The 56664-nt window shown below is 49.1% G+C and carries 60 protein-coding genes, 1 tRNA gene and 3 pseudogenes (2 of these 64 only partly in view); 34 read left to right on the forward strand and 30 right to left on the reverse strand.

Annotated features, from left to right (window positions below; all coding sequences use genetic code 11):
- The 3 genes from NWAT_RS14815 to NWAT_RS14825 form a co-directional block, all read right to left on the reverse strand.
- Window positions 1-38: the 5' portion of a YggT family protein gene (locus NWAT_RS14815; RefSeq protein WP_013221839.1), read on the reverse strand. 526 nt of this gene lie to the left of the window's left edge; only the first 38 of its 564 coding nucleotides appear in the window; its start codon is at window positions 36-38; the stop codon falls past the left edge of the window.
- Window positions 31-864, reverse strand: a complete 834-nt coding sequence (proC, locus tag NWAT_RS14820; RefSeq protein ID WP_013221840.1) for a pyrroline-5-carboxylate reductase — start codon at window positions 862-864, stop codon at window positions 31-33. The genes NWAT_RS14815 and proC overlap by 8 nt, the downstream gene beginning before the upstream one ends.
- Before the next feature lie 96 nt (window positions 865-960).
- Window positions 961-1656 (reverse strand): YggS family pyridoxal phosphate-dependent enzyme, encoded by a 696-nt coding sequence (locus NWAT_RS14825; protein WP_013221841.1) that lies wholly within the window; start codon window positions 1654-1656, stop codon window positions 961-963.
- Window positions 1657-1762: 106 nt separating this feature from the next.
- Between NWAT_RS14825 and NWAT_RS14830 the strand changes: the two genes are divergently transcribed.
- Entirely contained in the window at window positions 1763-2806 is a 1044-nt protein-coding gene (locus tag NWAT_RS14830) for a type IV pilus twitching motility protein PilT (RefSeq protein ID WP_013221842.1), read from the forward strand.
- 257 nt (window positions 2807-3063) lie between these two features.
- On the opposite strand, the gene NWAT_RS14835 is transcribed toward NWAT_RS14830, so the two are convergent.
- From NWAT_RS14835 to NWAT_RS14845, 3 genes are read right to left on the reverse strand one after another with little or no spacing between them, the layout of a single operon-like run.
- Window positions 3064-3249: a hypothetical protein gene (locus NWAT_RS14835; RefSeq protein WP_041350506.1), complete on the reverse strand. Its 186-nt coding sequence runs from the start codon at window positions 3247-3249 to the stop codon at window positions 3064-3066.
- 1 nt (window position 3250) lies between these two features.
- Complete coding sequence (locus tag NWAT_RS14840) at window positions 3251-3505, reverse strand: hypothetical protein (protein ID WP_041350505.1); 255 nt, start codon at window positions 3503-3505, stop codon at window positions 3251-3253.
- A 9-nt stretch (window positions 3506-3514) separates the two neighbouring features.
- Window positions 3515-3877 (reverse strand): hypothetical protein, encoded by a 363-nt coding sequence (locus NWAT_RS14845; RefSeq protein WP_041350503.1) that lies wholly within the window; start codon window positions 3875-3877, stop codon window positions 3515-3517.
- Window positions 3878-4357: 480 nt separating this feature from the next.
- On the opposite strand from NWAT_RS14845, the gene NWAT_RS14850 reads away from it, so the two are divergent.
- From NWAT_RS14850 to NWAT_RS14865, 4 genes and pseudogenes are all read left to right on the forward strand, one after another.
- Window positions 4358-4651, forward strand: a complete 294-nt coding sequence (locus NWAT_RS14850; protein WP_041350806.1) for an IS630 transposase-related protein — start codon at window positions 4358-4360, stop codon at window positions 4649-4651.
- A 180-nt stretch (window positions 4652-4831) separates the two neighbouring features.
- Window positions 4832-5173 (forward strand): annotated as a pseudogene (locus tag NWAT_RS14855) (transposase); the annotation flags it as partial.
- Between the two features lie 556 nt (window positions 5174-5729).
- A complete protein-coding gene (locus NWAT_RS14860; protein ID WP_013221843.1) occupies window positions 5730-6389 on the forward strand; it encodes a hypothetical protein in 660 nt (219 codons plus the stop codon).
- A 326-nt stretch (window positions 6390-6715) separates the two neighbouring features.
- Window positions 6716-7099 carry a hypothetical protein gene (locus NWAT_RS14865; protein ID WP_013221844.1) on the forward strand — a complete coding sequence of 128 codons (384 nt, stop codon included), beginning with the start codon at window positions 6716-6718 and terminating at the stop codon, window positions 7097-7099.
- Window positions 7100-7368: 269 nt separating this feature from the next.
- Here NWAT_RS14865 and hemE read toward each other — a convergent pair whose 3' ends face one another.
- The 6 genes from hemE to NWAT_RS14900 all read right to left on the reverse strand — a co-directional run bounded on the left by hemE (window position 7369) and on the right by NWAT_RS14900 (window position 14132).
- Complete coding sequence (gene hemE / locus NWAT_RS14875; RefSeq protein ID WP_013221845.1) at window positions 7369-8439, reverse strand: uroporphyrinogen decarboxylase; 1071 nt, start codon at window positions 8437-8439, stop codon at window positions 7369-7371.
- Window positions 8440-8481: 42 nt separating this feature from the next.
- On the reverse strand, window positions 8482-8982 hold the full coding sequence (gene purE, locus NWAT_RS14880) for a 5-(carboxyamino)imidazole ribonucleotide mutase (protein WP_013221846.1): 501 nt from the start codon (window positions 8980-8982) through the stop codon (window positions 8482-8484).
- Window positions 8983-9031: 49 nt separating this feature from the next.
- Window positions 9032-11383 carry a DNA topoisomerase I gene (locus NWAT_RS14885; RefSeq protein ID WP_013221847.1) on the reverse strand — a complete coding sequence of 784 codons (2352 nt, stop codon included), beginning with the start codon at window positions 11381-11383 and terminating at the stop codon, window positions 9032-9034.
- A gap of 104 nt (window positions 11384-11487) precedes the next feature.
- Complete coding sequence (locus NWAT_RS14890; RefSeq protein ID WP_002813185.1) at window positions 11488-11967, reverse strand: DUF494 family protein; 480 nt, start codon at window positions 11965-11967, stop codon at window positions 11488-11490.
- On the reverse strand, window positions 11964-13070 hold the full coding sequence (gene dprA, locus NWAT_RS14895; protein ID WP_013221848.1) for a DNA-processing protein DprA: 1107 nt from the start codon (window positions 13068-13070) through the stop codon (window positions 11964-11966). Before dprA ends, NWAT_RS14890 begins: the two co-directional genes overlap by 4 nt.
- A gap of 24 nt (window positions 13071-13094) precedes the next feature.
- Window positions 13095-14132, reverse strand: coding sequence for a LysM peptidoglycan-binding domain-containing protein (locus NWAT_RS14900; protein ID WP_013221849.1), 1038 nt, complete (start codon window positions 14130-14132; stop codon window positions 13095-13097).
- Between the two features lie 262 nt (window positions 14133-14394).
- Between NWAT_RS14900 and def the strand changes: the two genes are divergently transcribed.
- From def to trkA, 7 genes are all read left to right on the forward strand, one after another.
- Window positions 14395-14898, forward strand: coding sequence for a peptide deformylase (gene def / locus NWAT_RS14905; protein WP_013221850.1), 504 nt, complete (start codon window positions 14395-14397; stop codon window positions 14896-14898).
- A gap of 348 nt (window positions 14899-15246) precedes the next feature.
- On the forward strand, window positions 15247-16218 hold the full coding sequence (fmt, locus tag NWAT_RS14910; protein WP_013221851.1) for a methionyl-tRNA formyltransferase: 972 nt from the start codon (window positions 15247-15249) through the stop codon (window positions 16216-16218).
- Between the two features lie 18 nt (window positions 16219-16236).
- A complete protein-coding gene (gene rsmB / locus NWAT_RS14915; protein WP_013221852.1) occupies window positions 16237-17544 on the forward strand; it encodes a 16S rRNA (cytosine(967)-C(5))-methyltransferase RsmB in 1308 nt (435 codons plus the stop codon).
- Window positions 17522-18115, forward strand: a complete 594-nt coding sequence (locus NWAT_RS14920; protein ID WP_013221853.1) for a DUF4390 domain-containing protein — start codon at window positions 17522-17524, stop codon at window positions 18113-18115. Before rsmB ends, NWAT_RS14920 begins: the two co-directional genes overlap by 23 nt.
- Window positions 18079-20280, forward strand: coding sequence for a sensor histidine kinase (locus NWAT_RS14925; protein WP_013221854.1), 2202 nt, complete (start codon window positions 18079-18081; stop codon window positions 20278-20280). The genes NWAT_RS14920 and NWAT_RS14925 overlap by 37 nt, the downstream gene beginning before the upstream one ends.
- A complete protein-coding gene (locus NWAT_RS14930; protein WP_013221855.1) occupies window positions 20277-21644 on the forward strand; it encodes a sigma-54-dependent transcriptional regulator in 1368 nt (455 codons plus the stop codon). Before NWAT_RS14925 ends, NWAT_RS14930 begins: the two co-directional genes overlap by 4 nt.
- Window positions 21645-21685: 41 nt before the next feature.
- On the forward strand, window positions 21686-23059 hold the full coding sequence (trkA, locus tag NWAT_RS14935) for a Trk system potassium transporter TrkA (RefSeq protein WP_013221856.1): 1374 nt from the start codon (window positions 21686-21688) through the stop codon (window positions 23057-23059).
- A gap of 110 nt (window positions 23060-23169) precedes the next feature.
- Here trkA and uvrA read toward each other — a convergent pair whose 3' ends face one another.
- Entirely contained in the window at window positions 23170-26043 is a 2874-nt protein-coding gene (gene uvrA / locus NWAT_RS14940) for an excinuclease ABC subunit UvrA (RefSeq protein WP_013221857.1), read from the reverse strand.
- Between the two features lie 102 nt (window positions 26044-26145).
- Window positions 26146-27252, reverse strand: a pseudogene (locus tag NWAT_RS14945) (RNA-guided endonuclease InsQ/TnpB family protein); the annotation flags it as partial.
- A 153-nt stretch (window positions 27253-27405) separates the two neighbouring features.
- On the opposite strand from NWAT_RS14945, the gene NWAT_RS14950 reads away from it, so the two are divergent.
- Both NWAT_RS14950 and ssb read left to right on the forward strand, forming a co-directional pair.
- Entirely contained in the window at window positions 27406-28824 is a 1419-nt protein-coding gene (locus NWAT_RS14950; RefSeq protein WP_013221858.1) for an MFS transporter, read from the forward strand.
- A 24-nt stretch (window positions 28825-28848) separates the two neighbouring features.
- Window positions 28849-29331, forward strand: coding sequence for a single-stranded DNA-binding protein (ssb, locus tag NWAT_RS14955; protein WP_013221859.1), 483 nt, complete (start codon window positions 28849-28851; stop codon window positions 29329-29331).
- A 508-nt stretch (window positions 29332-29839) separates the two neighbouring features.
- On the opposite strand, the gene NWAT_RS14960 is transcribed toward ssb, so the two are convergent.
- The 3 genes from NWAT_RS14960 to ispB form a co-directional block, all read right to left on the reverse strand.
- Window positions 29840-30418 (reverse strand): HdeD family acid-resistance protein, encoded by a 579-nt coding sequence (locus NWAT_RS14960; protein WP_013221860.1) that lies wholly within the window; start codon window positions 30416-30418, stop codon window positions 29840-29842.
- Window positions 30419-30865: 447 nt separating this feature from the next.
- A tRNA-Pro gene (locus NWAT_RS14965) sits at window positions 30866-30942 on the reverse strand.
- A 5-nt stretch (window positions 30943-30947) separates the two neighbouring features.
- The gene (ispB, locus tag NWAT_RS14970) at window positions 30948-31916 is read right to left on the reverse strand and encodes an octaprenyl diphosphate synthase (protein WP_013221861.1); all 969 of its coding nucleotides are present in this window, start codon (window positions 31914-31916) and stop codon (window positions 30948-30950) included.
- Window positions 31917-32172: 256 nt separating this feature from the next.
- Between ispB and rplU the strand changes: the two genes are divergently transcribed.
- The 4 genes from rplU to proB all read left to right on the forward strand — a co-directional run bounded on the left by rplU (window position 32173) and on the right by proB (window position 35042).
- Window positions 32173-32487: a 50S ribosomal protein L21 gene (rplU, locus tag NWAT_RS14975; RefSeq protein WP_013221862.1), complete on the forward strand. Its 315-nt coding sequence runs from the start codon at window positions 32173-32175 to the stop codon at window positions 32485-32487.
- A gap of 19 nt (window positions 32488-32506) precedes the next feature.
- Window positions 32507-32764 carry a 50S ribosomal protein L27 gene (rpmA, locus tag NWAT_RS14980; protein ID WP_013221863.1) on the forward strand — a complete coding sequence of 86 codons (258 nt, stop codon included), beginning with the start codon at window positions 32507-32509 and terminating at the stop codon, window positions 32762-32764.
- 106 nt (window positions 32765-32870) lie between these two features.
- Window positions 32871-33908 carry an Obg family GTPase CgtA gene (gene cgtA / locus NWAT_RS14985; RefSeq protein WP_013221864.1) on the forward strand — a complete coding sequence of 346 codons (1038 nt, stop codon included), beginning with the start codon at window positions 32871-32873 and terminating at the stop codon, window positions 33906-33908.
- A 6-nt stretch (window positions 33909-33914) separates the two neighbouring features.
- Window positions 33915-35042 carry a glutamate 5-kinase gene (gene proB / locus NWAT_RS14990; RefSeq protein ID WP_013221865.1) on the forward strand — a complete coding sequence of 376 codons (1128 nt, stop codon included), beginning with the start codon at window positions 33915-33917 and terminating at the stop codon, window positions 35040-35042.
- Between the two features lie 11 nt (window positions 35043-35053).
- Here proB and rpsT read toward each other — a convergent pair whose 3' ends face one another.
- A complete protein-coding gene (gene rpsT, locus NWAT_RS14995; RefSeq protein WP_013221866.1) occupies window positions 35054-35317 on the reverse strand; it encodes a 30S ribosomal protein S20 in 264 nt (87 codons plus the stop codon).
- Window positions 35318-35445: 128 nt separating this feature from the next.
- Here rpsT and murJ point away from each other — a divergent pair, with 128 nt between their 5' ends.
- The gene (murJ, locus tag NWAT_RS15000) at window positions 35446-36984 is read left to right on the forward strand and encodes a murein biosynthesis integral membrane protein MurJ (protein WP_013221867.1); all 1539 of its coding nucleotides are present in this window, start codon (window positions 35446-35448) and stop codon (window positions 36982-36984) included.
- Between the two features lie 102 nt (window positions 36985-37086).
- Here murJ and cyoE read toward each other — a convergent pair whose 3' ends face one another.
- From cyoE to NWAT_RS15020, 4 genes are read right to left on the reverse strand one after another with little or no spacing between them, the layout of a single operon-like run.
- Window positions 37087-37986, reverse strand: coding sequence for a heme o synthase (gene cyoE, locus NWAT_RS15005; protein ID WP_013221868.1), 900 nt, complete (start codon window positions 37984-37986; stop codon window positions 37087-37089).
- Window positions 37983-39011 carry a COX15/CtaA family protein gene (locus NWAT_RS15010; protein ID WP_013221869.1) on the reverse strand — a complete coding sequence of 343 codons (1029 nt, stop codon included), beginning with the start codon at window positions 39009-39011 and terminating at the stop codon, window positions 37983-37985. Before NWAT_RS15010 ends, cyoE begins: the two co-directional genes overlap by 4 nt.
- Window positions 39012-39020: 9 nt before the next feature.
- Window positions 39021-39635, reverse strand: coding sequence for an SCO family protein (locus tag NWAT_RS15015; protein ID WP_013221870.1), 615 nt, complete (start codon window positions 39633-39635; stop codon window positions 39021-39023).
- Window positions 39636-39686: 51 nt separating this feature from the next.
- Entirely contained in the window at window positions 39687-40418 is a 732-nt protein-coding gene (locus NWAT_RS15020; RefSeq protein WP_013221871.1) for an SURF1 family protein, read from the reverse strand.
- Between the two features lie 213 nt (window positions 40419-40631).
- Between NWAT_RS15020 and NWAT_RS15025 the strand changes: the two genes are divergently transcribed.
- Entirely contained in the window at window positions 40632-40883 is a 252-nt protein-coding gene (locus NWAT_RS15025; RefSeq protein ID WP_013221872.1) for a twin transmembrane helix small protein, read from the forward strand.
- An 89-nt stretch (window positions 40884-40972) separates the two neighbouring features.
- On the opposite strand, the gene NWAT_RS15030 is transcribed toward NWAT_RS15025, so the two are convergent.
- The 7 genes from NWAT_RS15030 to NWAT_RS15060 all read right to left on the reverse strand — a co-directional run bounded on the left by NWAT_RS15030 (window position 40973) and on the right by NWAT_RS15060 (window position 46703).
- A complete protein-coding gene (locus NWAT_RS15030) occupies window positions 40973-41839 on the reverse strand; it encodes a cytochrome c oxidase subunit 3 (RefSeq protein ID WP_013221873.1) in 867 nt (288 codons plus the stop codon).
- Window positions 41840-41913: 74 nt separating this feature from the next.
- Window positions 41914-42483, reverse strand: coding sequence for a cytochrome c oxidase assembly protein (locus NWAT_RS15035; protein ID WP_013221874.1), 570 nt, complete (start codon window positions 42481-42483; stop codon window positions 41914-41916).
- A 173-nt stretch (window positions 42484-42656) separates the two neighbouring features.
- Window positions 42657-44255, reverse strand: a complete 1599-nt coding sequence (ctaD, locus tag NWAT_RS15040; RefSeq protein ID WP_013221876.1) for a cytochrome c oxidase subunit I — start codon at window positions 44253-44255, stop codon at window positions 42657-42659.
- Window positions 44256-44408: 153 nt separating this feature from the next.
- Window positions 44409-45254, reverse strand: coding sequence for a cytochrome c oxidase subunit II (gene coxB / locus NWAT_RS15045; protein WP_013221877.1), 846 nt, complete (start codon window positions 45252-45254; stop codon window positions 44409-44411).
- Window positions 45255-45382: 128 nt separating this feature from the next.
- Window positions 45383-45859 carry a DUF2244 domain-containing protein gene (locus NWAT_RS15050; RefSeq protein WP_013221878.1) on the reverse strand — a complete coding sequence of 159 codons (477 nt, stop codon included), beginning with the start codon at window positions 45857-45859 and terminating at the stop codon, window positions 45383-45385.
- Between the two features lie 134 nt (window positions 45860-45993).
- Window positions 45994-46335: a c-type cytochrome gene (locus NWAT_RS15055; protein WP_013221879.1), complete on the reverse strand. Its 342-nt coding sequence runs from the start codon at window positions 46333-46335 to the stop codon at window positions 45994-45996.
- 47 nt (window positions 46336-46382) lie between these two features.
- A complete protein-coding gene (locus NWAT_RS15060; protein ID WP_013221880.1) occupies window positions 46383-46703 on the reverse strand; it encodes a c-type cytochrome in 321 nt (106 codons plus the stop codon).
- Between the two features lie 331 nt (window positions 46704-47034).
- Between NWAT_RS15060 and NWAT_RS15065 the strand changes: the two genes are divergently transcribed.
- From NWAT_RS15065 to tatC, 11 genes and pseudogenes are all read left to right on the forward strand, one after another.
- Entirely contained in the window at window positions 47035-47247 is a 213-nt protein-coding gene (locus NWAT_RS15065) for a DUF2970 domain-containing protein (RefSeq protein ID WP_013221881.1), read from the forward strand.
- Window positions 47248-47384: 137 nt separating this feature from the next.
- Entirely contained in the window at window positions 47385-47978 is a 594-nt protein-coding gene (gene hisB, locus NWAT_RS15070; protein ID WP_013221882.1) for an imidazoleglycerol-phosphate dehydratase HisB, read from the forward strand.
- A gap of 17 nt (window positions 47979-47995) precedes the next feature.
- Entirely contained in the window at window positions 47996-48625 is a 630-nt protein-coding gene (hisH, locus tag NWAT_RS15075) for an imidazole glycerol phosphate synthase subunit HisH (RefSeq protein ID WP_013221883.1), read from the forward strand.
- Between the two features lie 55 nt (window positions 48626-48680).
- Complete coding sequence (hisA, locus tag NWAT_RS15080) at window positions 48681-49421, forward strand: 1-(5-phosphoribosyl)-5-[(5-phosphoribosylamino)methylideneamino]imidazole-4-carboxamide isomerase (protein WP_013221884.1); 741 nt, start codon at window positions 48681-48683, stop codon at window positions 49419-49421.
- 9 nt (window positions 49422-49430) lie between these two features.
- On the forward strand, window positions 49431-50204 hold the full coding sequence (gene hisF, locus NWAT_RS15085; RefSeq protein WP_013221885.1) for an imidazole glycerol phosphate synthase subunit HisF: 774 nt from the start codon (window positions 49431-49433) through the stop codon (window positions 50202-50204).
- Between the two features lie 2 nt (window positions 50205-50206).
- Window positions 50207-50605, forward strand: a complete 399-nt coding sequence (hisI, locus tag NWAT_RS15090; protein WP_013221886.1) for a phosphoribosyl-AMP cyclohydrolase — start codon at window positions 50207-50209, stop codon at window positions 50603-50605.
- Window positions 50598-50912: a phosphoribosyl-ATP diphosphatase gene (locus NWAT_RS15095; protein ID WP_013221887.1), complete on the forward strand. Its 315-nt coding sequence runs from the start codon at window positions 50598-50600 to the stop codon at window positions 50910-50912. The genes hisI and NWAT_RS15095 overlap by 8 nt, the downstream gene beginning before the upstream one ends.
- A gap of 5 nt (window positions 50913-50917) precedes the next feature.
- The gene (locus NWAT_RS15100) at window positions 50918-51265 is read left to right on the forward strand and encodes a histidine triad nucleotide-binding protein (protein WP_013221888.1); all 348 of its coding nucleotides are present in this window, start codon (window positions 50918-50920) and stop codon (window positions 51263-51265) included.
- A 38-nt stretch (window positions 51266-51303) separates the two neighbouring features.
- A complete protein-coding gene (tatA, locus tag NWAT_RS15105; RefSeq protein WP_013221889.1) occupies window positions 51304-51579 on the forward strand; it encodes a twin-arginine translocase TatA/TatE family subunit in 276 nt (91 codons plus the stop codon).
- Between the two features lie 18 nt (window positions 51580-51597).
- Window positions 51598-51888, forward strand: a complete 291-nt coding sequence (gene tatB / locus NWAT_RS15110) for a Sec-independent protein translocase protein TatB (protein ID WP_013221890.1) — start codon at window positions 51598-51600, stop codon at window positions 51886-51888.
- Window positions 51875-52621 (forward strand): annotated as a pseudogene (tatC, locus tag NWAT_RS15115) (twin-arginine translocase subunit TatC); the annotation flags it as partial. The gene tatB and the pseudogene tatC, both read left to right, overlap by 14 nt.
- 2 nt (window positions 52622-52623) lie before the next feature.
- On the opposite strand, the gene NWAT_RS15120 reads toward tatC, so the two are convergent.
- Complete coding sequence (locus NWAT_RS15120) at window positions 52624-52971, reverse strand: pentapeptide repeat-containing protein (RefSeq protein WP_013221892.1); 348 nt, start codon at window positions 52969-52971, stop codon at window positions 52624-52626.
- Window positions 52972-53228: 257 nt separating this feature from the next.
- On the opposite strand from NWAT_RS15120, the gene NWAT_RS15125 reads away from it, so the two are divergent.
- The 3 genes from NWAT_RS15125 to ybaL all read left to right on the forward strand — a co-directional run.
- Window positions 53229-53441 (forward strand): hypothetical protein, encoded by a 213-nt coding sequence (locus NWAT_RS15125; protein ID WP_013221893.1) that lies wholly within the window; start codon window positions 53229-53231, stop codon window positions 53439-53441.
- A gap of 369 nt (window positions 53442-53810) precedes the next feature.
- Window positions 53811-55220, forward strand: coding sequence for an amino acid permease (locus tag NWAT_RS15130; protein WP_013221894.1), 1410 nt, complete (start codon window positions 53811-53813; stop codon window positions 55218-55220).
- A 201-nt stretch (window positions 55221-55421) separates the two neighbouring features.
- Window positions 55422-56664 carry the 5' portion of a YbaL family putative K(+) efflux transporter gene (ybaL, locus tag NWAT_RS15135; protein ID WP_013221895.1) on the forward strand. Its footprint extends 458 nt past the window's final position, so the window shows 1243 of its 1701 coding nt (coding positions 1-1243); the start codon lies at window positions 55422-55424; the stop codon falls past the right edge of the window.

A 56664-nucleotide genomic window follows, 5' to 3' on the forward strand; every position in this document is an offset into this window, starting at 1 on the left:
AGAAAAATCAAGGGGATAGTTAAATAATCGTTAGGCATGCTTGCTTCCAAGTTCTTGGGCTAGCTCTCGGGCGCGATCGCGGGCAGCTTGCAAGGCGCGAGCGAAGGCTTTCCGGATGTTGGCCTCCTCCAAAGCGGCAATAGCCCGCTCAGTGGTGCCTCCCGGTGAGGTAACTCGCTGCCGCAAGCTGGCGCAGCCTTCTTCGCTTTTCAGGGCCATTTTAGCGGCTCCAAAAGCGGTTTCAAGCGTTAATAAGCGCGCAGTATTGGACTCTAAACCCAAATCGATAGCAGCTTTTTCCATTGCTTCCATCACTAGAAAGAAATAGGCAGGTCCACCGCCCGATAGGGCCGTCACCACCTCCATGAGATTTTCGTCGTTTAACCACAAGGTTAGCCCCACCGCTCGCAGCACGGACTCTGCCGTTTGCCGTTGATTCGGGCTGGTATGGGGATTGGCAAATAAGGCCGTGGCTCCCGCCTGAACCAATGCCGGAGTGTTAGGCATCGCTCGTACGATAGGCGCTGGACCCCCAAGCCAAGCTTCTACATCCGGAGTTCCGATTCCCGCAGCAATAGTGAGCCAAAGGGGCTGGGAAAGGGTAGCCACATTTTTAAGCTGGGTGACTACGCTTCTTAACTGTTGCGGCTTAACCGCCAACACGATTATAGCTGCATCTTGCGCCACCTGGATATTATCGGGCGCGGTATTAACGCCGAAACGCTCATGAAGGGCGTCTAGCTTACGCCGATCTGGATCGGCGACCCAGATGGCTTGGGCATCACGGCCATCGGCAACTAAGCCGCCTATGAGACTCGCCGCCATATTGCCACCACCAATAAAGGCAAGAGTTTGTTCGCTCATGGCCTCACTTTTTGGCTCCATTTCGAATAGTGAGTTTATCCTATAATATGAATGTAAGGCGAATATTACAACAGAGTTTTGCTAAAATGCGCTAGCTTAACGGTCTTTTCTTGGTCGGGAACCGAATATTGCCGTACCGACCCGCACCAGCGTGGCACCTTCCGCAATTGCAGCTTCTAGATCATCCGTCATGCCCATGGATAAACTGTCTAGTGCGAATCCCTTCTGTCGAAGCTCCTCCCATAACTGGTGCAAGGCCCGAAAAGGTCGACGTTGGGCCTCGAAGTCAGAATTGAGGGCAGGTAAAGTCATCAAGCCCCGCAAGGAAAGCTGGGGCATTTCAGTAACCGCTGCGGCTAATTCAGCAAGTTCCTGAGTAGTAGTGCCAGATTTAGAACTTTCACCACTAATATTCACCTGCAAGCAGACATTTAGGGGCGCTAATTCCGGCGGCCGCTGCTGACTCAGGCGCTGAGCAATTTTTAGACGGGCAACGCTATGAACCCAATCAAAGTGGGTGGCAATATCCCGGGTTTTATTGGATTGAATTGGGCCAATGAAATGCCATTCTAAACCTTCCGTTTCCAATTCTTTAATTTTTGGTAAAGCCTCTTGGAGATAGTTTTCTCCAAAAGCCCGCTGTCCACCGACTACTGCAGCGCGGATTGCGGAAACCGGACAGGTTTTACTAGCTGCTACCAGGGATACACTTCCTTCAGAACGACCAAAGCGCCGTTCAGCCTGGGCGATACGAGTGTAAATTTCTGCTAATTGCAGTGCAATTTGGGCCATATTTTGTACTTGCCGCCTCCTCGCTAAGGTTTAACCATTTTAAGTTTGACTGAGCCCAGCCGATATTTCTAATGAAATTGGCAACTCATCAATATTAAGGAAATCTATGGATATCGCTGAACTGCTTGCCTTTAGTGTCAAGAATTCTGCCTCCGATTTACATATCTCGGCGGGACTCCCACCAATGATCCGGGTAGATGGCGACGTGCGCCGAATTAACTTACCGCCTATGGAACACAAGGATGTCCATGCCATGATCTACGATATCATGAATGACAAGCAGCGTAAGGATTATGAAGAATTTCTTGAGACCGACTTTTCCTTCGAAATCCCTGGATTAGCCCGTTTCCGCGTGAATGCGTTCAATCAGAATCGTGGGGCGGCGGCGGTATTCCGCACCATTCCCTCCCAGGTGCTCACCCTTGAAGAACTTGATACTCCCGCCGTATTTAAGGATATTGCCGATAATCCCCGGGGGGTGGTGCTAGTAACTGGACCTACCGGTTCTGGCAAATCGACCACCTTAGCGGCCATGGTAAATTATAAAAACGAGAATGATTTTGCTCACATTTTAACCATCGAAGATCCCATCGAATTTGTCCACGAGAGTAAAAAAAGCCTAATTAATCAACGGGAGGTCCATCGAGATACCCACGGCTTTAGCGAAGCGCTGCGTTCGGCATTGCGGGAAGACCCTGATATTATTCTGGTAGGTGAATTGCGAGATCTTGAAACTATTCGCCTCGCATTGACGGCGGCAGAGACGGGTCATTTAGTCTTTGGCACCTTGCATACCAGTTCCGCAGCCAAGACTATTGATCGTATTATTGATGTATTCCCCGCTGCGGAGAAAGATATGGTGCGCTCTATGCTCTCCGAATCCCTGCGGGCCGTAATTTCTCAGACTCTCCTTAAAAAATTTGGCGGTGGCCGGGTTGCTGCCCACGAGATCATGATTGGCAATCCGGCTATTCGTAATCTCATCCGTGAAGATAAGATCCCTCAAATGTATTCTGCCATCCAAACGGGCCAAGGGGCAGGTATGCAGACTCTGGATCAGTGCCTGTCAGGCTTACTCCGTCGCAATATCGTCACTAAGCAGGAGGCAGCCAAGAAAGCCGTAAACAAAGAGCTTTTCCAGTCGATGTAAATCCATGCAAGGCTCCGGTAGTTAAACTTGAGAGTCTGGTACCTTAGTACGGTACAAAAACAAAGACTTTCTCTAATTTTTTGTTATAGCGATCTTTTTATCAAAAAGGAGGTCAACCCAAAGTCATATCTGCCGTGTTTGTGAGGCGCCATTGGGCAAAGCTCGGCGCAGCGTATCCAACCCCAACCGGATCACACTCCAAGCGCGGCGCTCAAGCGAGCGACCCGCTCTGGATCGGTGATGTGGTGTCTTCGAGGTTAAAACCCCCGGCGCTTCATTACCGCAAACAGGCACTCTGTTTGCCACCGTTGCCGGTAGTCTTCGAGCGCCTGTTCCGGGGCGTGGGCCGTGATGACGATGACCTGTTCCCCACGGGGTGCGCGCGTACCGACAAGGTACAAAGTATGCCCCCATAGGCGCCGTGGCCAATTGAGCACCATCACCTCACCGCTCTGCACGGGCAAAAAGCCGGGTGAGCGGTAGATGGGCGTTACAAGGGCAGTTAGGGGTCTGGGTATTATTTGGAAGGCGCAAGCGAAACCAAATCCCGCGTTGGATGAGATAGGCTAACCACCGATGACCACGGAACTCCCGCTCGGCCGCCAGACACTCAATGCGCTCCGGCGGAAAGCGGCGTAGAAACCGCTCTAGCAGGGCGATACGCTCCTCGGTGGAGGCGTTACCTCTTCTCCCCAGCACCGGTCCACATCAGCAGCACAGATACCCCCCCTCATAGGCTACCGAGAGGACCAGTACGTTAATCAGCCTGCCTCCCAACTGCCAGAGGGTCCGATCCAGGCACAGCACCCACCGCTCGCCCACATCTAGCCAACTCCTCACCAGCACCGCCACCAGCTCAGTTTCAAAAACATGGTGACGAAAAAAACGCTTCACCCGCTGATAAACCCATTCCCGCTGCACTACCGCATCCAAACCCAACACCAGTTGGGTTAAATTCACCACCCGTACTTGAACCATCGCCACTATCAATTGGGCTAAACAGTCAATACGGGCTTGATGACAGGGCAGACAACGCTTACGTTCAAGCTTCAGTAAGTGAGCAGCCATCATGAGGAGATGAACCTTTACTTGGCGGTAAACCGTTCATCATAACCTTATCGCTCTCTTACTGTATAACTCACTGAAAGTGTTAACTATATCCGCGCTTTGTACCGTACTAAAGTCTGGTACTCACGTTTAGGCCGCCCTGAAGGAAAGAAAGCCCTATACAACGCTTTTGAACATCACGTGGTGTGCGTGGCATTGGAGATTGTATGTAATTACAAGCGCAGGACTTGCAGCGGTAACGCCCCTTTGATCTCACGATACCGTTCCTTACCGCCTCGGCACAAAGGCATGGAGCACAATGCATAGAACGGTATCTCAAATCTATCTATAAGTAGCAATGCCTATCTATGAACTCTGCTGATATAGGCTAAGACCCTTACTCCAGTGACTGTGTTTGAGCAGAAAGCTACCCTTCGTTTCATCCACCTTCAGCTTGTCTCTATAGTGATTTGAGATAAGAATCGATCATGCTATCGTGAACCCATGAGGTATTTCTTAGACTTTCGTAAAAATGTGGTGAGCTTTATCGAAGAGGGCGGAAGCCGGAGAGAAGCCGGGCGCCTATTCAAAATATCCCGTAACACACTATATCGCTGGTGGACGAGTGAAGGTTTATGCCCTAAGCGGCATGGGCCTCGTTATCGAAAGCTGGATAAGGCGGCATTAAAGGGCCATGTTCAGGATTATCCTGATGCTAAACTTTCAGAGCGCGGCGCTCACTTTGGCGTTCATACCCGTGCAATTGGGTCCAGTCTGCGCCAGAAAAAAAGCGCGTAGATATGCCGAAAACTGCCCTATGCAAAGGGCGAATTATCTTGCCCGATGGCGCTTCAAAAGTCACGGTCAGGAGAACAGTGTTTATTGTGATGAAAGCGGCTTTGAAAAACACAGCTATCGCCCGCATGGAGGGCACCAGGGGGCCAAAAAATTTAGGGAGATGTAGCGGGAAACAACCGCAAGGAGGTGAACTTCATCATCGCCCAGCGCAGAGAACAAGGGCTGGCACCGGTTATATTCAAAGGCTCTTGCAACACAGCTTGGGTTAATATGTGGCTAAAGGATTTTTTGCTTAAAGAATTAACAAAACCAAGCGTTATTGTGATGGATAATGCCCGCTTTCACAAAAAATCTGATATCAAAGCCATTTTTGAGAAAGCCGGGCATACCTCACTTCCACTCCCAACCTACTCACCCGATGTCAACCCCATTGAACCATCCTTTGCTCTACTCAAAAAACAAAGGCAGTTCTCAGGAGAAAATATCGAAAAACTCATGATGTCACAAAGTTATTTAGTATAACTATAGCATTCTCCTCGCCTCCTCTTCAGTTCTTCTCCTAGGGGCCAAACCCCGTATAATCTTCTATTAACTGCCAAACTGGGGTCAAGCTATTGATTATTGGTTGAATAAACTGCGGTAAACTTAACATATGATTAAAGAGAGGGATAACTTGCGAAAAAGCAGTAATATTTCTCCTACTCCTGCATCTTCTAAAGAGGTAATGTGGTACCCAAAAAAGATCTGACTTATTATTACGGATTATTTCCTTAAGTGAGATTTCTACATTCTTACTGAGGAATACCTAAAAACCCTAGAGCTTTACCAGATACGGGGTTTATTAAGGGAGGACACCATAGAGGGTGAAATAGCGCATCAAGGAGGCAACGCTACAACGAGGGTCAGTTATCAAGGGCAAATGGAATGTAAGTGATAAGCATATGCTGATTTGGACCGGAAGAGCATATTAACTTGCAGCCGTATCGTAATGATGAGATAGCTATGATCTGACCCAAAAATGATCAACCTGCTCTCCTGCTCCGGAGGGGGCGGGCAGACCAGAAAGGCAGGAGTAAAAATGAAGACAGTAATGAAGCAATTATTACAGAGTACCCCTTTTCTTATGGCGACTATCTTTTTCTGCATACCGTATGCGTGGGCGCAGGAGGAAAATCCGGTGCAGGAACCTATGCTTGGCATACCATGCGTGACAAAAGCTAAAGGGTATGTAGTACATTTTACCGCTTATCAACGAGCAGAAAAGGGGGGAAAAGAGGAGGAGGGGAAAAAAAAGCTAGAGTTTGAACGTTTTTGCCATAATTTACCTATCACTGGTACTACGCTGATTACCATTGATCTCGTAGATCACTATACCAGGAGTCGCCCGGTAGCACTCCGGATTGTAGAAACAGCGTCAGGCGAAGAGCAAGGTACGGTAACAGAAACACGCACGTTAGTAGAGCTCCCTGAGAAAAACTACCGTGCTGGCTTGCTGGAAACACAGGTGGATTTTAACAAACGAGGCGTATATGCCGCTGTCCTAACGATAGGGGGGGAAGAGATCAGTATCCCTATCCGGGTAGGGATAAAAGAAGAGGCTTCTTTGGCGCGGCGTTTACTGCCTATCATTTTTGGCATCTTGATACTTGCTGCGCTCGGTTATGCTTTTTACCGTTATAGAAGCACAAAAGGGAAAAAAGCAGAAATGAAGGCTAAAAAAGAAACAGAAGAAAAGTAGGAAGGGAAGGACAAAGATTAATTTATAACCAACATTTTTATCGTATACAGTGCTCCGATCTCCTGGTCACATTAACCTGACAAATAGTATATAAGTATCTCGGTAAAATTTAAGAGAGGAATATACGGTTAATTTTGCATTATTCAACCGTTTCTGCAAACCAGCAAGCCTGAATGAGGAGTGTAGCAGCAGTGATTGGATTAAAAACTTACAATGTTAATTCCTTAAATTTTTATCAGGATACTTAAATAAAGCTTTGCTCTAATTATGGAAATTCCCTGGCCGGGTGATCGGAGTCTATTATTATTAAAATATTAAGGTAAATCATGAAATTAAGGTGGTTAATTCTGGCACCGATGCTATTCTCTACGACTTCATTAGGCGATATGCTTGAAGATCGGGGTATGGTTCAATGGGACGTTGATTCAAGAAATTATTTAGAATGTTCCGAAAAAAATATATTTTTGAGAATACTCTGCGAGCCAGTTGAGTTCGTCGGCAACATGGGGGCTCGCTGGCCCATCAATATCCTTGAAGAAGGCGGATTTGGAGCGATGGATTGGGGGCGTACTGCAGGAGATAAGATTCCCGTATTAGGCCATATTCTAGGCGGGGCAGCAGGACTCGGGGTAGGTGCTTTTAAGGGTGTAGGGGAAGGCTTCATTTATTCATTCCCAGCAGTGCTTGAAAAACCAGGGATAATCGATTAGAAAAACGGATTGCGCTTAAATTCTGCACGCTTAATACTTCCTACATGGATGGGATCGTATGGGAGATACGCTTGCATATAGGATCCTATCGTTGTCTTTAGGGCAATAATCCACCAGTATACATCTTTCCAAAGTAGGAAGGTTATAAAGGTATAACTGCAGAGTAAACTAATAGCCATCAAGGTTAGTTTAGCGATCGAGCAACTCCTCTTTATTATGGAGCATTAGGCATCCTTTTATTAAACACTCCTTTGCTGGAACAAACTCATTCACTTATAGGTATGGTATGGCACACTCAGTTCATGGACCGCATCCACAAGGGCCGTTACTTTCTCAGGCTTTACCGTAGGATGAATTCCATGCCCAAGATTAAAAATATGGCCGCTACCAGCACCATAAGCTTTAATGATTTCGCTTACCTCCCGGCGTACCCGTGCGCTGGAGGCATAAAGCACGCAAGGGTCCATGTTCCCTTGCAGGGCTACTTGCTTTCCTACCCGCATTCGCGCTTTAGCGAGGTCCACGGTCCAATCAACCCCTAGAGCATCACAGCCTGCCTCGACCATTGCCTCCAGCCAAAGCCCTCCCCCTTTGGTAAATAAAATCACTGGTACTTGCCGACCCTCGTTTTCTCGCATTAAGCCCTCCACGATCCGGGCCATATAAGAAAGAGAGAAGTCCTGATAGTCTCGGTGGCTTAACGCTCCACCCCAGCTATCGAAGAGCATTACGGCCTGTGCACCCGCTGCTATCTGGGCGTTAAGATAGACTGTAACAGCCTGGGCAAGAACTTCTAGTAGGTGGTGCATTACCTGAGGTTGCTCAAACATCAGTCCCTTGATTAGGGCAAAATCCTTACTTGATCCTCCCTCCACCATATAGCACGCTAAGGTCCAGGGACTGCCAGAAAAACCGATGAGAGGCACGCGCCCATCTAGCTCTCTTCGGGTTAATCGGAGAGCTTCCATGACATAACCTAAATCCGATTCTGGATCTGGAACCCCAAGGGCAGAGACTTGGTTGTTAGTTCTTACCGGCCGTTCAAAGCGAGGCCCTTCACCTTTGGAAAAATACAGTCCCAACCCCATGGCATGCGGAATGGTGAGAATATCAGAAAAAATAATAGCAGCATCCAGGTCAAAACGGTGCAGCGGTTGCAAAGTCACTTCGCAAGCCAGCTCTGGCGTTGTACATAAGGTCAAAAAATCCCCAGCTTTAGCACGCACTTCCCGATATTCGGGGAGATAACGCCCTGCCTGGCGCATGATCCAAACCGGAGTTCGGTCCACCGGCTGCCGTAACAACGCCCGGAGAAAACGATCATTTTTTAACTCAACCATATGGGTAGTCATCGCTCCACTAAATTAAGACCCTAGGCTATTTCAGGAATGGTGCTCCAGAATATTGGCTTTAGCGAGGATAGCTTCAGCCATGGCTTGGCGATCCGAAAGAAGACGCTGAGCTAGAGCAGTATCTGTGATTCCTAAAATTTGGGCTGCCAAATAAGCGGCGTTTTTTGCTCCTGGCTTACCAATAGCCACGCAAGCCACAGGAACGCCCCCAGGCATCTGTACCGTGGACAATAAAGCATCCATTCCCTTTAATGGCCCCCCCTCCATAGGTACCCCAATTACCGGCTTTAAGGTATTGGCGGCTACGGCGCCGGCAAGATGGGCTGCTAACCCGGCCGCAGCAATAAACACACCACAACCACGGGCATCCGCTTCTTTAACATAATGAGCGGTAGCTTCTGGAGTTCGGTGGGCAGAACTAATCCGCACTTCAAAGGGCACTTCTAATGTTTTTAATACGTCCAAGGTAGCCTGCATAATAGGTAAATCCGATTCCGATCCCATCAGCACAGCAACAAAAGGGTTGTTCATCTATAATCCTCTTACAAAATAAAAACTTAACTCTATCTTGGCAGGAAATTCAGCCTTTAGCTTTCTTCCGGCTTCCAGCTTTACGGCGCGCTCGTTTCACCGGTGCTTCATGGATAAGGGTTTGCGCTTGTTCCAGACTAAGCTCCTCAGGCGCTTGCTCCTTGGGAACGCGGACGTTGCGCTCGCCATCAGTTACATAAGGGCCGTAACGCCCATTAAGCACTTGAATTCCACTATCGGGAAACACCTTAATCACCCGATTAGCATCAGCCTGTCTCTTCTCCTCGATAAGCACTAGCGCCCGTTCCAAAGGAATAGTATGGGGATCTTCTCCCCGCAGAGAAACATATTTATTATCGTATTTTACATAAGGCCCAAAGCGCCCAATATTAACGCTAACTCGTTCGCCTCCCGGTGTAAATCCCAGCTCTCGCGGTAATTTAAACAATGCCAACGCTTCTTCTAAGGTGATAGCATCCATTTTTTGGCCTGGCTGCAAACCGGCAAAGCGGGGCTTTTCTTCATCCTCCTTGGAACCAATCTGGATATAAGGTCCATAACGTCCCATGCGCACCGATACCGGACGGCTACTTTGGGGATCAACTCCTAATTCCCGAGCCTGGACGGCTTCTTCCCGACTAACGTTTTGTTCTTTTTCTTGTATCCGTGCAGAAAATGGCCCCCAAAATTCCTCCAACACTGGAATCCACACTTTCTCCCCACGAGAAATGGCATCTAGTTCATCTTCTAAGCGAGCGGTGAAATCATAGTCTACATAAGGATTAAAATGCTCCGTCAGAAAGCGGTTAACGACCCGTCCCACATCCGTTGGCTGGAAACGCTTGCTTTCCAAGACAGTGTAATCCCGTTGCTGGAGGGTTGAAATGATAGTGGCATATGTAGATGGGCGCCCAATACCAAATTCTTCCAAGGCACGCACCAGACTAGCCTCGGTATAGCGGGGTGGCGGCTCGGTGAAATGCTGCTCCGGGCGTATCTGTAACAGCGCTACTCTATCTCCTTCCTTCATGGGAGGCAACTTCCGCTGTTCCTCTTCCCCCTTGGCATCATCCCGACCTTCCTGATATACGGCCATAAAGCCGGGATCAACCACCGTCGAACCGGTAGCCCGGAAAATATTGCCGCGGGCATCCTCTCCCCTTTCTGGCGCTGCCTTTTGAGTGTCCAAATCTACCGCCACAGCATCAATGGTGGCATGATTCATCTGGCAAGCAATCGTGCGGCGCCAAATAAGCTGATAAAGCTTGAACTGTTCGGGTTTTAGGTAGGGTTTGAGTGCCTCGGGAACCCGGTATACCGACGTAGGCCGGACAGCTTCATGGGCTTCTTGAGCATTCTTGGCCCGGGTTTTAAAGGTCCTCGATTTAACCGGTAAGCTATTTTGTCCAAACCGCTCTGCAATGAAATTGCGAATTTCTCCCACGGCCTCATTCGCCAGATTGACCGAATCAGTTCGCATATAAGTAATCAAGCCCATCGCCCCATCCCCAATATCAACCCCTTCATAGAGCTGTTGGGCTACGCTCATAGTCCGCTTAGCAGAAAAACCAAGCTTACGGGAGGCTTCCTGCTGTAACGTGGAAGTAATGAAGGGTGCTGCTGGATTGCGGCGGCGCTGCTTACGCTCTACCTTGATCACCCACAACTCGCCTGCTGCCGCCTTGGTCAGCCGTTCCACAAGCGCCAAAGCCTGATCTTTATTTTCAATATCAAACTGGGTTAGTTTTCTACCATCCAAATGGGTTAGTTTGGCAACAAATGGCTGCTTGGCTGCCGCTGCATCTGCCTCCAACGTCCAATACTCTCGAACTTTAAAGGCATCTATCTCTTTCTCCCGCTCGCAGATTAAACGCAGTGCTGGGCTTTGTACCCGTCCAGCAGACAGGCCGCGGCGAATCTTTTTCCAGAGTAGCGGAGAGAGATTAAACCCTACCAGATAATCTAAAGCGCGCCGTGCCTGCTGGGCATTAACCAAATCCAAGGAAATATCACGAGGATGAGCGACAGCCTCGTTAACCGCCTGTGAGGTAATTTCGTAGAACACTACTCGCTGGATAGCTTTATCCTCCAAGACCCCCTCCTCCTTAAGAAGCTCGAGAAGGTGCCAAGAAATCGCCTCCCCTTCCCTATCTGGATCAGTGGCAAGAAGAAGAGAATCAGCACTTTTCAATGCCTTGGCAATAGCATTTACATGACGACCATTCTTTTCAATGGCCTGATACTTCATTTTAAACCCATGCTCAGGATCGACCGCGCCCTCCTTGGGCATCAAATCCCGCACGTGTCCATAGGAAGCCAGCACTTCAAAGTTTTTCCCCAAATATTTCTTAATAGTTTTAGCTTTGGCTGGGGACTCCACAACAACCACATTTTTACTCATTGACTATCCTCTGAAAACTCAAAGCCCGCAGAACGCGGGCATCAAGCAAACTCATAAGGCTAGTTCCCGCGCGCTCTCGGCGCGAGGCCAAGCAAACCCAAGCATCAATGCAGAAGATCGCTGACCTCATCAAAAACCAAATCTTCCATCCAGGCGTAGGCTGCCTCCTGCCCTGGCTGATGAGATAACACCATCAGAATAACCCACTTAAGATGCTCCAAGTCAAAATCTTCCGCCTCTAACGCCATCACCCGATCAATAATTAATTCCCGGGTCATGGAATCCAACACGCCAACTTGCTCTAAAAATAATAGAAAACCACGGCATTCCGTGTCTAATTTCTCTTTCTCGTGCAGCGTAAAGATACGAATCGATGAGTTGGTTACCGGAAACCGCCGTGGCTCGCTTTGCTGTAACAAGGCTAGCCCTTCCAACCAATCAAACGCCTTACCTATTTCGGCATGGTGAAAACCCGCTTCTGTTAGCTCTACTTCCAATGATTCCTTCGTGGGCTGAGACTCAACCTCGCTATCCATATAGTTCTGAAATAGGTACATCAACACATCGAGCACATTTTCTTTCATGATTGGCCCTCTTTACCGCATCGGAGGTAGTGTCCTCCAGGCAATGCCGTGATGCAGCCTTGTAACTCTAATACTAAAAGCATGGAGGAAACCGCTTCTGCCGTCAATCCACAGCGCTCAACCAAGCGATCTATGGGAAGAGGATCATAGCCTAAGCACTCCAATAGCAACCGATATTCTGGATCATCCGTCGATGCCTCTATTTCCTTAGGCGATTCCTGGAATTGTAGGTTCGGTATTGCGCCTGCTAAAGCTCCTAATTCCTCCCAAATATCTTGGGCAGCTTCCACTAGCTTGGCGCCCTCTCGGATAAGATGATGGCAACCCCGAGCGAGGGGATTATGGATAGAACCAGGGATAGCAAATACCTCCCGCCCCTGTTCCGCGCCTAAACGGGCCGTAATGAGAGAGCCACTTTGTAAAGCGGCTTCAACCACGAGAATGCCCCAGCTAAGACCACTGATAAGCCGGTTGCGGCGTGGGAAATTCCGGGGTAGCGGAGGAGTTCCAATGGGGAATTCCGATACTAATGCCCCGCTCTCGGCAATGGCGTGAGCCAAGGCATGATGCCGAGCCGGATAAACTCTGTCTAGCCCTGTTCCCGCCACAGCTATCGTCGCCGCTTTTGCAGCTAGCGCTCCCTCATGGGCGGCGGCATCAATACCAAGCGCCAGTCCGCTACTAATCACTAAACCTGAATTGGCCAGATAGGTAGCAAACTGCGCAGCTGTTTCAGCCCCCGCAGGAGAAGGATTACGGCTGCCCACAATGGCTAGTTGAGGTAAAGAAAGCAGAGACGGATCACCATGAATAAACAAGACGGGAGGCGGATCGGGAATCTCCCGTAGTAGCTGCGGATACTCTGGATCGGCCAAAGTGAGTAAATAATGGTCTGGCTGCTCCAGCCATTTTAGATCCTGCTCTACCGCTTTCCAATCAGGTTGCCGCAAATAATGCCGGACTTCACCGCTAAGGCCCGCCACCCGTTCCGGGGCAGCGAATATGGCAGCCGGTGAGCCATATTTCTCCAAGAGCCGGCAAAAACTAATACTGCCGACGCCAGGAGCGCGGTGCAGGGCGAGCCAGTAGGCTCGTTCATCCATGGACACGCCAAGCGGAGCTATGATTTATGGATTGCGGACAACATCATACACATGAATGGCTCGTTCCGCCCCCATCATCAACCCATAACTAATATGATCAAAAGCGCGAAAAACCATGATCATCCCTGCTCGCTCATCAGGTAACCGGACTTTATCCTCTGGTAAACGGCTGATGGGATCGCGCACAACTCTGCCTGCCTGGTATACGGCAAGCACCGTCCCTTTTTCCACGCCATCCTCAGCACCCAAATCCAACGCTACAGCCTGATACTGACCAATCTGTGAGACTCCATCTATCACAGCGATAATTTTACCTTCTACGGGAATCCGTGGGGCATGGGGCAAAAAATGCTGCTCAAATTCTAGGTCATTGGCTGGCAAGAGACGATCCCCGACTAATACTTCCCGGGTAGAGTTTTGAATACTCAGGATAGCGGGATCACCAAATCGCTGTACATTAGCGTCAGCAATAAAAAGAGCCTCATAGCCTAAAATTGTAGAGGGATGATCCGGATCGCGGTAGACTTCCCCCCCACGATAAATCCCATATTTCATTGTAGCCGACTTGCTTAGGCTGCGGACATAAACGTCATCTCCTGCCCCTAAAATCAAACGCTCCTCAGCTCCCGCTACTACATAGGGGGCATTATCCAGAGCCTCTTTACTGACCACTTGGGGATGCAACAAGAACTGCTGGATAGCATCAATGGGGATAGTGGGAATCGCCTTTTCCAGCTTGCTAGTTCGAACCGTCGGCGACATCTTATAGCCAGGAAGCCCTCGCTGAAGTTCCAATACAGGGTCACCATTTTCACGGTAGCTTAAAAAAATAATATCGCCGGGGTAGATCAAGTGAGGATTATTAATTTGCTGATTAACCTCCCAAATATCCGGCCAACGCCAGGGATCTCGTAAAAAGCGGCCTGCAATATCCCACAGAGTATCGTCACGAACCACCTCATAGCGTTGGGGAGCATCTGGATTAAGGGTCACCGGCTCTCCCCAAACCCCACTTGCCATGGCGCATAAAAACATGATACTTATTAATTTTTTAAGATTCATTGGCTTCTCTGAATAAACCTTAGCGGAGTCCAACGATAACTGCGGGCCAAGGGAAGATACTCATCCTCGGCGGCCCAGTAGCACCGTTACCGAAATATCAAGTATTATGGCGACATGGAACCTTTGTACTTTAGCATTGCCAAAAAATAGTAATGGCGCGAAAAGGCTTCTCCCGTGACCGACATTTATGAGAAAGTAACAAAAGGCGTTAATTTTTTATCCTATAGTTAAGAACACTGACATTATTTTTGGTTAAAGTCCTATGGCAAGACTGAACATACTACATTACCCGGATCCTCGATTACGGCGGAAGGCTCAGCCCGTAGCTGTCGTTGATAAATCGATAAGAAAGCTTGCCGATGATATGCTGGAAACGATGTATCAGGCTCCCGGTATTGGACTTGCGGCAATTCAAGTCAATGTTCCTAAACAAGTAGTGGTTATTGATATTTCCGAGGATAAATCCTCCCCGCTAGTTCTCATCAATCCTGAAATTATAGCACGGCAAGGAAAAGCTGAAAGCGAGGAAGGATGTTTATCAGTACCTGAAATCTTTGAACCGGTTACCAGGGCCGCAGAGATTACTGTCCACTACTTAGACCGGGAGGGCCAAAAACAAGAACTTCAAACCCAGGAGTTGCTCGCCACATGCATTCAGCATGAGCTAGATCACTTGGAAGGAAAGCTTTTTATCGATTATTTCTCCACTCTCAAACGCCAGCGTATCCGGAAAAAAGCGGAAAAACGGCAGCGTCTATCTGCTTAAAAACTGTTCAAAGTAGTAATTTCGTGCCGGAACTAGCCGAATCATGCTCGCAAAGTGTAGTATATAAGTGCTCGGAAGGAGTTGTACTAAAGTTTCCCTTAACCTCACACGTTAGTGCCCAAGAACAGTTTTAAAACCGCTTCTTATTGAGGTAAAGGGTAGCTCCATCCTCCCCCAGAATCTTCTTCCTTAATTGTTAGGGCCAACACCTTCTTAAGTTAGGCGCTAGGAAGGATAAAATACAACTTTGTCTTTGCTGCATGCTAGGCGCCACCTTTATAGCCAAAAGCCAACAAAGTAAACTCTATTCATCAACGTTACTGCATTATCCAACGCAGATAATTCATAATGGCTGCACCGCCGTACATCGTTTTTGCTGGAACACCGGTATTTGCCGCTGTCGCCCTACGCCGACTCCTTGAAACCGGATATCGAATTGGAGCGGTTTATACTCAACCTGATCGCCCCAGCGGCCGGGGACGGCGACTCGTCCCAAGCCCAGTTAAAGATATCGCTATCACTCACCAGCTTCCCCTTTATCAACCGGCTACTTTAAAAGATAAGGCATCCCAGACTCAGCTCGCGGCACTGGCGCCAGATCTTATGGTTGTCGCCGCCTATGGTCTTATTCTGCCCACAGCAGTGCTCCAAATTCCCCCTCTAGGATGCATCAACATCCACGCCTCCTTGCTGCCTCGCTGGCGGGGCGCTGCCCCTATTCAACGGGCCTTACTGGCTGGAGACAAGGAAACAGGTATTAGTATCATGCAAATGGATGCAGGCTTGGATACGGGCCCGGTGCTTCATACCGCCCGTTATCCTATACAGCCAAAAGATACGGCTGCCATCGTCCATGATCAGCTTGCCGAGTTGGGAGCCGAAGCTTTATTGCAGTGCTTGCCTTCCTTGCTCGAAAAGAAAGCAAACACCGCTGTTCTTCAAGACGAAAGCCGAGCCTGTTATGCGCCTAAAATACGTAAGGAAGAAGCCTGGCTCGATTGGTCTCAGCCGGCAATATTTCTTGAACGCCAGGTGCGGGCCTTTAATCCTTGGCCGGTGGCGCAAACTCAGATCGAGGGGCGAATTCTGCGGGTATGGTCAGCAACGGCCCTCGCTAAAACGACCCATGTCCTACCTGGTACTCTTCTAGCAGTCCACAAAACAGGGATTGATATAGCTACTGGCAACGGCACCTTGCGCCTGCTTGAAGTACAGCCGGCAGGTAAGCGGGTCATGACGGTCCAAGCTTATCTCAGTGCCCATCTTCTTACGCCAGGTACCGTGTTGGTAAAAAGCCCAGGCAAAACCAAATCGCCTTAACTTACCAAAATCCTAGCTGTGGCTAAATCAGCAAATACGCGAATAATAGCAACCAGTGTACTGGTGCGGGTGCTCGATCAGGGGCGCTCTCTCACTGGGGTTCTACCGCCAGCGATGGCGCATCTACCGGCACGGGAGCAAGCCTTTACCCAAACCTTATGCTATGGAGTTGTACGATGGCTCCCCCGGCTTGACTATCTGGTCCAGAAGCTTCTACATAAGCCGTTACGAGCACGCGACAGGGATCTTTATGCCTTGCTGCTTTTGGGGCTATACCAGCTAACGGAGCTAGGTATTCCCTCCTATGCGGCTTTGTCTGAAACCGTCAACGCCGCCGAAAACCTGGGTAAGCCATGGGCTAAAAAGATGCTCAACGGGACCCTCCGTGCGTACTTACGCAATGAAACCGCCCTACAAGCTCAGGTGGCTACCCATGAAGCAGCTCATACCGCTCACCCTCAGTGGCTCTTGGACACTATCCGCCATTCCTGGCCAGATCATTGGCCTCAAATTATTACGGCCAACAATAACCATCCTCCTCTCAGCCTGCGTATTAACCGTCTCCAAAACAATCGGGAAAACTATCTGCGGGAACTGAGGCGCAATGATATCAAAGCCTGGCCTATTCCCCATACGGAAAGTGGAGTCATACTAGAGCAGCCCCGCCAAGTCACCACCTTGCCAGGTTTTCTTAAGGGTCAAATTTCCGTCCAGGATGGTGCCGGACAGCGAGCTGTTCCCTTATTGGCCCTGGCCCCAGGGCAACGAGTATTGGATGCTTGCGCAGCCCCTGGGGGTAAAACTAGCCATATTCTGGAGCTTGAACCTCAATTAGCAACCCTCCTTGCTTTGGATTTAGATGCGACCCGGTTAGGGAGACTGGAGAATAATCTTAAGCGATTGCAACTAAAGGCTGAGGTGATCCAAGGCAATGCGCTCCAACCTGACGCGTGGTGGGATGGAATTCCCTTTGATCGAATTTTACTAGATGCTCCCTGCTCAGGCAGCGGAGTCATCCGCCGCCACCCCGACATCAAAGTACTACGACGAGAAAGTGATATTCTTCCCTTGGCGGTCCTGCAAAAACGCTTATTATCAGCCCTATGGCCACTGCTCGCACCAGGAGGCATGCTACTTTACTGTACTTGCTCCATATTGCCCATAGAGAACGAGCGGCAAATTCATGAGTTTCTTCTTTCCCACCCCGAAGGACAAGAGCGGCCATTGGAGGTTCCGTGGGGCCTGCCGCAAACAGTTGGACGGCAACTACTGACCGGCACGGAAGAACTGGACGGGTTCTATTATGCTTGCCTGGAGAAACGCTAAAGCCAGCTTTCCTTGGTGCCATCTCGGGCTGGTATTCCTGGGCCTGCTGTTTGGCGCGCATTGTAACGCAAGCGAGTCATTTAATATTCGTTCGGCTAGCACCCAGCTCGTTAAAGGTGTCTATCGTCTCCGTGCCCAAATCAATTACCCTCTGAGCGAAGATGTAAAAAATGCTATTGAAAGCGGCATTCCTCTCATCATCAATCAAGAAATTGAGGTCCTGCGACTTCGACAGTGGCTCTGGCCGAAGACTATTAAACGTATCATCCTTCGTCATCAGCTAAAATATCATGCCCTATCAGAGCAATTTGTCCTGACTTACTTAAACCAAGGCAAACAACGAACCTATCCCAACCTGAGCGCAGCTATCAAGCAACTTAGTACAATTAAGAACTGTCCATTGATCACTCGTGGAGAACTGGATCTTCACCAAAACTACCGGATTCGCCTGAGAACAAGCTTGAGCATCAAGGATTTACCGGCCCCTATGCGGCCGCTAGCCTACTTATCCCCTCAATGGTACCTAGACAGCCCATGGTTCAGTTGGTTACTCGAATTGCCGGACATCTAAACTACGGCTATATCCGCTACCTCACCTTGGGGGGGCTTCTCCTACTCTCTTTTTATCTGCTAGCTGCTGCTCTCGAAGATTCGGCTCATTTCGGCCGCCTTTACCTCATCGTACTTGGGGTTAATATCCTGGCCCTGTTACTGTTGCTCTTTTTTATTGGCTCTAATCTGATCCGCCTAATTAGAGAATACCGAGAACGCCAGCCTGGTTCGCGGCTCACTGTACGGGTAGTCGCTATGTTTATTTCCCTAACCTTCATTCCCTTGATCATTGTGTTTTCCTTCTCATTACAATTTTTACACCGAGGCATTGAAAGCTGGTTTAATGTGCAAGTGGAAAAAGCCCTTGAAGATTCCTTAGAGCTGAGCCGCACCGCCTTTGGGATTCGAATGCGAACTTTACTCAAACAAACCCAATTAATGGCGGCCACCTTAGCTGAATTACCGCTAGAAAAAGCGACTTACAGTCTCCAGGAGCTCCGCTATATTAGCGGTGCTCATGAGCTAACTTTGCTTAATACCCGCGGGCAAGTTATTACCTCAGCTACCCACGATCCTGAGACCATTGTCCCAGACCACCCTAATGATGTTATCTTATTTCAGCTCCGCCAAGGACAAGACTATGTTGCCCTAGATCCCGTTGGCAACTCAGGGCTGCATTTGCGGGCCGTGGTTAACTTGCCGGCTACGCGAACCGACACCGGAGCATTGATTTTACAGGCCCTATTTCCTATAGCAGACCGATTAAGTACCTTAGCCGATAGCGTTCAAGATGCCTACGATCAATACAAACAGCTGGCCTACCTGCGCAGGCCCCTTATCTACAGCTTCACCTTGACACTCTCTCTAATCGTGCTCCTCACGCTGCTGGCAGCCGTATGGACAGCATTTTTTCTAGCGCGGCGCCTGGCCTCCCCGGTAACGGATCTCGCCCAGGGCACCCGGGCCGTTGCTAGGGGTGACTACGACACTCAATTACCCTCCCATAGTCACGATGAATTGGGATTTCTTGTGGACTCCTTCAACCAAATGACGCGACGCTTGAGTCAGGCCCGGGATGCCGCCCACGCTAGCCAGCAACAACTAGAGAAGCAGCGGCGCTATTTAAAAGCCGTACTAGGTAGTTTATCTTCCGGGGTTATTACCCTGGATAATGCGCAACGGATTCGCACCGCCAATATTACCGCGGGAGAAATTCTCAGCGTAGATCTCCACCGCTACACTGGACAAGTTCTAGAGAGGATCGCTCGCCATCATCCAGAAGTACAGGAATTTATCGAATTGCTCCACCCCTACCTAAAAAGCTGCCATCAGGAATGGCGCAAGGAAATCATCCGGCATCAGGAAAACGGCCGTCAATTTCTTATGTGCCGAGGCGCTCCCCTGCCAGGCGATGCCGGTCAAGTAATTGTATTTGACGATGCCACCGCCTTTGTCCAAGCGCAGCGGAACGCAGCCTGGGGCGAAGTCGCCCGACGCCTGGCCCATGAGATTAAAAACCCACTTACACCTATCCAACTCTCCGCGGAACGGCTGCGACGCAAGTATCTTAAATGTTTGCCCGCTGATCAGATCCAGCCCTTAGATCGATTAACCCATACCATTATTGCCCAGGTAGAGGCTATGAAAGAGATGGTGAATGCTTTTTCCGAGTATGCTCGTAACCCAGCCCTACAACAGCAATCATTGGATTTCAATAGCCTGGTTAAAGAGGTATTGGAACTTTACCGAGGTGACGAGAATAAATTATATATCGAGGCCCAACTGGCCCCCCAGCCCCTTTGGCTGCTGGCCGATCCCAGCCGCCTACGCCAACTGCTCCATAATTTGCTCAAAAATGCACTTGAGGCCATGGCTAATTCTCCAAAAACTCCTCACATTACCGTCCAAACCCGCCACCGTGAAGTCAAAAAACGGGAGTGGGTAGAGCTTCAAATTATCGATCAAGGCCCCGGCATCCCTCCTGAATTATGTCAAAATTTATTTGAACCCTACGTTTCCACACGTCCTAAGGGAACAGGATTAGGACTGGCTATTGTCAAACGTATTGTAGAGGAGCAAGGAGGCTATGTTTCGGCCAAAAATCTTCCTGGCGGGGGTGCCTGTCTCATCATCCAATTGCCCTGCCAAACGGCCTCGCAACCTCTCTTGGAGATACACCGATGACAATACCCCATATTCTAGTGGTGGACGATGAACCTGATATTCGGGTCTTAATTCGTGAAATTCTAGAAGACGAGAACTACCGGGTGAGCATCGCTGAAAATGGCGCCATCGCCCGCCAAGTATGGCAAAACGATCCCCCTGATCTTATCTTGCTGGATATCTGGATACCAGATATTGACGGTATTAGCCTGCTACGGGAATGGATACAAGGCCGCCCTAAGGGCGCGCCCGTCATTATGATGTCAGGGCACGGTACAGTAGAAACTGCTGTCCAAGCAACCCGCCTAGGCGCTGTTGACTATATTGAAAAACCACTTTCCATGGCCAAATTATTGCTTACGGTGGAAAAAGCCCTCGCAGTCTCCCATGAGCTCGCCTCTCCCAGCAAAATAGGTGAATGCTCCACCTCCCCTCCAGAACCCGTGGGTAAGAGCCTGCTGATGACCAAACTACGGGAGCAGGCACGGCGCATGGCCGACGATGAGGCTCCCATATTGCTCATCGGAGAACCAGGAAGCGGCAAGAATTTATTTGCTCAATACCTTCATGCCGCCTGCCCTTCCAAAAGCAAAGGCCCGTTTACTGCGATCAATATTGCCAGTTTGAAATGGGAGTCCCAGGATTTGGAACTGTTTGGGGAAAGCTTGAATCACCAGGATCAACCTGGAATATTATTAGAACGAGGGAGTAGGGGCACTGTATTTCTCAATGGGATAGAAGCGCTAAGCCCGGCCAGTCAACGCCGATTATATGGCCTTATTAACGCTGCCGCCTCTAGGGGGATGGTAACTTTAGAACAACGTCTGCCACGCTTGGTGGCCGCCACTAGTATAGATTTGCGCCAACTTGTTGATACTGGACGCTTTCAGGAAGATCTTTTCTATCAACTTAGTGTTCTACCCTTACCTATTCCGCCGCTCCGAGAGCACCCTGAAGATATCCCCGAATTGCTTAATTATTTTGTTAACCTCCTGGTAGAACAAGAAGGCTACCCTTACCGTCATTTTAGCGTTGCTGCTCAAAATCGCCTCCGCAATTATAATTGGCCGGGCAATGTTCAGGAGTTACGTAATTTAGTCTGGCGCTTGCTGGTTATTGGCGGTGGAACAGAAATTGATTTAGCTGAAGTTGAAGCCAGTCTCGAACCTATTTTGATCACGGGCACTCCCCTTCCCATTGATCTGGGACTCCCACTGCGAGAAGCTCGAGAGCAATTTGAGCGGCTTTATCTGGAGCATAAATTACGGGAGACAGGAGGCAATGTGGGCAAGGCCGCAAAATTAGTCGAAATGGAACGGACCCATCTATACCGTAAGCTGCGGGCCCTGGGAATTGATGCTAAGCAATTGGGAAATCAAGAATAATTAACCCACTTGCTATAACAATAGACACACTGGCTGTTTTCATGAAAATTATTATTTTAGGCGCAGGCCAAGTAGGGGCCTCGGTAGCAGTTAATTTAGCCAGCGAAGCTAACGATATTACCCTCGTAGATACCAATGGCAAATTACTGCAAAGTCTCCAGGACCGTTTAGATATCCGAACCGTGCAAGGCTGGGCCTCCCATCCCGATGTCCTTGCTCAAGCTGGCGCCGAAGACACGGATATGATTGTGGCGGTCACTAGCAGCGATGAAACCAACATGATCGCCTGTCAAATCGCCTATAGCTTGTTTCATACTCCCACCAAGGTGGCCCGGGTCCGCGCCGCCGGTTATTTAGCCTATCCAGAGTTGTTTTCCACCAAAATCTTACCTATCGACGTGCTAATCAGCCCGGAGCAATTAGTTACTGATTATATTAAGCGCTTGATCGATAATCCAGGTACTTTTCAAGTCCTGGACTTCGCCGATGGGAGGGTCCAATTAGTGGCGGTAAGAGCTTATTATGGCGGTTTACTGGTCGGCCACCAGCTCCGGGAATTATCTGAACATATCCCCGGCGTAGAGACTCGGGTAGCGGCCATCTTCCGCCAAGACAAGTCCATTTCCCCCCAAGGTGGCACGGTTATCGAGGCAGACGATGAAGTGTTTTTCATTGCCGCGCAAAAAGACATTCCTAAAGTCATGGGGGAACTGCGCCGCTTGGACAATCCCTATAAGCGGATCATGCTCGGTGGTGGCGGCAGCATCGGCCAGCGCCTAGCCCAAGCGCTGGAAGAGCACTATCAAGTTAAAATCATCGAAACTGATCCTAAACGGGCACGAATCCTCTCTGAGGAGCTCCATAAAAGCATCGTCCTGCAGGGCGATGCCGCTAGTGAAGAACTCCTGCTAGAGGAGAATATCGAAGATACGGATATTTATTGCGCCTTAACCAACGATGATGAAATTAACATTCTTTCCGCCATGCTTGCCAAACGGCTAGGCGCTGGCAAAGTTATGTCCTTAATCAACCGGGCGGCCTATGTGGATCTAGTGGAAAGTGGGGCTGTGGATATTGCTGTCTCCCCCCAACAGGCTACCATTAGCAGCTTGCTGGCTCACATCCGCCATGGCGATGTGGTGGCTGCCCATTCTTTGCGCCGGGGGGCAGCCGAGGCGTTGGAAGCTGTAGCCCATGGAGATCCTTCTTCCTCCAAAGTTATCGGCCGGGCTATTGAGGAGATCAAGCTCCCGCCGGGCACCACTATCGGCGCTATTGCGCGAAATGAAGAAGTGCTGATGGCCCACCACGATACAATCATTGAATCCGGCGATCATGTCATCTTATTTTTAGTGGACAAGCGCCACGTCCCGGATGTGGAGCGTTTGTTCCAGGTAGGCTTTACTTTCCTCTGACACTCTCCGCCCGATTGGGCGGAGGTTCTTGGGTCGCCCCAGGAACCTTCCTGCTTCAACGCGCCTTCCCTAGACATCGGCGCTGGCCGCTGCCCCCGTTTTGGTAATTGTTAAAACGCACGATCATGGCTTTGCTGCACCGGGGACTGACCTCGCTTGGCCTTGGGTAAAATCCGAGCCAGATAACGTCCAGTATAGGAATCTTGACAGGCAGCTACCGTCTCAGGCGCCCCGGTAGCAATAATCCTTCCCCCCCTTTCCCCTCCCTCGGGACCTAAATCGACAAGCCAGTCAGCCGTCTTGATGACATCCAAATGGTGCTCAATGATCACAATGGTATTGCCCCCATCCCGCAACCGCAATAGTACTTGGAGAAGCTGGGCAATATCATGAAAATGCAACCCCGTGGTCGGCTCATCCAGAATGTACAGAGTCCGCCCCGTATCCCGCCTGGCTAGCTCTTTCGCCAGTTTGATCCGCTGGGCCTCGCCACCCGAGAGGGTAACTGCATTTTGCCCTAGCGTGATATAGGAGAGTCCCACCTCCAGCAAAGTCAGCAGCTTTCGGGCTACTGCCGGAACATTAGCAAAGAAATCCTGCGCCTCTTCCACCGTCATGGCTAATATTTCATCAATATTTTTGCCCTTATAACGAATCTCTAAGGTTTCCCGATTATAGCGCTTGCCCTGGCAAACATCGCAGGCCACATAGAGATCGGGAAGAAAGTGCATCTCTACCTTGATTAGGCCATCGCCTTGGCAAGATTCGCAGCGTCCTCCCTTGACATTAAAACTGAAACGACCCGGCCCATAGCCCCGGGAACGAGCCTCATGCGTGCCCGCGAATAGGCTGCGAATAGAGGCAAAAAATCCAGTATAAGTGGCCGGGTTGGAACGGGGCGTGCGGCCAATGGGATTTTGATCGATAGCGATCACCTTATCCAGATGTTCCAAGCCCTCAATGCTTTCATAAGGGGCAGCCTCAACCGAGGCTCGATGAAGAATTCGAGTCGCTGCCCGCAACAGGGTGTCATTGATTAAGGTGGATTTACCCGAGCCGGAAACTCCTGTGATACAGGTCATTGCTCCTAGAGGAATATCCAAATCCACCTGATCCAGATTATTGCCATGAGCCCCCCGTAAAGAAAGCAGGCGGGAAGTATTGAAAGGCACCCGCTGGCAGGGCATGGGGATTTCTTGCTGTCCTTTGAGATACTGCCCAGTCAAGGAGGCCGGATTAGCCATAATCTCGAGCGGCGTGCCTTGGGCCACGATTTCCCCCCCATGCCTGCCCGCGCCAGGACCCATATCAATCACCTGATCAGCCGCTCGGATAGCCTCCTCATCGTGCTCCACCACAATGACTGTGTTGCCCAGATCGCGGAGGCGGATCAAGGTCTCCAGCAACCGCTGATGATCCCGCTGATGCAAACCAATAGAAGGCTCATCCAGAATATACATCACTCCCACCAAACCGGCTCCAATCTGGCTGGCCAGCCGGATTCGTTGGGCCTCGCCACCGGAGAGGGTCTCTGCGCGCCGATTCAAAGTTAAATAACCCAACCCGACATTGATCAAGAAAGCTAGCCGGTCTTGTATCTCCTTAAGGATTGGGTTTGCAATGGCCCCTCGGCGACCCGGTAAACATAGCTGGGAAAACAAGCTCTGCGCCTCCCCTACAGGCAAGGCGGTGATTTCAGGCAGACTATAATCCGCCACGAATACATGGCACGCCTCCTGGCGTAGCCGGGTACCCTGGCATGCCGGGCAAACCTGCACGGCTAAATAGCGAGCCAATTCTTCTCGCACCGCCGAGGTCTCGGTCTCCCGGTAATGGCGCTCCATATTGGGAATCACCCCTTCGAAAGCATGGCGGCGGATAGTCTGCTTGTCTTGGCTATCGAGATAATGAAAGGTAATTTTTTCCTGGCCACTGCCGTAAAGTACTACCCTGCGTACTGCTTCGGGCAAATCTTGGAAAGGGAGGTCTACCTCAAAGCCATAGTGTCGGGCCAGGGAAAGAATCATCTGGTAGTAATAAGCATTGCGCCGATCCCAGTCCCGAATGGCGCCCGCAGCCAAACTCAACTCAGGATGGGCCACCACCCGGGAGGAATCAAAAAACGGCTTTACACCCAGCCCCTCGCAACTAGGACAAGCGCCCTTGGGGTTATTAAAGGAAAATAACCGGGGTTCCAATTCACTTAAAGAATAGCGGCAAACGGGGCAAGCCAAGTGGGCGGAAAACACTTGCTCCGCTAGGGCCGAATCCTCCAGGGAAGCTACCCGAGCCAAGCCATCAGATAACTGTAGGGCCGTCTCGAAAGACTCCGCCAGGCGCAATTGGAGATCAGGGCGAACCTTGAAACGATCCACCACCGCCTCGATAGTATGTTTTTTATTACCATCAAGTTGAGGCGCTTGCTCCAGCTCTACCACTTCACCATCAATCCTGGCCCGGATAAAGCCTCGCCTCAGCAGATTCTCCAGCACTTGCAGATGCTCTCCCTTGCGCCCTTCGACTATCGGCGCCAGCAACATGTATCGCCCTCCTTTCGGAAGGCCCAAAACCTGATCCACCATTTGACTCACCGTCTGGGCCGCCAGGATAATCCCATGCTCTGGGCAACGGGGCTCGCCGGCGCGGGCATAGAGCAAGCGCAAATAATCGTAGATTTCGGTGATGGTGCCGACGGTGGAGCGGGGATTATGGGAAGTGGATTTTTGCTCGATGGCAATGGCCGGGGAAAGCCCTTCCATATGATCCACATCGGGCTTTTCCATAAGGGAGAGAAACTGGCGAGCATAGGCCGAGAGAGACTCTACATAACGGCGCTGCCCTTCAGCATAAAGCGTATCAAAAGCCAGAGATGACTTTCCTGAACCCGACAGCCCGGTAATAACGATTAACCGTTCCCTGGGCAGATCCAGATCAATGTTCTTCAAATTATGGGTCCGCGCCCCACGGATGCAAATCCGATTCATAGCCTTTCGCCTATCAGCGATAAAACTTGCTGACACTCCCCGCCCGATGGGGCGGAGGTTCTTGGGTCACTCCAGGAACCTTCCTGCTTCGACACGCCTTCCCTAGACAGCGGTGTTAACCACTGCCCCCGTTCCAGTCGCTCCACAGGCCAACCCCGCCAGTCCGGCGGTTAGAATATTTTTGGCCGCGTTAATATCCCGGTCGTGCTCGGCGCCGCATGCTGGGCAATCCCAGCGGCGCACGCTCAAGGGCATCGCCTCGATCACATGACCGCAGCTGTGACAGCGCTTCGAGCTGGGAAACCAACGGTCGATCTTGACCACTTGACGACCAGCCCATTTCCCCTTGTACTCCAATTGCCGGACAAACTCGCCCCAGCCCGCATCGCTGATGTGCTTGGCCAGCCGCGGATGCTTGACCATGCCCTTGATGCTCAGACTCTCGACCGCCAGCACTTGGTTCTCGTTGATCAGGCGGCGGGTGAGTTGGTGAAGGTGGTTTTGCCGACAGTCGGCGATCTTGGCATGCAGCCGTGCCACTTTGCGGCGGGCCTTGGCGCGATTGGCCGAGCCCTTCTGTTTCTTCGCCAGCTGGCGTTGCCGGTGGGCCAACACTCGCCCATAGCGCTTAAGGTGGTGGGGGTTGCCGACCCGGGCGCCGTCGCTGGTCACCAATAGACTGGTGAGCCCCACGTCAATGCCGACCATCTTCGGCGTGACAGGCAGCGCCTTGGCGTCGAATTCACACAAACACGAGACGAAGTAGCGACCCGCGCGATCGAGGGAGATCGTGAGGCTCGATGGGGCGCTGGGCAACGGACGACTCCAGCGCACCGGCAGCGCCACGTTCGATTTGGCGATGAACAGTTGGCCATCCCGGTAGCGAAACGCTGCCCGGGTCAGCCGGATTGACTGACGCCGATGCTTGGATTTGAAGCGCGGATAGCCGGCGCGCCTGTCCCAGAAATGCTTGAAGGCTTGTTGCTGGTCGCGCAGCGCCTGCTGCAAGATAACGCTGGAGACCTCGACCAACCAGGGATACTCGGCTTTCAACGTCACCAGGCGCTTTTCCAACCTCGAGTGCGAGAGCGATTCACCACGCTGATAGTAGGCATCGGTGCGCAGGCGCAGAGCATCGTTCCAGACAAAACGCGCACAGCCGAACGAGCGGGCCAGCAACTCAGCCTGTTCCGGCGTGGGATAGAGGCGTTCTTGGTAGGCGCATTGAGCATGAGTTCGAGCTTACAATAAGGTGAATATCCGGTAAAGCCGCTTCGCCGCTTGCGCTTATATTACCGCCCGAGTAGGTGATGCTTTACGCGCCATTTGGTAATATACGCGGTTAAATCTTGATGAAGCAAAATGAAGCAAAATAAAGCAAAACGACGATTCACCTTGGGAATGACGCTTTTAGAGCGCCGCAGCCTCTTCTCCCTGGCTGGCATCTATTCCCTGCGTATGTTGGGATTATTTCTGATTCTGCCGGTCTTCTCCCTCTATGCTCATGATCTCCAGGGCGCTACCCCCGCTTTGATTGGCCTGGCCCTGGGCGCCTATGGGATTACCCAAGCACTGCTCCAGATTCCCTTCGGTTTACTCTCTGACCGTCTTGGGCGCAAACCGATCATTACTGCTGGTCTGATCTTATTCGCCCTCGGGAGCATTGTGGCCGCCATGGCTGATACCATCGCTGGCGTCATTATTGGCCGGGCACTGCAAGGTACCGGCGCTATTGCAGCGGCGGTCATGGCGCTGGTGGCAGATCTGACCCGAGAAGAGCAGCGGACCAAGGCCATGGCTTTAATCGGCCTCTCTATTGGTATGTCTTTTGCCCTTGCCTTGGCGGCGGGACCAGTACTCAACCAGTGGATCGGGGTGCCGGGACTGTTCTGGCTGACCGCTGTCCTGGCGATCCTGGGGATTGCCGTACTTCACCTAGGCGTTCCCCAGGTAACAGCACCCCGTCACCACCTAGACGTGGAACCCGCGCCTCAGCAATTTCTCCGCGTACTGGGAGATTTTCAGCTGATGCGCTTGGCTTTGGGAATCTTTTTTCTGCATCTCCTGCTGACCGCTAGCTTCGTAGTCCTGCCCATTAGTTTACGGGATGAAAGTGGTCTTGATCCTGCTTATCATGGCTATGTTTACCTGCCGGTATTGGTGACTTCCATCATCGCCATGGTGCCCTTTATCATTTTGGCGGAAAAAAAACGCCGCATGAAAGAAGTGTTTATTGGCGCAGTAGCAGTGCTGGGCTTGGCGGAATTGGCCTGGCGCTTCTTTCATCCTTCTCTGGCGGGCACTATCATTGCTTTATGGCTGTTCTTCACTGCCTTTAACCTGCTGGAAGCCACCTTGCCCTCTCTGGTCTCTAAGCAAAGCCCCGCCGGAAGTAAAGGTACCGCCATGGGCGTTTACTCCACCTGCCAATTTTTGGGCGCCTTTGCAGGCGGCTGGGCCGGCGGAGCCGTTTACGGGTATTTCGGCTTTGAAGGGGTCTTCACCTTTTGTGCTGGCATCGTAGCCTTGTGGCTAATCTTTGCCGCCACCATGCAGCCCCCCCAGTACTTGCGCAGTCAAACCCTTTCTATCGGCAAAGTGAATCCTGATGAAGCCCAGCTGCTGGCGAAACGCCTTGCCCAAGTCACGGGTGTTGCCGATGTGGTGGTAGTTGCCGAAGAAGGCGTGGCCTATCTCAAAGTGGACAGTGAACGGCTGGATAAAACCGCCCTTACTGAATTTGGGCCAGAGCAAACACAATCGACTCAATCTTCATTATAGCCTTACAGTAGGAGAAAATTTATCATGGCATCGAGGGGCGTAAACAAAGTCATTCTGATAGGCAACCTAGGGCGTGATCCGGAAGTTCGTTATACTGCCAGTGGCGGGGCCATTGCTAATGTTACCCTGGCGACTTCGGAAACCTGGAAAGATAAAACCACTGCCGAGCAGCAGGAACGGACTGAATGGCACCGGGTGGTATTCTTCGGCCGCCTAGGGGAAATTGCCGGAGAGTATCTAAAAAAAGGTGCTAAAATTTACGTGGAGGGCCGCCTCCAAACTCGCAAGTGGCAAGGCCAGGACGGCCAAGACCGTTATATTACCGAGATTGTAGCTAGCGAGATGCAAATGCTGGATCGGGCCACGGGTGGCAGCGCCCCCTATAGCGAGGATACCGGCATGACCACAGAAGGCGCCACCGGGCACTCCCCGTCAAGACCTCAATCCCGGCCTTCAGCTCCCCCACCCTCTAGCAATGAGGATTTCGAGGATGATATTCCCTTTTAGGATTGACGCTAAGGCAAATTATATTAACCTTTAGGTAGTGTTCAAAAAGTAATACTTTGGCTTTGTGAAAACAGAGCAACTTCGTTGTAATAGGAAGCAAGCTTTATTTAAAAGGAATTACTCTGATGGGCAACTTGCATTGCCCACGTTGCGAATTATCGCACGTCAAGAAAAATGGCCATACTTAACCTAGCTTCTTTTGAGTATTTCCCAGCGGATCAAACACCATGATAAAATCAGATAACATGGTGATAGCTAATCACCTTGGGGAACTTTGATCGCATCCAAAGCCAATCTAAGACAAAAAAGCGGCCCTGCCTAAAGCAGAGCTTCCCGCAGCAATCGGCACTGAAAATTTATCTACTTCCCTTAATTATAAGGACGAGTAAAAGTAGAGAACAATAAACCTCGTGTTTATAGATAAAAAACCATATTCTGCTTAGCAGCATATTCTGAGTCAGTGTTCAGCGATTGATCCTATACACCTTTGCTGCTTTTAGCAGCTTCATTATCTGGCTGATCTCGCGGCTAATGCAATCATCACATACGACCAACCATGAAAGATCATTTCAACCGCCACCAGAAGGCCTATCACCCATAGTGCCGAAAGCGGCCATTCAAAAAGGATCATGCCACCTAGAATCAGCGATACCACTCCGGAAAATACGACCCAACCCCAGCCAGCGCCGGAACTCTTTAACTGCAAGCCCATCACGATCCGCAAAATACCCGTCGCAACGAAAGCACCCCCCAGTATGGCCGTTAGCACCAGCGAGCCAGCTATCGGCTCTGTTATCAATAGGACGCCAGCCGCAACGTAGAGCAACGCGATTAAAACATGCAGCAGAATACTTTTCCATCCCTTGCATTTGAAGGCGTCAACAATTTGTAACACGCCGCCTAGCAGTAGCAAAAAACCAAAGAACAACACGGTTGCAACAGTAAAGGCAACGCTCATCCCAAGCGCAATGGTTCCTAGTACTATAAATAATATCCCTAAGGCCATGAACCAGCCCCAGTTTTTGCCCAGCTCTCCAAATGCGGTCCCCATGTCGGAAGTAAGTTCTTTATTCGTTATTTCAGCCATTTTTTCTTCTACCTATCAGATTGGAGTGAAGATTATTTCTCACCCCCTATGTTAAGAGGGAAAAACTATATAAAATAAAATGAACATGCTTAAAAAGTATAGAAAATTATGCCTTCATTAGAAAGGACTGGTTCATCCCGGAAAACTGCTAAGTAGTCAATCTTAGAGGGGATAACAATTGAAGGCAGAGAAGCCAAAAGAAAGCTGCTCGCTGATGGCTATAGCATTAGAGGCATAATAATTTTCTCGTTGCCCCTACCCCAGCAGGAAGCCAGAAGGTCATGCTCCTGGAGGGTGATCTCCAACTGAGGGCCTTGCACGTTAAGCCGTAGCCAGTCCGGTGTGCGAAACACCCATTGAACACAAATTCTCCAGGCTGATGAAATTAAAATTGCCATCAATCATGGCAAAATCCCAGAAGGAAAGAATAAGGCGAGCAGATTAAAGTGGTCGGGGTGACTGGATTTGAACCAGCGACTCCTGCCTCCCGAAGACAGTGCTCTACCAAGCTGAGCTACACCCCGATATATTAGTAGGTCCGATAGGCTGCAAACTTTGCTAAATTTAACAAGGCTTCTTGATAGGGCGAAGGAGGAATACTTTTAACCGCCTGCATAGCCCTATCCGCCTCCCGACGAGCGGCTTCCGCAGTGTACGCAATAGCCCCGCTAGATTCAATAGCCTCGATAACCTCGGCTAAATTCTCCCTACCGCCACTCTCAATAGCATTGCGGATCACCTTAACATGCGGGGCAGTCCCCTTGCTCATAGCGTAAATAAGCGGCAAGGTGGGCTTGCCTTCCGCCAGATCATCGCCAATATTTTTACCTAAATCTTCGCTGAAAGCACTATAATCCAGCACATCATCAGTCAACTGAAAGGCCGTTCCCAAATGCATACCGTAAGTAGCCATTAGTTTTTCCTCGGCGGAGGATCGATGGCAGAGTACAGCTCCTAGCTGGGTAGCCGCCTCAAACAGCTTTGCGGTCTTACTGCGGATAATCTCCAAATAGCACTCTTCGGTGGTATCCGGCTCATGACAGTTGAGGAGCTGCATAACCTCCCCTTCAGCGATGGTATTGGTCGTGCGAGCCAGAATTTCCATGACTCGCATGCTGTCCACCCCCACCATCATTTCAAAGGCACGGGAATAAAGGAAGTCACCAACGAGTACGCTCGCCTCGCTACCCCAGATGTTATTAGCTGTTTTTCGCCCTCGCCGCAGCTCGGAAGAATCGACGACATCATCGTGGAGCAAGGTTGCAGTATGAATAAATTCAATGATAGCGGCGATATCAATATGGTATGAGCCTTGATAATCAAAGGCCCGTGCGCTCAATAAAACCACCATAGGGCGTAGACGCTTACCGCCGCTATTAATGATATAATGTCCTAGCTGGTTGATAAGCACTACGTCAGAATGCAGCCGTTGCTGGATCAAAGCATCAACGCTCCGCATATCGTCAGCAACTAAATCATAGGCGGATTGTATGTCCAATGGTATCTCAAAACCAATTAATATGAGGCAAAATGGGCGAATGCTAGAAAGCAGTACGCTCGCTGTCAAGCCATAATGCTCCCATTCATTTAAAACGGCATATAATACCACTAATTGACTTGACCGCTCGAATAAGCAATTTTAAAATTACATTAACTAATTTATTGAGTTAAGCACTTCCATCGTAAGGTGCTGAATTTTTTACTCCCTTTCTATCCACCGAGGGGGATAACCCAATTTTCAGGAAAGCACTACAATGTACGCAGTCATTAAAACGGGCGGAAAGCAGTACCGTGTTCAAGAAGGAGACACCCTCCGGGTGGAGAAAATCGACGCCGATGAGGGTGCCACTATTACGCTTGATGAAGTGCTTCTAGTCGCTAATGAAGATAATATTCAAGTAGGCGCGCCCTATATTGAGGGTAGCAAGGTAAGTGCAACCGTTAAAACCCATGGCCGTGGTGAAAAGATTAGGATCATCAAACTCCGCCGTCGTAAGCATCATCGTAAACGGATGGGACATCGGCAATACTTTACGGAGTTGCATATCGATAATATCTCCACCGGTTAAAGCAGAATAAGGATCACATATGGCACACAAAAAGGCAGGCGGTAGCTCCCGCAACGGGCGTGACTCTGAATCCAAACGTCTTGGAGTTAAACGATTTGGCGATCAGCAAGTATTGGCCGGGAATATTTTGGTTCGCCAGCGGGGCACTCCCTTCCTCGCGGGAGCTAACGTAGGAACAGGCCGCGATCATACCTTGTACGCCAAAGCGGCAGGCAAAGTTCAATTTGTTAGGAAAGGCCCAAAGAGCCGCACCTACGTAAACATTATTACAGATTAATAAAGCCTGCGCCCGCAGTGTGAGGGGCTTTATTTTATGGAGAATCCCCGCGCCTGCGGGGATTTTTTGTCCTGCTTTTTAATGAGCCTCACCGTTTCCGCAAACCGTGAAATTCATAGACGAAGCGATTATTAAAGTCCAGGCTGGAGCAGGAGGGCATGGTTGCCTCAGTTTTCGGCGGGAGAAATTCATTCCTTTTGGGGGGCCTGATGGAGGGGATGGCGGCAATGGCGGCAGCATTTATCTCATCGCGGACAAGAATATTAATACTCTGGTAGATTTTCGCCACCAGCATCACTTTCGCGCCCAGCGTGGTGAAAATGGACGGGGGCGTTTGCAAACGGGCAAAAGTAGTGAAGATATTTATATCCCCGTTCCTCTAGGTACTGAAGCCTGGGAAGCGGAAACGGAAGAACTACTCGGTGATCTTACCCGCCCCGGACAAACCCTGCTGGTTGCTAAAGGAGGTGCCCATGGCCTGGGTAATACCCGCTTTAAGAGCAGCACTAATCGGGCACCTCGCAAAACCACCCAAGGCAAGCCTGGAGAAGAGAGAACTTTACGCCTAGAGCTTAAATTACTTGCCGATGTGGGTTTGCTAGGTCTGCCTAATGCGGGAAAGTCAACCTTCATTCGCCAAGTATCAGCCGCCACTCCTAAAGTAGCTGACTACCCTTTTACCACTCTACATCCCCATCTCGGGGTAGTCAGAATTGATCCCAATCGTAGCTTTGTAGCGGCGGATATCCCTGGCCTTATTGAGGGTGCTGCCCAAGGCGCTGGGCTGGGAGTTCGCTTTCTCAAGCATTTGAGCCGAACCCGCTTACTGCTCCATTTTGTCGATGCAGCGCCTCTTGAAACCTCTTTAGACCCGGTAGCTAGTGTGCGCACCATCCACAGGGAGTTACAGCAATTTAGTCCAAAACTTGCCGCGCAAGAACAGTGGCTCGTACTTAACAAAACGGATTTGATTTCCAGCCCAAAAAGAGCGGGCCGTTGCCAAGAAATTATCCGCGAGATTTGCTGGCAAAAATCTGTCTATGAGATTTCTGCACTGACGGGGGAAGGTTGCCAGCGCCTTATTCACGCGGTAATGCAATACTTAGAAGAAGCTAGCCCCCACGAGAACGAGGATTCCCGGTAAGGACCCATGGGCAACCATCGCGGCGCTTTGAAGGCTACCCGTCGCTGGGTAGTGAAGATTGGCAGTGCCTTGCTCACCGCCAATGGCCGTGGTCTAGATACCGGCTGTATTCGGGAGCTAGCTGGCCACATAGCCCAGCTTAGAAACAAAGGATATACAGTTGTGCTAGTATCCTCAGGTTCGGTAGCTGCCGGTATGGAGCGGCTGGGTTGGCAGCGGCGTCCCCGTGCCTTATATGAACTTCAAGCCGCCGCTGCGGTAGGCCAGATGGGGCTTATTCAAGCCTATGAGAGCGAATTTCAGCATCATAATCAGCGCACCGCGCAGATACTTCTGACTCATGAGGATTTAGCTAACCGCAGCCGTTATCTTAACGCCCGTAGTACCTTGCGTACGCTTTTACGATTGGGGGTTGTACCCATCGTTAATGAAAATGATACCGTAGCTACCGAAGAAATTCGCTTCGGGGACAACGATACCCTATCAGCCCTTGTAGCCAACTTAGTAGAGGCCGAACTCTTGGTAATCTTAACCGATCAAGCAGGTCTATTCGATGCCGACCCGCGGCACTACCCCGATGCCAACTTTATCTCCGAAGCAGCGGCTAATAAAGCCGAGCTTGATGGTATGGCCAGTTCGAGGGCTGGAGCCTTAGGGCGAGGCGGCATGATTACCAAGATTAGAGCAGCGCGACGGGCCGCGCGCTCCGGCGCTATCACTGTTATCGCATCGGGTAAAGAGTCCAAAATGCTACAACGAATCGCCTCTGGTGAGACTGTCGGCACGCTGCTATGGCCTGATAGGCAGCCCCTTGCTGCCCGTAAGCAGTGGTTAGCCGGGCAATTACAAACCAAGGGACGCTTATGGCTAGACATGGGGGCAGTCAAGGTAGTCCGTGAAGCGGGACGAAGTTTGCTGCCCATTGGTGTCCTCGCCTGTGAAGGCAACTTTGTTCGCGGCGAAGTAGTCAGCTGCCTGGATACGGATGCTCGTGAAGTCGCCCGTGGCCTAGTTAACTACAATGCCGAGGAAACGCAGCGTATCCTCGGCCATTCCAGCCATCAGATTGAGGAAATATTAGGATATGTGGATGAAGAAGAACTCATTCACCGAGATAATTTGGTACTGCTCTAAATTATCCTCAATCACGACATTACCCGAATCCGGGCGTTCAACCGGCTTTTATGCCGAGCCACTTTGTTAGGATGAACCAGTCCCTTACGCGCCAAACGATCCAATATCGGAACGGCCTCTTGATAAGCCGCAACCGCCTGCGACTTATCGCCGGATACAACAGCTTTCACTATTTTCTTCACATAAGTCCGCATCATAGAACGCTGGCCCGCATTGCGGGCGCGGCGTACTACCGCTTGGCGAGCGCGCTTGCGCGCTTGCGATGTATTAGCCAAAACCCTACCTCCTAAAATTTAATAATTAAAAGCTATTAATGATGCCGATTTTTATGGTGATTGTAAATATCCCCCCACTAAAACAAACGTCCTTTGTTCTAAAAAACAACCAATTCACTTAATTATTTATGAGCAGTACCCGTTTACTTAAATCAACTGCTGTAGTCGGCAGCGCTACTCTCCTCTCAAGAGTGCTTGGTTTTATCCGCGATGTCGTCATTGCTCAAGCTTTTGGGGCAGGAACAGCCGCGGATTCTTTTTTTGTAGCCTTTAAGATTCCCAATTTTCTACGGCGCTTATTTGCAGAGGGGGCTTTTTCCCAAGCATTTGTGCCGGTACTCTCAGCCTATCAAGTACGTGGTAATTTCAACGAGATTCAGCAGCTCGTCAATCGGGTGGCGGGAACCTTGGGGCTGGTTCTACTGCTGGTCACCCTCACTGGGGTTATAGGCGCCCCCTTCTTGGTAATGGTCTTTGCTCCAGGTTTTATAGAAGAGCAAGACAAATACGCACTCACTGTCCATCTACTGCGAATAACCTTCCCCTATTTATTATTCATTTCCTTGACGGCTTTTGCTGCCGGTATTCTCAATACCTATAAACAATTTAGCGTACCTGCCATTACGCCTATTTTCCTCAATTTAGCTCTTATTGCTGCGGTCTTGTGGTTTGCCCCCCAGATGGAGATTCCGGTGACTGCTCTCGCGTGGGGAGTCTTTTTTGCCGGTTTAGCACAGCTATTATTCCAATTACCCTTTCTCGCCCGCCTAGATCTCCTGCCAAAATTACGCCCCCGCTGGAAAGATCCTGGCGTGCAGCAGATTTTTAAGCTTATGCTACCCGCCATCGTTGGAAGCTCGGTAGCTCAAATTAATCTGCTTATCGATACCCTGCTTGCCTCCTTTTTAGTCACCGGCAGTGTGTCCTGGCTTTATTATTCGGATCGGCTGGTAGAGTTTCCCCTAGGCGTTTTCGGCATTGCCTTAGCCACAGTTATCCTTCCTAGCCTTTCTGAAAAACACGCTCGAGCATCAGGCGAGTCCTTTGCCCGCACGCTCGATTGGGCCTTGCGCTGGGTTTTTCTTATTGGTGCGCCAGCCGCAATAGGGCTAGTTATACTTGCGGAACCAATCCTTACCACCTTGTTCCAATATGGCGAGTTCGAGAGCCACGATGTTATCATGGCTTCCCGTAGTCTAATTGCCTATAGCTTTGGCCTACTTCCTTTTATTTTGATTAAAATACTGGCACCTGGATTTTATGCTCGGCAAAATACACGAACACCGGTGCGAATCGCTATCATCGCCATGATTGCTAACATGGTATTAAACGGAGTCCTCATCTTTCCCTTGGCTCATGCGGGGCTCGCCCTCGCTACTTCCCTTTCCGCCTGGCTTAACGCAAGCCTGCTCTTTTTCACCTTAAAACGGCAAGGAATATATCAACCTCGACCAGGGTGGTGGTGGTTTGGCTTGCGCATAATTATTGCCAGTAGTTTCATGGCTTTCACCCTGCTTTGGCTTATGCCATCACTAACAAATTGGCTAAACTGGGAAGCAACCGTGCGTACCATGCGTATTATGTCGTTAATAGGAGCTGCCGTGCTTGTTTATTTTGGTAGCTTACTCCTCATAGGCGTTCGCCCGCGAATGCTAACATCCGCCTGATAGGGAGCTACTTAGCAGAGTCTTAGAAAACTCAAAAAAAAATGAATGGGCGTGATTTAGCTGTAAAAATCACGCCCGTGGAATTAAGCTTCGTTACCGTCTTTATAAAAATTTGGGTAAATAATGGTCTACTAATAAAAATGCAAATAATGCTGCTAGATAAACTATAGAGTAGCCAAAAGTTTTCATCGCCAGCTCATTGCTAGTATTACGATAAAGAGCAAGAGTAAGGTATACAAAGCGTCCCCCTAACCCCACCGCACCCACCAAATACAGCAATCCGCTCATATGGCTAACAAAAGGCAACAAACTGACCGCAAACAATAAAAGAGTATAGAGTACGATCTGCTGTTTAGTAAAATCAACACCATGGGTTACCGGCAACATGGGATATTTTGTCCGACTATACTCTTCTCTTCGCGCTAAAGCCAAAGCCCAAAAATGGGGAGGTGTCCACACGAAAATAATCAAGAAGAGAAGAAAGGCGTGGACATGCAGCTCTCCCGTAACAGCCGCCCAACCTAGCACCGGTGGCATAGCCCCAGAAGCTCCTCCCAGCACGATATTTTGCGGTGTGGCTGGTTTGAGGAAGGCCGTGTAAATAATGCCGTAACCAATCATAGACGCCAAAGTGAGCCAGGCCGTCAAGGGGTTAACCAGGAAATACAGGATTATCATTGACGATAAGCCCAACGTAATCGCAAATGCAAGGGCCTGCTCCCGGCTAAGTTTGCCAGTTGGCAAAGGGCGCCCCTGAGTCCGATTCATGACGGCATCAGCTTTTTCATCAATTAAATGGTTAATCGCTGCTGCAGAAGCAGCGCCCAGTCCAATGCCAAGGGTGCCAAATAAAAATACTCGCCATGGCGCCAGATCTGGGACGGACAAGAACATACCGACAATCGCGGTAAACACAATGAGAGAGACAATACGGGGCTTGCAAAGCACGAGATATTCCCGCCAATTTGTTAAGGCCCCGCGAATTAAGGTAATCGTTGTCATAGTCTTGTAGCTCCTTGTAATGGATACCCTGTAGGATGGAGCAAATGATTCAGTGTAACGACGGCAAGCAACAATAATGCAGCCACAGCGTTATGCGCTACCGCCAGCGCTAATGGAATCCCGTCCATGGCGGTGGCAATGCCCAACGCCACCTGAAGAAGGACCAACATAACAACTATCCACCCAGCGCTGCGTAACGCGGGGGTGCCCCGGCTTAATCCTGCCCGTATACCGAGAGCACTTAGCACTATCAAAACCACTACGGCACCAATCCGATGAATAACATGAACAGCCACGGCTGCCTCCGGCGCTAACCGCCCGCCTTCATAATTTTCCCCTAACGGTTGCCAAAATGTGAAAGCCTCGCGAAAATCCATGGTTGGCCACCACTGTCCTTGGCAAGTAGGAAAATCCGAACAATAGAAGCCCGCATAGTTGGTACTTGTCCAACCTCCTAGGATGATTTGTAGCACTAGTAGACATAACCCTATTAATGCCCAAAGTTTAAAAGCCGGCGAATACCAGATTTTTTCCGTGGGTCGTCGCGCCTGTCGCTGCCGCAATGCTAGCCACCAAACCAAGGCCAAAACCGCCATTCCCCCAAGAAGGTGCAAAGTCACAATAGCCGGCTGCACCAAAAGAGTAACGGTCCACATCCCCAACGCAGCCTGAAACCCCACTAAACCAAGCAAAAATAGAGGCAAAGCTACTCTCTGAGTAGGATCAAAACGGTTGCGCCAAGCAGCAATAGCAAGCCCTAAAATCAATAACCCCAAGGTACCCGCAAGATAGCGATGAATCATTTCCTTCCAAGCTTTATGCGTCTCCACCGGGCGATCTGGATAAAGGCGATTAGCATGATCAACCTGCTGCTCAGTGGTGGGTGCTAATAGCTTCTGGTAACAACCTGGCCAATCCGGACAGCTTAATCCAGCATCAGAAAGGCGTACATAAGCGCCTACCACCACAACGACCAAGGCTAAGAAGCTAGCTACTAAAGCAAAAATATAAAACCGGCGACTCATTTTTATTTATCACCCTATTTGAGAAACAAACAATAGCCGTTTAAGATCCTTAAGCATATGCTCAGGAGTTTCTTCAGGTGGATAGCTAATCACTAAATTACCGATAGGATCGATGATGTATACCCGCTGCGCCATTAAGGGATCGGGAACTTCCGGCAATGCAAACTGATTCACAAATCCTTCCTTACCTTTTTCTTCAGAAGCCACGATGAGATCAGGGTGTTGCTCCTGGAGCCAGTCTGACTCATTAAGAGAATCCAGATCATTAGTAACCCATAGACGTTGAATCCGGTGCATCTCCTTGCCCGTAGCTAAACGGATTTGACGCGTTTCATAAAGATTCTGACGGCAAATTTCATCACACTTTGCCGGCCCAAGAACCACTAGCGTCCATTTTTCTCTAAGTTTTTCAATAGTAAGCTTTTTGCCTTCTAAGGTCTTAAGAGTTGCCTCACCAAGGGGCCTTGCAGGGGTAATAAGCTCGCCGTAATTGCGAGTCGCAAACCTCTCCCCTCTCTCCGAGCCTTGCAGTAGCCACCAGGCTCCTATTATGGGGAGTGCGCATATAACAAAAATAGCCAGGATAATCCCTTTATTAGCCGATTCTAAATTTTTATTACCCACCGCTTTATTCTATCCTCTAAACCCCTGTTGTACCGCTCATTATCATCAAAATTAAAAATTACGCCGATATAAAATGATAGCTATAATTAGACCAATCAGCGCTAGAGCAAACCACTGAACCGCATAAGCAAGATGTTGCTGCACACTGGTTGGAGGTTCGGGCCATTGACGAACAAACCCATAGGGCTCCTCAGGAGCAAGTTGGAGAATAAGCGGCTGCAAAAAATAGCCTAACTGGAACTGCAGTTGCTCTATACTCACATATTGAACTACCTTAGGCCAACCGCTCGATTCTCTACTTTCCTCACCCCCCAGAAAAAAAGGGGCTTGATAGGGTTGCCGTAAAACACCATGCGCGGTAACGCGTAGAGGAGGGGGCTCTATCCGAGGAAGCTCTTGCCGGTCTAGTTCCATCGGAAGCCAACCAAGGTTAACGAGTATCCCGTTTCCATCTCCATCGTTAAACCGTAGTGGTATCAGCACATGATAACCCACCCGACCCTTATGGATTTGATTATCCAAAAATATAACATGCTCATTATCAAACCAGCCTTGCGCAATTCCCTGGCGATATTCACTATCCGGCAATTGTAATCTTTCCTCCCCCACCTGAAGAGACTCACCAACACTCCGCTCTTTAAGAACGGTCTCTATAGTGTGTTTTTCCCTCGCTCGCTGCAATTGCCACAGACCCAATGAGGCCAGGGTAATAATCAAGAGTAGGAAAAATATCGTGAAACGTAGTTTGGGCCAGGAGGCTTTATCATTAAACTGAAATAACACGCTTGGGTCGTTAATTAATGAAGGTTAAACTATGATTCATTATGATGCTGTTTAAAGATTTAGATATAAAGCCAAAATTTCTAACAGCAGATAGGCAAATATCGACTATACCGATCTCTTGAAAAAAAGATCCGCCTCTTGGCGCCAGGACAAATCATAATCCCCCGCTGAAAGAGGTCTAATTCCAAGATTTTTAACCTAATGGAGCGCATCATGATATTTAAATTAGTTATTATTGTTTTTTTTATTTTTGTCCTCTATACCCTAGGAACCGCGCTCTTTGCTCTAGCGCGAAGCAGCGGTCATTCGGATGTGCGAATGGTCAAAGCACTCACCTACCGTGTTGCTCTTTCATTAGGATTATTCATCCTTCTAATGCTTGGCTATGCGACAGGAATTATCACTCCGAATACAGCGGTACCTTCTCCCCCTAAAGCAGAAATACAAGCACCTCCGCAGCAGTGAAGGTACGACATGGTTTATTACCTAGCTAGAAAATCTAGCTAGGTAATAAACAAATCAGAACAAACTCACATTTACTGAGCAAATAACTCTTACAACCAATAAACAAATATGAAAAGGCCAAGCCATACCACATCAACAAAGTGCCAGTACCAGGCGACGCCTTCAAAAGCAAAATGATGTTTAGGTGTAAAATGACCCGCTAAACTGCGAAGAAGGACAACAAGCAGCATAATAGAGCCAACGGTTACATGGAAACCATGAAAACCGGTTAGCATGTAAAATAATGAACCATAAATTCCAGAACTAAACCTCAAATTCAGCTCATCCATGGCATGGCCATATTCATAAAGCTGTAGTCCAACGAAGGTGAAGCCCAAAGCAACGGTAAGGAATAATCCAATGATCAGTTGCCGGCGGTTATCCTTCTTAAGCCCCCAATGGGCCCAGGTAACCGTTACACCGCTGGTAAGCAGAATTAAGGTATTAAGCGCCGGAATGCCCCAAGCCGCCATGGTCTCAAATTCACCGCCAACGCTTTGGGGGCCGTTGGTCGGCCAGACATCGGTAAACTCCGGCCATAGGAAGGTATGAGCAACACCTTTAGCCCCTTCCCCTAAAAGCCAAGGTAGCGTTAAATCACGGGTGTAATAAAGCGCGCCAAAGAAAGCCCCGAAGAAAAATATTTCTGAAATAATAAACCAGATCATGCCCCAACGAAAGGAGCGATCAACCTGCTCGTTATAAAGGCCAGCTTCGCTCTCGCTGATAACTGCCCTGAACCAGCCGAACATCATGAAAAACAAAAGCCCTATAGCAGCGATCAGGAGATATTTGCCTATCTCAACCCCATTAAGATAAGCAGTAAAACTTGCTGCCATGCTAAAAAGCGCGATAGAACCGATTATCGGCCAGTAACTAGGTTGGGGTTGGTAATATTCCCCATGTGCATGAGCCATAAGATACATCCTCCCGCATTATTTTAATCGTAGTAATATTAGCTGTGTCGTTGAAACTAATAATATTTAGTTCGCTACCCAGAAGGTGTTGTTATCTGGGCGCTGGCCCTATCGCTCACATCAAAGAACGTGTAGGACAAGGTCATCTCAGAATAGTTTTGTGGTAACTTAGGATCGACAAAAAAGACTACCGGCATTTCCCGAGTCTCACCCGCTTGAAGGGTTTGCTCAGTGAAGCAGAAACATTCGGTCTTGCGTAAGTGCTTAGCCGCCAGCCCCGGACTCACGCTAGGTATCGCCTGACCAATGACGGAATAATCATTCAGGTTACTTGCATAATAGGTAACCTTGGCTACCTCACCAGGATGAACCCGAATTTCCTGCACTTCCGGTTTAAACTCCCAAGAAAGCTGACTATTCACGCTTGCCAGAAATTGAACAGTGATTGTTCGGCTGGTATCTATAGCACCTGCTTCTGAAACCGACACCGCTACGTTTTCTGGCTTGCCATTTAGGCCCGCAATCTCGCAAATCACATCGTAGAGAGGCACCATGGCATAACCAAACCCGAACATCGCTACCACCATTAGGGCCAATTTTGCTACTAACCTGTGATTAGTAGCTTCTCTTTTGCTTGTATTCATCTTATCGCATTCAGATATATGAATAATATATAAATAGCCAATGCTATACCCGCAACCAACCATGCCATGCGCCGGGCTTTCGCCCGGCGTCGGTCGTTATCAGAGGGGTTAGATCCAAGTCGATCAGTCATAGCTTAAAGAAGTCCTTGAAGCACCACCGCCTCTTATAATAATTAATGGGGATTATTTTCCGCCGTGACCTGGGGTGGAGTTGTGAAGCTATGGTAAGGGGGCGGAGAGCTAAGTGTCCACTCTAAACCCTTTGCGCCTTCCCATACCTGGTCGGTAGCTTTTTCCACACCTGCGCCACCACGAATAGCCTTAATAACTACATACACAAAGATCAGCTGAGAAAAGCCGAAAATAAAAGCACCTATGGTGGAAATCGCATTGAACTCGGCGAACTGAATGGCGTAGTCAGGAATTCGCCGCGGCATACCCGCCAAGCCAAGGAAATTCTGCGGAAAGAAAACGATATTCATTGAAATCACGGACAGCCAGAAATGCCATTTCCCTAGACGCTCGTCATACATATTACCAGTCCACTTGGGTAGCCAGTAGTAAACAGCAGCGAAAGTACCAAACAGCGTCACCGGCAGAAATACATAGTGGAAGTGGGAAACAATGAAATAGGTATCATGGTACTGAAAATCCACCGCGGCTACGCCCATCATAAGACCAGTCAGGCCACCAATAGTAAATAAGGCGATGAAAGCTAGAGACCATAGCATGGGCAACTCAAAAGTCATGGAACCCCGCCACATGGTGGTAAGCCAATTAAAAATTTTGATCCCAGTGGGAACGGAAATCAGGACAGTTGCATACATAAAATACAACTCTCCTGAAAGCGGCATACCGACAGTAAACATGTGATGCGCCCATACAATAAAGGAGAGGAAAGCAATCGAAGCTAAAGCGTAGACCATGGAATGATAACCAAATATTGGCTTACGGGCAAAAGTCGGAATAATATCCGATATCACCCCAAAAATAGGTAAAACCATAATATAAACTTCGGGATGGCCAAAAAACCAGAAAATATGCTGGTACATCACCGGGTCGCCGCCACCAGCCGCGTTAAAAAAACTGGTGCCAAAATGACGGTCGGTAAGCTCCATGGTCACGGCGCCAGCAAGCACTGGAGCTACCGTAACCAGCAAAAAGGCGGTAATCAGCCATCCCCAGACGAACATAGGCATTTTCATCAGACCCATGCCGGGTGCCCGCATATTTAGGACGGTGACAATAATATTGATCGACGCCAATATAGAAGAAAGACCCAGTAAGTGGACAGCAAAGATGGTCATATCAATGCCAATCCCACCCTGGATAAACAAAGGTGGGTACATGGTCCATCCGCCAGCGGCTGCTCCACCTGGCACCAGTAGGCTGCCAAGAAGCAAAAGCATGGCAAAGGGCAAGAGCCAGAAGCTCCAGTTATTTAACCGTGGCAAAGCCATGTCAGGCGCGCCAATCATAAGCGGTATCTGCCAGTTGGCTAAACCCGCTAAAACGGGCATCATGGCGCCAAAGATCATAACCAATCCATGCAGGGTCACCAACTCATTAAATCTCTGAGGATCTAGAATTTGTAATCCAGGTGCAAAGAGTTCGGTACGGAATGTTAGCGCCATCGCGCCGCCAACAAAAAACATGGTAAGACTAAATACCAGGTATAGAGTACCAATATCCTTATGATTGGTGGTTGTTAACCAGCGCATGATGCCGGTAGGGTGATGCGCGTGATCACCGTGTGCTGCTACTGTGCTCATGGATTTCTCCTATGAAATTAACCTATGATTTAAAAACAACGCCCTAACACTTTATCTCTCCTCGCTGGCTTTCTTTTCTAGATAGACACTTCAATATCAATAGGATGAGAAAACTAGCTTGGAATCTCCCTCTAGCATATAAAAGTGTTTTGGCTAGTGTGTCTCTGCTTGAGCCGATTGAATGACGGCCTTCGCCCCCTCCCCGGACAGTGCGGCTTTGCTCTCAGCCATCCATTTATCAAATTCTTCCGGAGTTTTGGCTTCCACGACGATAGGCATATAACCATGCCCCCGGCCGCAAAGCTCTGCACATTGTCCCCGATAAATACCGGGTTCTTGTATAACCGCCCAGGCCTCGTTAATAAAGCCAGGAATCGCATCTTGCTTGAAACCAAACGCAGGCACCCAAAAAGCATGATTAACATCATCGGCGGTAATAACGAAACGCACTTTTTTATCGGTTGGGAGCACCAATGGATTATCCACCTCAAGCAAATAATGCTCACCTTTAGGGGCTTTGTTTACTATTTGATCAAAAGGAGTGGATAGACTGCTCGTGAAACCAAAGTCATGGTCCACATACTCATAGTGCCACCGCCACTGATAACCCGTTACCTTTATTGTGAGGTCGGAAGCAGAGCTATCATAAATGCGAACCATGGCAGAAGTAGCAGGTACCGCGACAGCAATTAGGATTAGGAGTGGAATAATCGTCCACGTTACTTCGAGAGTGAGGTTCTCGTGGAACTGACTGGCTACCGCGCCCTTGGATTTACGGTGATGGTAAATAGACCACGCCATGACACCGTACACCAAAATACCAACTCCCACGCAAACCCAAAAAATAAGCATGTGAAGATCGTATATCTCCTCCGAGGTAGGGGTAACTCCCCTCGTCAGATTCAAGTCTAGCTCGGCACACGCATTCCCACTCACCAGGAATAAGCCAGTACCTCCTATAATTGTTGCGAATAAGCTTTGTCTATTAAATACGCCCATCCATTTCCCCTCCGGCTATCAAATTTAATGTCATTAATATCAAACGACGGCGTAAAAGTATATATAACATACATCTTTTTTATGCGCCAGTACGGCAATTGGTTTACATTCATCAACTTTAAAAATCACTAGACGCCACAAACCGTCTGCAACTCCTTGGCTAAATGGAGACGCTCCTCCTCGCTCAGAAAAACGCCAATTTCTACCTCGTGCCCGTGAGAACCTATTATTAGGCGGCTCATATGCCACGCATAGGGTGGAAGCTCAACTCTAACCCGAGCCCAATAGCGATGGAACTTCCATGTTTCACCCTTCATTTCGCGGCCACGAAAAACCTCAATATCCTCCTGGCCAATGGTAATAACTTCACAATGTTGAGCACGACGCGCAGACAGGTAAAACGCACTGCCTAAAATTAGCAGTTCTAGTCCAGCAAACGGAAAAATCAACCATAAACCTAAAAGACTAAACCCCCCGGCTATTATGACAAGCACTAGTGTCATAGCAAAAAAAACTGCCTTCATTCCCCTCCAGCTCAAAGAACTATTGGGTCGAAGGATAAACCGAAAGGTATTCCCAGAAGGCCCAAACCGCTTGCAAACCATGCTGCACCTTTATAAACCCTAAAAAATTTTTAACGGTATTTAAAAATATAGGTAAAGCAGCCACTTTGTGGAAAGACCAACCTCCCGTTCCTCTCTAACTTAAATATCTCAAGAGCATGATTGCTCTCCAGATTCTATCTTCCTATCTTCCAAGGCAAGGTAAGACCTTTTTGGCTAGCATAATAGGCCGCCAAATCCTCTTTATCTTGCTCGGAAAGCGGGGCGGCCATCGGCTGCATAACTGGATCTGTTCTATCGCCAACTTGATAAGCAGTCAAGGCATGAACTAGATATTCAGCATACTGCCCCGCCAACTTAGGAAATTGTGGCGCAGGACTATTGCCGTCTGGTCCATGGCAAGCAGCACAGGCTTGAGATTTTTGTTTCCCTGCCGCTGGATCACCTGCTGCTAGAACGGAACCAGAGATAAGAACCACAAATACCGGAGCCAGTAAAAATAACCATCTTCTCAGCATGAAAAATCCTCCTCAATCATGTTTTATGGTTTAATTCACTATTTTTGTTATTGAGCAGAGAGAAAAGCAGCTATATCCGCCATATCCTGCTCGCTCAGGCTGTCTGCGGAACCTTGCATGGGGGGATGGTTTCTGGCACCGGACTTATAAGCTTTAAGGGCAGAAACAAGATATGCCGCATGTTGTCCACCTAATTTTGGCACCGCATAGGCTGGATAAGCATTACGCCAACCAGAAATGCCATGGCAACCGGCACAGAGTTCAGCTTTCTTCCGACCAGCTTCGGGGTCACCTTCCGCATGCGCGGTTAAACTAGCCAGCAAAAACACACCGGCGCCCATAGAAATAAAAAATTTTTTCTTACCCATTTTTATGATTACTCCCGGTTACTCCCTAAGTGGAAATGGTAAGTACTAATTTATCGACTCTCTTTATTAGATTTTATCCCCTAGTGCTCAAGTATCCTCCGTCAATTGCCTATTACCAAAAGAAATACTGATATAAACAACTATACATGATTAGCAATCAGAATAACTCTTAACCTATATTTTATATATCGCTTAATAGCTACAAAGCAAGCATGCAGATTAATTTTGAGCAATAGAGTAGAATTTTTTTAGTGCCAGAATGGACAGCACGGTATATTAAGTTGGAGTATAACCATACACGCAACCTACTTAACAGGCAATAACGTAGATAATGCAAGACAAAAATACCCGCTCAAGCTTTCTCGGTATATTTAAGAGCATCTTTACCGCACTCATTGGACTCCAGAGCAGCCGCATGCATGAACGTAACGTTACTCAGGGCCAGCCAACCCTCTATATTTTTACCAGTATCGTAGTGCTTGCCTTTATTATCGTGGCTTTAGTAGGGCTAGTCCAATTAATTCTGCGCTTAACCGGTGCTTAGGACTCTATATTTAGAACGCTAGTAGCCACGATTAATGCCTTGCAGACAGGCAAAGAGGAATAAATTCAGGTAATATCTGCCATTCTGCCTTAAAGAAGCACTCAACAGCCTTGCAGACATTTAGATCGCAAAAAATTATGTCGAATTATACCGCTACCGTTTACCGCGAAACGTTAGAAACCCGCGTCGAAGTTGATCTCAATCTAAGCGGAGAAGGGTATTTTACCGCCGAAACAGGCTTACCTTTTCTTGAGCACATGCTTGCTCAAGTAGCCCGGCATGGATTACTCGATCTCACGGTAAAAGCATCCGGCGATTTGCATATCGATGCTCACCATACCGTTGAAGATATTGGCATTACCCTGGGACAAGCCTTACAACAAGCCTTGGGTGATAAAACGGGGCTTCAACGCTATGGTTATGCCTATGTCCCCTTGGATGAAGCGCTTTCCAGAGTGGTGCTAGATCTTTCCGGAAGACCTAGCCTGCACTATCGGGTGAATTATCCCCGGGCCCGTATTGGTGATTTTGATGTCGATCTTTTCCAGGAGTTTTTTCAAGGCCTGGTCAACCACGCCGCCATGACTTTGCATATTGATAACCTGCATGGGCGTAATGCCCATCATATCGCCGAGACCATATTCAAAGCTTTTGGCCGCGCCTTACGAGTTGCCGTGGAGTACGATCCACGCCGAAAAGGGCAGCTAGCTTCCACCAAGGGAATGTTATAACTTTAGGGCTTAAACTCATGTCCAGCGTAGCGGTGATTGATTACGGGATGGGCAACCTCCGCTCAGTAGCTAAAGCATTAGAACAGGTGGCGGGTAAAGTTCGAATAGATGTCACCAGTAATCCCCAGCGGATTCGCGCAGCTGACCGGGTAGTTTTTCCCGGCGTAGGCGCTATTCGTGATTGTATGCATGAACTACGGCGCCTAAATCTGGATACCATAGTGACCCAATGCGCCGCTGATCGACCTTTTTTGGGAATCTGCCTGGGTCTGCAAACTTTGCTTGAGCTTAGCGAGGAAAATCACGGCGTTCCCTGCCTTGGTATACTGCCAGGCCAAGTACGGCACTTTGATGTCAGCAAAGCAGGCTTGAAAGTACCCCATATGGGATGGAACCAAGTCCACCAAGTCCGCACACACCCCCTATGGAACGCTATTCCCCAGGATTGCCGTTTCTATTTCGTCCATAGTTACTATACAGCACCGGATGAAGCATCCCTCGTTGCTAGTCGTACGGATTATTCCACACCTTTTGCCTCGGCGTTAGCACGAGACAATATTTTTGCAGTTCAATTCCATCCCGAAAAGAGCCACAAATTTGGACTGCAATTACTCGCCAACTTCCTCACCTGGAACGGAGTGAGTTAAAGCATTACTAACTGCAATTCGCGCCCTATGGCTTGTAAATTGGAAGGAAATCACCATGCTATTAATACCTGCCATCGATCTCAAGGGGGGAAAATGCGTTCGCCTGCGTCAAGGACGCATGGAAGACGATACCGTATTTTCTGATGATCCAGTCGCCGTGGCTTTACATTGGGCAGAAGCCGGTGCAAAACGGCTTCACTTAGTTGACCTAGACGGAGCGTTCGCGGGGCAACCGGTTAATGCCGATATTATTTATCATATTGCCCAAGCATTACCTGATATGGATATTCAAGTAGGAGGAGGCATTCGCGATGGCGATACCATCCAAACTTACTTGGATGCGGGAGTTCGCTATGCCATCATCGGCACCAAGGCTATCAATGCGCCCCATTTTGTCGCTGATGCTTGTTTAGAGTTTCCTGGCCATATTCTCCTTGGCCTAGATGCACGAGAGGGCAAAATTGCAATTAACGGATGGTCCAAGCTCTCCCGGCATAATTTAGTTGATATTGCTCAACGCTTTGAAAAAGATGGAGTCGAAGCCATTATTTACACTGATATTCAGCGCGACGGCATGATGAGGGGAGTCAACGTAGAAGCCACTAGTGAGCTAGCTAAAGCGGTTAATATTCCCGTCATTGCCTCAGGCGGCGTCTCCTCGCTGGCAGAGATAGAAGCTCTATGCCGACATGAACCAGATGGCATTGGAGGAGCGATCATTGGCCGGGCTCTCTACGAGGAGAAAATCCAGCTTGCTGAAGCCCTCGCCTTAGCCAAACGTCTCTCCGGGGAGTAAACAGGGCAAATGAGTCTAGCCAAACGCATCATTCCTTGCCTTGACGTGGCCAATGGCCGGGTAGTAAAAGGGGTCCGTTTCGTTAATATCCGTGATGCAGGCGATCCGGTAGAAATCGCCCGTCGTTATGATGAGCAGGGCGCAGATGAAATTACTTTTCTGGATATTACCGCCAGCAGTGATAACCGGGATACGCTGGTGCATGTGGTTGAGGCGGTTGCAGCCCAAGTATTTATCCCACTTACGGTAGGCGGGGGTATTCGCTGCCTTGAAGATATCCGGCGCCTATTAATTGCTGGTGCCGATAAAGTGGGCATCAACACGGCTGCCGTCCAACGACCCGAATTAATCCGCGAAGCAGCGGAACGCTTTGGCTCCCAATGTATTGTGGTTGCCATTGATGCTAAACAGGTTTCTTCTGCTGAGGAACCGCCGCAATGGGAAGTCTTTACCCATGGTGGCCGTAAAGAAACGGGACTGGATGCGGTAGCCTGGGCCCGCCAAATGGTTGAGTTTGGGGCTGGAGAAATTCTACTGACCAGCATGGACCGAGATGGAACCCGAGAGGGCTTTGACCTTCTGCTTACCCGTACTATTAGCGAAGCCATCCCGGTACCGGTGATCGCCTCGGGCGGGGTAGGTACCCTGGACCATCTCGCGGCAGGGATTTTAGAAGGAAAAGCAGACGCAGTGCTGGCCGCTAGCATCTTTCACTTCGGAGAATATACCATTGCAGAAGCCAAAGAGCATTTATCGGCTCATGGCATTGAAATGAGACAATAACAATGTCTCTCACTTGGTTGGAAGACGTGGCTTGGAACAAGGAAGGACTTATCCCTGCGATCGCCCAGGAAGCTCACACCGGCCAAGTACTGATGCTCGCATGGATGAACCGAGAAGCCTTAGAGACTACCGTACAATCAGGCCATGCAGTTTATTGGTCCCGATCCAGAAAGCGTTTATGGCATAAGGGCGAGCAATCCGGGCATGAACAAATCGTTAAAGCCATTCATCTGGACTGCGATAACGACGCGGTGCTTTTATTGGTCGAACAAAAGGGAGAAATTGCTTGTCATACTGGTCGCCATCGGTGCTTTTTCAAACGTTTAGAAAAAGAAAATTGGGCAAGTGTTGAACCCGTATTGAAATCTCCAGATAGTATCTACCATAATTCAGATGAATGATACTCTTGAACGCCTTGCTACAATATTAGAGGAACGCAAAAATGCAGACCCGCAACACTCATATGTGGCGCAACTTTATCAGGCTGGCCAGGATAAAATCCTAAAGAAATTAGGCGAAGAAGCAGTTGAAACGGTTCTGGCTGCTAAAAGCAGAGAATCAGATGCGATTATCCATGAAACCGCCGATTTATGGTTCCATAGCTTAGTGATGCTGGCTGAGAGCGGACTCCGACCAGAGCAAGTGCTCAGGGAATTAGAGCGGCGTTTTGGTTTATCGGGGCTGGAAGAAAAAGCAAACCGGGGGTAAAAATAATGGCGATAGATCAAATAGACTGTGTCTTTTGCAAAATTATAGAGGGTGAGCTGCCAGCAAAGCTGGTTCATGAAGACGATCAGGTAATTGCTTTTAAAGACATTCACCCCAAGGCAGAGGTCCATTTGCTGTTAGTACCCCGCACTCACATTGCCAGCCTAGAACAACTAGAAATCAAACATGAGAGGCTGGTTAGTCATTTATTGCTGCTCCTACCCGATCTCGCCCACCAGCAGGGCCTCCAGGACGGTTTCCGGACTATCATTAATACGGGACGGGGAGGTGGTCAAGAAGTGGATCATCTCCATATCCATTTGTTGGGCGGCAGCCAACTACCGGGTTTCTAGCTAACATATATAAACAACTCAGAGCGCAAAGCAAAACTATGGGAGTAGGTGGAATTAGTATTTGGCAGCTTCTTATCATCTTAGCGATTATATTGCTGCTATTTGGTACCAAAAAGCTGCGCTCTATTGGCACAGATCTAGGCAGTGCCGTAAAGGGCTTTCGTAATTCTTTGCGCGATGAGGAGCGCCGTGATGCTGAAGAGGCGGCAACCATGGAGCATAAGCAAGCGCATAAAACTGAAAATACCTCTCGGAGTAGTCAGCAAGGTGATACCGATTTCAAGATAAAATCTAGTAACAACGAAAACAAGTAATCCTTACACCACTATCCTATGTTCGATATTGGCTTCTGGGAAATCTTAGTCATTTTGGTCATACTGCTCATTGTGGTGGGTCCAGAGCGGTTACCCACGGTTGCCCGTACTACAGCCCTATGGATAAGGAAAGCGCGCCGCTTCGTCTCCCAAGTTAAGCAAGAAGTGGAAGAAGAATTAAGGGCTGAAGAACTGCGTCAATCGCTTGAAAAAAACAAAGATTTATTCGATCTAGACGAAACCATTAGCGAAAAACCTCTCCCTAAGCCGAAGCCCTCCCATTCTAAAAAATCCGATGACGGTGCCTAAATCCTCCGGTACCGAAGAACAACCGCTAGTCTCCCATCTCATGGAGCTGCGGAATCGTTTGCTTCGCAGCCTTATCGTCATATTGGTCATGACAGTCGTGCTCATGCCCTTTGCAAATGATCTGTACCGCTTGCTCGCCCGCCCCCTCATGGCTCATTTGCCCGAGACAAACTCAATGATTGCCACTGAAGTGGCGGCCCCCTTCCTTACCCCCTTCAAACTCACCTTAGTAACCGCAATTATCCTCTCTGTTCCGGTGCTTCTATACCAGCTCTGGGCCTTTATTGCGCCGGGCCTTTATCAAAATGAACGCCGTCTTATTTTACCCCTATTAACTTCCAGCACCCTCTTGTTCTTTCTGGGAATAGCGTTTGCTTACTTTGTAGTTTTCCCACTGATGTTCGGCTTCTTCACTCAAGCAACACCCGAAGGTGTCGCCGTCATGACGGATATCAGCAAATATTTAGATTTTGTATTGACCATGTTTTTTGCCTTTGGACTTGCTTTTGAAGTGCCCGTAGCCACTGTATTACTCGTATGGACCGGAATTACTAATGTAGAACGCCTGCGAGAAAAACGCCCTTATATCATTGTTGCTGCCTTTATCTCTGGCATGCTATTGACGCCCCCGGATATTATCTCGCAAACCTTACTGGCCCTCCCCATGTGGCTTTTGTTCGAAACGGGATTATGGTTCTCCCGGCTATTTATGCCAAAAAAATCTATGGAGGAACCTTAATCCGCCTTTAGATAACGCATTCTGGTTCCATAGCGCAAAGATAAACTTATCTCTTCCGGTTTCAGTTCCGAAGGAAAATAAACACCTGCAATGTGCGCGCCGTGAATACTTGCTCCTTCAAGCCGGCTAGCTGAAAAATCAACACTCCTTAAATCCGCCTGGCGAAAATAGCTGCCACTGAAATCGAGGCCTTCTGCTTTTAATCCTCGCAGATCGGCTTTGAGAAAATCACAATAGGTCAGATCACAGCTTTCTCCGTTTGCTACCCGGCAGTTGAATTCTTCAACTTCACCATTTCTCAGCAATAAATATAAGAGATCAGATTTAATTTGGGGTTCAGTCATTACCTTAGCCTCTAGCGTTTTACAACTCTTTTAATAGCAAAACCCAGCTTGATGTTATCCCGCTTTGCAGAAAAGCAACTCTTAGCAAACCATCATGGATCATTGGTATGGTAACTAATCTAAGGCGGCAATTTATCAATCTGAATACGGCTAACATTTACCGAATGCTTAAGTAAAGCTATGCTTAAATATAACACACGGCATTCAATAGCTTGCCGCACTGGAAAAGGTGGGCAAGCCTAAGCTAGGAGACTGAAATGTATCTAAAACATAAGATTTCTTCTGATCTAATAGAGATTCTTAATATCAAAGAGTTAATCGATCCTTCCAGAGAAAGCATCACTGGCCGTTCTCACGTAGGAGAAGAAATGCAAGAACCCGCTTCTTTCCAGAAAAGAGAGTTTATCTTTCCCTCTGGAGAAACGTTGCCTCAATGTTGGATTGACCCAGACTATAAGAAAAAAATGTAGTTCAGAAACCAGCTTTTTCGGGGACTCAAAGGGTTATGTGTTTTGCGTAGCCCTTTTTTATTTATTTACTCACTCACTTTGAACTAAAGTAAAACAATCATATTGGTACCACATTGCGGGAACAACGGTACAACCATTGGTACCATTTTACCTTGCTAGCTTCTTTAGCTCACATCAAATTATAGCGATTTTTCATTGCTTACCTACCAGCTATCTTTATTGTAGATAGCTAGTTTTTATAAAGTTAAGCTACGCTTTTACCAAAATTTATGCCAAAATAGTTTTCTAAACTCACTAGTGTACCGAGATAGCTAGCGCTATAACAAAGCTCACCTCAAAAAATTTCTTAATAGAGTAAGCCGAGAATTCATGAAACTGTTTCGAACTAAGCCTATCGAAACGGATCTAGCTAAGGATACCGGCCTTAGAAAAGTGCTGGGAGCGTTTGATCTGATCTTACTTGGCATTGGCGCCATTATCGGCGCTGGTATTTTTGTGCTGACGGGTATTGCCGCAGCGAATTACGCTGGACCCGCCGTGGTCTTATCTTTCGTAGTAGCGGGAATAGCGGTTACTTTGGCTGCTCTTTCCTACGCAGAATTAGCTGCCTTTATCGGCGGTGCTGGCAGCGCTTATGGCTATGGCTATGCCGGTTTAGGTGAGTTTGTGGCGTGGGTCATTGGCTGGATGCTGATTCTGGAATACACTGTTGCAATCTCCGCAGTATCCGTCGGCTGGTCAGGTTATGTCGGTAACGCACTGGCAGCAATGCAAATGCATCTGCCCGACGTGCTGGCAAAAACGCCTTCTCAAGGCGGCTGGGTCAATTTGCCAGCGATGCTCATTATTCTTATCCTCGGAGTCCTTCTTGCTACCGGCGCTAAGGTAAGCGCCCAGTTCAACGCTATCATGGTCTTTGTCAAAGTTGCCGCCATACTGCTATTTATCGGTGTTGCCCTCTTCCATATAGATACTAATCACTGGACCCCTTTTATGCCTTTTGGCTGGCAGGGAGTCATGACCGGCGCAGCTAGTATTTTTTTTGCTTATATCGGTTTTGATGCTGTCTCTACGGCAGCTGAGGAGACCCGAAATCCACAAAGGGATCTGCCTATTGGAATCCTGGGGTCTCTCGCTATCTGCACGCTGCTTTATATGTTAGTGGCTGCGTTATTGACCGGCATTGTACCTTACCCCTCCTTAGATGTTCCCTCCCCAGTTTCCGAGGCCCTTCTCCAGCTAGGTGCGAAGTGGGCCTCCGGGATGATTGCTATCGGCGCTATTGCCGGCCTTACTACCGTTATGTTGGTCCTATACTTTGGGCTGACCCGGATTTTATTTGCTATTTCACGGGACGGTTTATTGCCACCCTTTTTTTCTCATATAAACGAGAGGACCGGTACCCCCGTGCGGGTAATTTTGCTGTCTGGTCTAGCGATGGCAGGCATTGCAGGCTTCGCTCCCCTCAATGATATCGTCGAGCTTACCAACATTGGCACGCTCGGTGCATTCACAGTAGTTTGTGCTGGAGTCGCTGTACTACGCTACACTAGACCAGAGTTACACCGACCGTTCCGAATCCCATTTAGTCCTGCCGTCCCTCTACTAGGAATCGCCTTCTGCGTATATTTAATGACCCAATTGAGCGCAGATACGTGGACTCGATTTTCAATATGGATAGCAGCAGGACTAGTCATTTACTTTACTTACTCCTACCGCCACAGTAAACTCTCTGATTCAAAGGAAAATAATAAACTAGCCCATGCGCCGCTTGAGTAAAGCCTTGCTTTGCTTCCCTTTTAACTTACCTATGCTGATAAAAAAATGTGTTGATTGCTTACGCTATTAAGCACGAATTTCCCCCCGCCCAAATTAGACATCTCTTGTCTATCCTATCTTCTTTATTGAATTTGTTAAAAAAATTTTTTCTCGTATTTTCATTATCAACAAGAGCGAGTAAGGTTTGAAGGAGAAAAGCTGGTGCTCCACAGCTCCCCCCTGATTACGACTCTTGCTGTGGCGCTCGGACTCGCCCTCGCGCTTGGCTTTCTCGCCGAGCGGATCAAGCTCCCGGCACTGGTAGGATACCTATTAGCCGGTATCCTCATTAGTCCCTCTACCCCGGGTTTTATCGCCGACATAGAAATCGCAAGACAATTAGCCGAGATTGGCATAATGTTACTGATGTTCGGCGTAGGACTCCATTTATCTTTAGAAGAACTACTGTCGGTTCGTAAAATTGCTTTGCCTGGAGCTGTACTGCAAATAGTTATCACCACAAGCTTAAGCACGGGCATCGCTATTGTCTGGGGTTGGGAATTGGGAAGCGCCATGGTTTTCGGCTTGACACTATCAGTTGCCAGCACCGTAGTATTGCTGAAAGCGCTTGAGACCCATAGTATTCTGGATTCTGTAAATGGGCGAATCGCTGTGGGCTGGATAGTGGTAGAAGATATCACTATGGTACTAGTACTCGTGTTTCTTCCGCCACTGGCGGGATGGCTGGATGGAGATGGAGCCAACACCCAAAGCTTGGAGCTAGGATGGACGCTAGGGATTACCCTAACTAAAGTAACTGTATTTGCTGCTCTGATGCTTATTGTGGGGCGCCGTTTCTTCCCATGGTTACTATGGCAAGTCGCGGATACGGGCTCACGCGAACTCTTCACACTATGCGTGGTAGCTGCCGCTGTGAGTATCGCCTATGGGGCTACGACTCTATTCGGAGTATCTTTCGCCTTAGGCGCTTTTTTTGCCGGTATGGTGCTAAGAGAATCTGAACTCAGCCACCGCGCCGCCGCAGAATCCCTGCCTCTACGGGACGCCTTTGCGGTCTTGTTTTTCGTATCGGTAGGGGTGTTATTTGATCCCGTCATTCTCATTGAGCAGCCATTGGAGTTGCTCACGGTAGTCACTATTATCATAATAGGAAAGCCGCTAGCAGCAGCAACTCTGATACTCACTTTCCGATACCCTTTAAATACGGCACTCACGATCTCTGCCGGCTTAGCTCAGATCGGTGAATTCTCTTTCATTTTGGCCGGGCTTGGTGTTAGCCTGGGATTGCTCACTGTGGAAGGCCAGAGCCTAGTTCTAGCCGGTGCTATAACTTCCATTGCTCTCAACCCCCTGGTATTCAAAGCGATTGAACCCCTGCAAAGATGGCTGCGATCCCGCTCAGTCTTGGCCCGGGTACTTGAAAAATCCAGCGATCCCTTAGCGG

This window comes from Nitrosococcus watsonii C-113, assembly GCF_000143085.1.
GTDB classification, from domain to species: Bacteria; Pseudomonadota; Gammaproteobacteria; order Nitrosococcales; family Nitrosococcaceae; genus Nitrosococcus; species Nitrosococcus watsonii.

Bases quoted from the DNA above. Each gene is read 5' to 3' on its own strand.
- ssb (WP_013221859.1), top strand. From the start codon at position 28,849: ATGGCATCGAGGGGCGTAAACAAAGTCATTCTGATAGGCAACCTAGGG.
- proC (WP_013221840.1), bottom strand. From the start codon at position 864: ATGAGCGAACAAACTCTTGCCTTTATTGGTGGTGGCAATATGGCGGCG.
- NWAT_RS15035 (WP_013221874.1), bottom strand. From the start codon at position 42,483: ATGAATACAAGCAAAAGAGAAGCTACTAATCACAGGTTAGTAGCAAAA.
- NWAT_RS14950 (WP_013221858.1), top strand. From the start codon at position 27,406: ATGAAGCAAAATAAAGCAAAACGACGATTCACCTTGGGAATGACGCTT.
- trkA (WP_013221856.1), top strand. From the start codon at position 21,686: ATGAAAATTATTATTTTAGGCGCAGGCCAAGTAGGGGCCTCGGTAGCA.
- purE (WP_013221846.1), bottom strand. From the start codon at position 8,982: ATGAACAACCCTTTTGTTGCTGTGCTGATGGGATCGGAATCGGATTTA.
- hisA (WP_013221884.1), top strand. From the start codon at position 48,681: ATGCTATTAATACCTGCCATCGATCTCAAGGGGGGAAAATGCGTTCGC.
- NWAT_RS15060 (WP_013221880.1), bottom strand. From the start codon at position 46,703: ATGGGTAAGAAAAAATTTTTTATTTCTATGGGCGCCGGTGTGTTTTTG.
- NWAT_RS15050 (WP_013221878.1), bottom strand. From the start codon at position 45,859: ATGGTTTGCAAGCGGTTTGGGCCTTCTGGGAATACCTTTCGGTTTATC.
- NWAT_RS14925 (WP_013221854.1), top strand. From the start codon at position 18,079: ATGGTTCAGTTGGTTACTCGAATTGCCGGACATCTAAACTACGGCTAT.
- uvrA (WP_013221857.1), bottom strand. From the start codon at position 26,043: ATGAATCGGATTTGCATCCGTGGGGCGCGGACCCATAATTTGAAGAAC.
- murJ (WP_013221867.1), top strand. From the start codon at position 35,446: ATGAGCAGTACCCGTTTACTTAAATCAACTGCTGTAGTCGGCAGCGCT.
- fmt (WP_013221851.1), top strand. From the start codon at position 15,247: ATGGCTGCACCGCCGTACATCGTTTTTGCTGGAACACCGGTATTTGCC.
- NWAT_RS14830 (WP_013221842.1), top strand. From the start codon at position 1,763: ATGGATATCGCTGAACTGCTTGCCTTTAGTGTCAAGAATTCTGCCTCC.
- rplU (WP_013221862.1), top strand. From the start codon at position 32,173: ATGTACGCAGTCATTAAAACGGGCGGAAAGCAGTACCGTGTTCAAGAA.
- NWAT_RS15120 (WP_013221892.1), bottom strand. From the start codon at position 52,971: ATGACTGAACCCCAAATTAAATCTGATCTCTTATATTTATTGCTGAGA.
- NWAT_RS15130 (WP_013221894.1), top strand. From the start codon at position 53,811: ATGAAACTGTTTCGAACTAAGCCTATCGAAACGGATCTAGCTAAGGAT.
- NWAT_RS14890 (WP_002813185.1), bottom strand. From the start codon at position 11,967: ATGAAAGAAAATGTGCTCGATGTGTTGATGTACCTATTTCAGAACTAT.
- NWAT_RS14850 (WP_041350806.1), top strand. From the start codon at position 4,358: ATGAGGTATTTCTTAGACTTTCGTAAAAATGTGGTGAGCTTTATCGAA.
- NWAT_RS15065 (WP_013221881.1), top strand. From the start codon at position 47,035: ATGCAAGACAAAAATACCCGCTCAAGCTTTCTCGGTATATTTAAGAGC.
- NWAT_RS14860 (WP_013221843.1), top strand. From the start codon at position 5,730: ATGAAGACAGTAATGAAGCAATTATTACAGAGTACCCCTTTTCTTATG.
- hisB (WP_013221882.1), top strand. From the start codon at position 47,385: ATGTCGAATTATACCGCTACCGTTTACCGCGAAACGTTAGAAACCCGC.
- NWAT_RS15095 (WP_013221887.1), top strand. From the start codon at position 50,598: ATGAATGATACTCTTGAACGCCTTGCTACAATATTAGAGGAACGCAAA.
- NWAT_RS15125 (WP_013221893.1), top strand. From the start codon at position 53,229: ATGTATCTAAAACATAAGATTTCTTCTGATCTAATAGAGATTCTTAAT.
- tatB (WP_013221890.1), top strand. From the start codon at position 51,598: ATGTTCGATATTGGCTTCTGGGAAATCTTAGTCATTTTGGTCATACTG.
- NWAT_RS14845 (WP_041350503.1), bottom strand. From the start codon at position 3,877: ATGATGGCTGCTCACTTACTGAAGCTTGAACGTAAGCGTTGTCTGCCC.
- NWAT_RS15010 (WP_013221869.1), bottom strand. From the start codon at position 39,011: ATGAGTCGCCGGTTTTATATTTTTGCTTTAGTAGCTAGCTTCTTAGCC.
- cyoE (WP_013221868.1), bottom strand. From the start codon at position 37,986: ATGACAACGATTACCTTAATTCGCGGGGCCTTAACAAATTGGCGGGAA.
- NWAT_RS14960 (WP_013221860.1), bottom strand. From the start codon at position 30,418: ATGGCTGAAATAACGAATAAAGAACTTACTTCCGACATGGGGACCGCA.
- coxB (WP_013221877.1), bottom strand. From the start codon at position 45,254: ATGGGCGTATTTAATAGACAAAGCTTATTCGCAACAATTATAGGAGGT.
- NWAT_RS15100 (WP_013221888.1), top strand. From the start codon at position 50,918: ATGGCGATAGATCAAATAGACTGTGTCTTTTGCAAAATTATAGAGGGT.
- proB (WP_013221865.1), top strand. From the start codon at position 33,915: ATGGGCAACCATCGCGGCGCTTTGAAGGCTACCCGTCGCTGGGTAGTG.
- NWAT_RS15025 (WP_013221872.1), top strand. From the start codon at position 40,632: ATGATATTTAAATTAGTTATTATTGTTTTTTTTATTTTTGTCCTCTAT.
- NWAT_RS15030 (WP_013221873.1), bottom strand. From the start codon at position 41,839: ATGGCTCATGCACATGGGGAATATTACCAACCCCAACCTAGTTACTGG.
- dprA (WP_013221848.1), bottom strand. From the start codon at position 13,070: ATGGATGAACGAGCCTACTGGCTCGCCCTGCACCGCGCTCCTGGCGTC.
- rpmA (WP_013221863.1), top strand. From the start codon at position 32,507: ATGGCACACAAAAAGGCAGGCGGTAGCTCCCGCAACGGGCGTGACTCT.
- hemE (WP_013221845.1), bottom strand. From the start codon at position 8,439: ATGGTTGAGTTAAAAAATGATCGTTTTCTCCGGGCGTTGTTACGGCAG.
- hisH (WP_013221883.1), top strand. From the start codon at position 47,996: ATGTCCAGCGTAGCGGTGATTGATTACGGGATGGGCAACCTCCGCTCA.
- hisI (WP_013221886.1), top strand. From the start codon at position 50,207: ATGTCTCTCACTTGGTTGGAAGACGTGGCTTGGAACAAGGAAGGACTT.
- NWAT_RS14930 (WP_013221855.1), top strand. From the start codon at position 20,277: ATGACAATACCCCATATTCTAGTGGTGGACGATGAACCTGATATTCGG.
- NWAT_RS14865 (WP_013221844.1), top strand. From the start codon at position 6,716: ATGAAATTAAGGTGGTTAATTCTGGCACCGATGCTATTCTCTACGACT.
- NWAT_RS15055 (WP_013221879.1), bottom strand. From the start codon at position 46,335: ATGCTGAGAAGATGGTTATTTTTACTGGCTCCGGTATTTGTGGTTCTT.
- def (WP_013221850.1), top strand. From the start codon at position 14,395: ATGGCAAGACTGAACATACTACATTACCCGGATCCTCGATTACGGCGG.
- NWAT_RS14825 (WP_013221841.1), bottom strand. From the start codon at position 1,656: ATGGCCCAAATTGCACTGCAATTAGCAGAAATTTACACTCGTATCGCC.
- NWAT_RS14885 (WP_013221847.1), bottom strand. From the start codon at position 11,383: ATGAGTAAAAATGTGGTTGTTGTGGAGTCCCCAGCCAAAGCTAAAACT.
- NWAT_RS14900 (WP_013221849.1), bottom strand. From the start codon at position 14,132: ATGAATCTTAAAAAATTAATAAGTATCATGTTTTTATGCGCCATGGCA.
- hisF (WP_013221885.1), top strand. From the start codon at position 49,431: ATGAGTCTAGCCAAACGCATCATTCCTTGCCTTGACGTGGCCAATGGC.
- tatA (WP_013221889.1), top strand. From the start codon at position 51,304: ATGGGAGTAGGTGGAATTAGTATTTGGCAGCTTCTTATCATCTTAGCG.
- ctaD (WP_013221876.1), bottom strand. From the start codon at position 44,255: ATGAGCACAGTAGCAGCACACGGTGATCACGCGCATCACCCTACCGGC.
- NWAT_RS14920 (WP_013221853.1), top strand. From the start codon at position 17,522: ATGCTTGCCTGGAGAAACGCTAAAGCCAGCTTTCCTTGGTGCCATCTC.